Genomic DNA, 47,551 nt, shown 5'->3' with positions numbered 1-47,551 from the left:
CCCGCCGCGGGCCCGGGAAGGGGGGCGGCGGGGGAGCCCCGGCACCGGGGTGGCGGCGCCCCGCCGCGCGCCCGCCCGCCTACCATCGAGCCCGCAGCGACCGCCCGCCGCGCCGCGCGGCGGGCACCGGAAGGAGACCACCACCATGCCCGCAGGCCAGGGCCGTGAGCATCACCGCGGAGGACGCGCCGAATACCGGGGGCGCGGCGGCGGCCGTCCCGACCGCGGCGCGCCCCCCGAGATCCGGGGGGTCCGCGACCTCGACCGGCTCGCCGACGAGCTGCGGCGCATGGACGGCGCCCCCTACGGCCGCTACCGGGCGCTCACCGGCGACTGGGACCTCGGCGCCGCCACCCTCACCGTGCAGCGGGTCCAGGCCGACCCGTTCGCCCCGCCCTCGCGCATCGCGGTGGCCATTCCGGCCGCCGTCGCCGGCCTGCCCGACCACGCCGTGCGGTCCCCGGACCGCCGCCGCGCCACCGCCGACCACATCCTGCGCCGCGCCCGCCACCGCCTGGCCGGGTCGCGGCTGCGCGTCGACGCCGGCGGCCAGGAGGTGCTCGACCGCTCCGCCGGCCGGGTCGGCGAGGACGGCTCCGTCCGGATCGCCCTGGGCATCGACCTGCCGGGACACGGCCGCCGCATCGACGCCCGCACCGCCGAACGCGAGTTCTGCGAGCGCCTGCCCGACCTGGTCGACGCCCTGCGCTGGCCCGCCCTCGACCCCGACGCCGCCACCGCCCTCGCCGACACCGTCGAGGACAGCGTCGCGCTGCGCGCCGCCCTGCCCGGCCTGGGCCTGGTGGCGTTCGTGGCCGACGGCGCCGTGCTGCCGCGCCGCAGCGGCGTGAGCGACCTGCCGATGGAGGGCGACCCCGTCCCGTTCCGCTCGCCCGACAGCCTGCGGGTGGCGGTCGACCTGCCGCACGCCGGCACCGTCACCGGCATGGGCGTCCCCGAGGGCGTGACCCTCATCGTCGGCGGCGGCTTCCACGGCAAGTCCACGCTGCTGCACGCGCTGGAGCGCGGCGTCTACGACCACGTCCCCGGCGACGGCCGCGAACGCGTCGCCACCCGCGCCGACGCCGTCAAGATCCGCGCCGAGGAGGGCCGCCGGGTCGAGCGCACCGACGTCAGCGCGTTCGTCCGCAACCTGCCCACCGGCGCCGACACCGCCGACTTCCGCACCGACAACGCCTCCGGCTCCACCTCCCAGGCCGCCAACACCGCCGAGGCCCTGGAGGCCGGCGCGCGCACCCTGCTCATCGACGAGGACACCACCGCCACCAACCTGATGATCCGCGACGAGCGGATGCAGGCCCTGGTGCACGGCGACCGCGAACCCCTCACCCCGTTCGTGGACCTCGTCCGGCCGCTGTACCGGGAGCACGGCGTGTCGACCGTCCTCGTCATGGGCGGCAGCGGCGACTACTTCGACGTCGCCGACCGGGTGGTCATGCTCGACGGCTACCGCCCGTCCGACGTCACCGACCGCGCCCGCGCCCTGGCCGCCGACCGCGCCGACGCCCCGTTCGCCATGCCCGCCGCCCGCGAGGCCGACCCCGCCTCGGTCGACGCCGGCTCGCGCGGCCGCCCCCGCCTCAAGCGCCGCGACATGGACGTCCTCACCTTCGGCGAGACCGACATCGACGTCCGCGGCCTCACCCAGCTCGTCGACCCAGGCCAGGTCATCGGCGTGGGGCTGGCGCTGCGGCTGCTCGCCGAGGACGGCCTGCTGGCCGGCCGCACCATCGCCGCCGCCCTCGACGCGCTCGACCGCCGCGTCGCCGACGGCGGCGCGGCCGCCCTGGCCCGCGGGTACACCGGCGACTTCGCCGTGCCGCGCCGGTACGAGGTGGCCGCCGCGCTCAACCGGCTGCGCACCCTCCGGGTCCGGCGAACGGGGTGAGCGGGGAGGCGCCGGTCACAACGGTCCAGGTCGGTATCCTGGACGACGAATCAGGCAGCGCGCGGGGCACGCCCCACCGGCCCCGCGCGGCCCGCGCCGATCCACCGTGTGCGAATGGAGACCCTTCCCCGTGCGGAACCCCGCAGACCTCTACGAGCTCGCCCCGGGCGTCGACGTCGCCGGGTCGGTGATGCTGGTCGTCCTCGACGGGTTCGTGGACGCCGGTTCGGTCGGCCGCCAGACCGCCGAAGCGCTCCTCGCGGCCTCCTCCGCCGAGGAGGTCGCCGCCTTCGACGTCGACCGGCTGCTCGACTACCGCTCCCGCCGCCCGGTCATGACGTTCGTCGAGAACGCCTACACCGACTACGAGGCGCCCAAACTCACCCTGTCCCAGGCGCACGACGCCGAGGGCACCCCGTTCCTGCTGCTCAACGGCCTCGAACCCGACCTCGAATGGGAGGGCTTCGCCGCCGCGGTCCGCGGGCTGGTCGAGCGCTTCTCGGTCACCCTCACCGTGGGCGTGCACGGCATCCCCATGGCCGTCCCGCACACGCGCCCGGTCACCGTCACCGCGCACGGCAGCCGCCCCGAACTGGTCACCGGCCACTCGCCGTGGATCGGCAAGGTCAGCGTGCCCGGCAGCGCGGCCGCGCTGCTGGAGTACCGGCTGGGCCAGGCCGGGCACGACGTCCTCGGCTACGCCGTCCACGTGCCCAGCTACCTGGCCCAGTCGGAGTACCCGCGCGCCGCCATCGCCGCCGTCGAGCACGTGGCCGGCGCCACGGGCCTGGCGCTCACGGCGGAGTCCCTGCGGACCACCGCCGAGGAGACCGACGCCGAGATCGCGCAGCAGGTCGCGGCCTCCGAGGAGGTGCAGCGCGTGGTCGCCAACCTGGAGCGCCAGTACGACGACTTCATGTCCGCCCGCGAGGACGCCGACGGCGCCGACGCCCTCTTCACCGGCGACGAGTCCGCGCTGCCCACGGCCGACGAACTGGGCGCCGAACTCGAACGCTACCTCGCCGACCGCGAACGCGGCGACGGCTGAACAGGAACCCCGTTGCTCTACCAGATGCTCTTCCACGCCGTCCTGCGGCACACCGACGCCGAGACCGCGCACCGGCTCAGCTTCGCCGCCCTGCGCGGCCTGGCCGCCGCGCCCGGCGCCGCGGCGGCCATGTCCCGGGTGCTCGGCCCGCGCGAACCCGAACTGGAGGTCACCGCGTTCGGCCGGACGTTCCCCGGGCCGCTCGGCCTGGCCGCCGGGTTCGACAAGAACGCCGAGGGCCCCGACGCGCTGGCCGCGCTGGGGTTCGGGTTCGTCGAGATCGGCACCGTCACCGGGCACCCGCAGCCGGGCAACCCCCGGCCGCGGCTCTTCCGGCTGCCCGCCGACCGCGCGATCGTCAACCGCATGGGCTTCAACAACCAGGGCTCGGTGGTGGTCGCCGACCGGCTGCGCGAGCGGCGCGACCGGCGGCGCGGCCGCGGCCCCGCCGTCCCGGTCGGGGTCAACATCGGCCGGACCAAGGCCGTGCCCGACTCCGCCGCGGTGGCCGACTACACCACCTCGGCGCGCCGGCTCGCCCCCTACGCCGACTACCTGGTGGTCAACGTCAGCTCCCCCAACACGCCGGGGCTGCGCGACCTCCAGGCCGTCGAGCGGCTCCGGCCGCTGCTCGCCGAGGTCCGGGCGGCCCTCGACACCGCCGGGCACGCCGACCTGCCGCTGCTGGTGAAGATCGCCCCCGACCTCGCCGACGAGGACGTCGACGCCGTCGCCGACCTCGCGCTCGACCTGGGCCTGGACGGCGTCATCGCCACCAACACCACGACCGCCCGCACCGGGCTGGCCACCGCCCCCGACGAGGTCGCGGCGGCGGGCGCGGGCGGGCTGTCGGGCGCGCCGCTGCGCGCACGCTCGCTGGAGGTCCTGCGGCGGCTGCGCGCCCGCGCGGGCGACCGCCTCGTCCTCGTGGCGGCCGGCGGCGTCAGCACCCCCGAGGACGCCTGGGAGCGCATCCGGGCCGGGGCCACCCTGGTGCAGGGCTACACCGGGCTGATCTACGGCGGGCCGCTGTGGCCGCGCCGCGTCCACCGCGGCCTGGCCCGGCTGGTGCGCGCAGCCGGCTACGCGTCGGTGGGCGACGCCGTCGGCGCCGACGTGCCCGCCGCGGCCGCCGGCCCCGCCGCCGGCTGAGCCCCGCGACGACGAACGGCGCCCGCGCCCCCGACCGGGGGGCGCGGGCGCCGTCGTCCGTCGCGGTACCGCGGGTGTCAGAGGCGCGAGGGCGCCGCCAGGCGCAGCGGGGCGTCGAGCTCGGCGCCCAGCAGCGGCCCGTTCAGGTGCGCGGGGCGGATGCGCACGCCGGTGACCCGTTCGGCCAGGGCGAGCGCCGCCGCGCCGGGGTCGAGCTCCGGGGCGTCGTCGGTCAGCCCGACCGCGCGCATCCGGTCGTCCAGGGCGCCGGGGCGGGTGCCGCGCCGCACCCCGGGCGTGCGCGCGTCGAAGAACGTCTGGAGGACGCCGTCGATCACCCAGCGGAACTCGTAGCGGGAGTCCATGAGCACCCGGACCGAGACCAGTTCGGTCTCGGCCGACAGCGCCCGGTAGCACTCGGGGCGGGTGACCCGGCAGCCCGTGGGCTCCACGATCACGGCCCAGCCGTTGACGGACAGCGCGTGCACGGTCATGGGCGGCCGCCCCTCGCAGCAGAGCCCCGCCTCGACCGCCTCGGCGATCGGCAGGCACCGCAGCCGCCGCTCATCGACGCCGAGGCGGCCCAGCGCCTCGGCCTTGCTCAGACCCCTGACGTAGGACAGGCAGTACGCTTCGGCGAGATCCGGCTGGGTCTCCCGCAGCCACGCGTAATCCCGCGCGGACGCAACGGCCATCGGGCCTTCCCCTTCGACTTCCTGGGTGGTGCTGTGACGGGTACCGACTCCCCTGGGAACGATCCCCTCCACCCGCGGCGTTCCCCCGAGGCGGCCCGGTAAGCGGCCGCTTGAGGACACCGCCGGGTGGTTGGGCGGCACGGGAGCGGGTACTCGGGCGCCGCTCGGGACCGCGGTCCCGGGCGGCCGCGCCCGCCGCGCGCGGTGGCGCGGCCCGGGTCGGCCAGGCGGGTCGTCGTACCCACGGCGACCCACCCTACGCGCGCGACCGGGGTGGACGGCACCGGGGACACCCCCTAGGGGGGTCGTCTGCGCCACACGCCCGCCGGCGCCGCGCGGCGGCTAGTCGCCCTGGTCACCGCCGCCGTCCTCGGCGTCCTCCGGCCGCTCCGGGGGCGCGTCGTAGTAGGCGCGGCCGGGCTCGGTGTCGCCGAGGAGCTGCGAGACCGTGACCATCGTGTAGCCCTTCTCGTCCAGCTTCTCCAGCATGCGCGGCACCGCGTCGACGGTGCTGCCGTGGATGTCGTGCATCAGGATGATCGCGCCGGGCTCGGCGCCGTCGACCACCCGGTCGACCACCACGCCGGCCTTGCGGTCCTTCCAGTCGTTGGTGTCGACGCTCCAGATGATCTGGGCGTGCCCCAGGTCGGCCGCGACCTCCTCGACCTGGTCGTCGGTCGACCCGTACGGCGGGCGCATGAGGCTCATGTCGGCGCCGGTCTCGCGGCGCACCAGGTCGTCCACGGTGTCCAGCTCCTCGCGGATGGCGCCCTTGCCCAGCCGGGCGAGGTCGGGGTGCTCCACGGTGTGGTTGCCCAGCTCGTGGCCCTCCGCGTAGGTGCGGCGCACGGTCTCGGGGTGCTCGCGCACCGGGCCGCCGGTGACGAAGAACGTCGCCTTTGCGTCGTGCTCGGCAAGCGCGTCCAGCAGCTCGGGGGTGCGTTCGCCCGGACCGTCGTCGAAGGTCAGCGCCAGGCACTTGGAGTCGGGGGCGGTGCAGTCGAGGTCGGGGTCGCGCTCGGGCAGCAGGCCCGGGACGCCCTCGGCCGGACCGTCCTTGGGGGCGGCCGCCGCCGGGGAGGCGACGGCGAAGCCGCGCTCCACCACGGTCGCCGCGTCGCGGGCGCGCACGCCGAACTCCGACAGCAGCGGCTCGGCGTCGGCGCGGGGCACCACCGCGCTCACCCGCCCCTCCTTCACCGGGGCCACCTGGCCCGCGTCGAACTCCACGACGAGGTCGCCGTCGGGGTTGAACCCCATCGAGTCGTAGACGCGCAGCACCGGCTGCAGGGCGTCGGGGTCGACGCCCTCGGTGTCGGCCAGCCGCTCGCGCACCAGGCCGTTGAGGTCGGCCAGCCCGGCCTGGTCGGCGATCAGCTCGGTGGCGTAGGCGGTGTGCCCGCTCCCGGTGTCGTACCAGTAGGTGGCGTAGCCGGTGCGCTCGCCCTCGGAGTCCTCCTCCCGCTGGACGAGCCGGACCGCGACCACGTCCTCGGCGGCGGCGCTCAGCCCCCAGTCGACGGAGATGCGCTTCGCGCCGGGGTTGGCGCCGGTGAAGTCGGACACCTCGGCGGCGGTGATCTCGCCCAGGCGCTCGGTGAGCGGGTCGGCGCCGGGTACGGCCGGGTAGGCGACGTCGACCGCGACGTCGCCGTCGTCCTCGCCGTCGGTGCGCTCCTCGACGCCGGGCACCTCGGCGGGGTCGACGGCCGTCAGCTCGTCGGCGGGACCGGTGGGCCGCTCGGGGCCGTCCTCGTTGTCGGGGCCGGGGCCGCCGCCGGAGGAGCAGGCGCTCACCGCCAGCACGACCGCGGCGACCGCGGCGAGCAGGCGCGGCGGGGCGGTCGCGCCGGGCGGAGAGGCGCGGCGGACGGCGGGCACAGCGGAGCCGGTGGACTCGTTCGTCAAGGGAGAAGCGTCTTTCACGTCTGTGGAGTGTGCGGTCTCGCGGAGTTCGGCGAGCGCGGGGCGCCGCCGGTTCGGCGCTCCCGGTATCGATCGCGCATCGGTCCGGGAACGAGCCTACGGCCGCGATGACCACGTCGAGGACGGGCGGGCGTCATGGGACGGGAAACCCGGTGCGGGCGTGCCCCGCGCCGCGCGGCACGGGCCGACCGGGGGCACGGGCGGACCACCTCCCTATACTGGCACCGCGGTCGGTACCGCGCGGCCTTTCGCCGCGCGTGTCGCAAGAGGGAACCCGGTGCGAATCCGGGACTGCCCCGCAGCGGTGAGCGGGAACGACAGCCGTCAACAGCACTGGGCGTCCGCCTGGGAAGCGACGGCCACTAGGAGGGCGCGGCTCGGCCGCGCCCGTGCCCGCGAGTCCGAATACCTGCCGACCGCCCGTGGACGCCCACGCGTCCGCGGTGGTCCGCGCGCCCCGAGGGAGGGCCCGGGGCTCGCCGCGGCGTGCCCTCACCCGCGCTCCCTCCGGTCGCCGGACGACCAGGCCGATCGACGAGGGAGAGACGACGCCATGCGAGCACGCACGACCACCGGCGGTGGGGCCCGATGACCACCACCGTCCACGGATACCCGCGCATCGGACCCGCCCGCGAACTGAAGCGGGCCGCCGAGGCGTACTGGGCGGGGGACATCCCCGCCGCCGAACTCGACGCGGTGGGCGCCCGGCTGCGCCGCGGCGTCTGGACGGAGCTGCGCGACGCCGGGATCGAGGAGATCCCGTCCAACACGTTCTCCTACTACGACCACGTCCTCGACACCGCCGTGCTGTTCGGCGCGGTGCCCGAGCGGTTCCGCGCGGCGGCCGACGGCGCCGAGGGGCGCGAGGCGGAGCTGCGGACCTACTTCGCCATGGCGCGGGGCACCGAGGGCGTCCCGCCGCTGGAGATGACCAAGTGGTTCGACACCAACTACCACTACCTGGTGCCGGAGCTGGGCCCGGACACCCGGCCGCACCTGGCGGGCGGCAAGCCGCTGTCGGAGTACGTGCAGGCCCGCGGGCTCGGCGTCGAGACCCGGCCCGTGCTCGTCGGCCCGCTCACCTTCCTGCTGCTGGCCAAGGCCGCGCCCGGCGCCCCCGAGGGCTGGCGCCCGCTCGACCTGCTGGACGACCTGCTGCCGGCCTACGCCGAGCTGCTGGCCCGGCTGAAGGCCGCCGGGGCGGGCGTGGTGCAGTTGGACGAGCCGGTCCTGGCCACCGACGAGGGCGGCGCCGAGACCGCCGCCCTGCGCCGCGCCTACGACGTGCTGGGCGGCGCCGCCGACCGGCCGGAGCTGCTGGTGTCGACCTACTTCGGCGCGATCGGCCCCGACGCGCTGGAGGTGCTCAAGGCGTCGCCGGTCGAGCGGATCGGCCTGGACCTGGTGGCCGGGCCGGAGTCGGTGGACGACCTCGTCCGCGTCTCCGGGCTGGGCGCCAAGACCCTGGTGGCGGGCGTGGTGGACGGCCGCAACGTGTGGCGCACCGACATCCCCGCGGTGCTGGCCCGGCTCACCCCGCTGCTGGGCCTGGCCGGGCGGGTGGTCGTCGGCGGCTCCTGCTCGCTGCTGCACGTGCCGCTCGACCTCGGCGCCGAGACCGGCCTGGACCCCCTGCTGCGGGAGCGGCTGGCGTTCGCCCGGCAGAAGCTGGACGAGATCGTGCTGATCGGCCGGGCCCTCACCGAGGGGGCCCTGCCCGAGGGCGCCGGGCACGCCCCGGGCCCGGTCCCCGCCGCGTTCCTCGACCAGCGGGTGCGCGCCCGGCTGGACGCGCTGGGGGAGGGGCGCCCGCGCGCCGGGTTCGAGGAGCGGGTGGCCGCCGCCGGCGGCGGGCGGCCGCTGCCCACCACGACCATCGGCTCCTTCCCGCAGACCGCGGACGTGCGCCGGGCCCGCGCCGACCACCGGGCGGGCCGCATCGGCACCGAGGAGTACGAGCGGCGGATGCGCGCCGAGATCGACCGGGTCATCGCCCTCCAGGAGGACATCGGCCTGGACGTCCTCGTGCACGGCGAGCCCGAGCGCAACGACATGGTGCAGTACTTCGCCGAGCGGCTGGCCGGGTTCACCACCACCGAGCACGGGTGGGTGCAGTCCTACGGGACGCGCTGCGTGCGCCCGCCCATCCTCTACGGCGACGTCGCCCGCCCGGAGCCGATCACGGTCGGCTGGACCACCTACGCCCAGTCGCGCACCGACCGGCCGGTGAAGGGCATGCTCACCGGACCGGTGACCATGCTCGCGTGGTCCTTCGTCCGCACCGACCAGCCGCTCGGCGCCACCGCGCGCCAGGTGGCCCTGGCCCTGCGCGACGAGATCGCCGACCTGGAGCGCGCGGGCATCCGGCACGTGCAGGTGGACGAGGCGGCGCTGCGCGAGCTGCTGCCGCTGCGCCGCGACCGGCACGCCGCCTACCTGGAGTGGGCGATCGGGTCGTTCCGGCTGGCGACCTCGGGCACCGCGGCGGGCACGACCGTGCACACCCACATGTGCTACTCCGAGTTCGGCCGCATCGTCGGCGCGATCGAGGCGCTGGACGCCGACGTCACCAGCGTCGAGGCCGCCCGCTCGCACATGGAGCTGGTGGACGACCTCGCCGAGGCCGGGTACCGGCGCGGCATCGGCCCGGGGGTGTACGACATCCACTCCCCGCGCGTGCCCTCGGTGGAGGAGATCGAGGCGGCGCTGCGCGGCGCGCTGCGGGCCGTCGACCCGGCGCGGCTGTGGGTCAACCCCGACTGCGGGCTGAAGACCCGCGACTACGCGCAGGTCGAGCCGGCGCTGCGGAACATGGTCGAGGCGGCCCGCCGGGTGCGCGCCGACCTGGCCGGCTGACCCGGGGGCGGCGCGGCCCGGCCGCGCCGCCCCGCCGCACGCGGAAGGGGGCGGGCCCGCGGGCCCGCCCCCTTCTCGTGTCACGCCGTCGGCCGTCCGGGGCGCCGCCCCGGCGGCGTCAGCCGCCCAGGACGTTCAGCGACTGCTGGCCGAGGTCGTTCATCATGCCCTCGACGTCGGAGAACTCCAGCGGGGCCGGGTCCTCCTCGGTGGCGCCCAGGCCGGGCGACATCGAGTACCGCAGCTCGATGTTGATGTTCTCCTTGCGGATCAGCATCGTGGCGACGGAGTCGTTGGTGCCGATGAGGTTCTCGGTGGCGAAGACCAGCTTGGCCTCGTCGCCGAGGTTGACGTCCTCGTTCTCGTGCACGGTGCGCTCGGTGAAGTCGCCGCTCTCGTCGGTGCTGTAGTCGACGTTGGACTGGAAGTCCTCCGTCGCCCCTTCGACCGAGTCCGACCCGGAGTACGGGGTGGAGTAGGCCAGGGACATCGACCCGTAGGTGTCGCCCTCGCCCTCCAGGTACCAGCTGCAGCTCGACGAGGAGTCGGTGAGGCTCTTGCTGCCGTCCTCCAGGCCGTACTCCTCGAGCTTGGACTCGGGGAAGGTGGCGCAGGGGTCCTCGGGCAGGGTGTAGGGCGGGCCCTGCTGGGCGCCCTCGACCGGAGCCTCGGTCTCCCCCTCCTCGGCCGGCGGGGCCGACGCCTCGGGCGAGGTGCCCGCGGTCGGCGGCGCCTCCTCACCGCCGGAGCGGAACAGCACCACGACCACCGCGACGGCGAGGACGCCGATGACGGCCAGGCCCGCGATCACGACGAGGAGGGTGGCGTTGCTCTTCTTGGGGGCCGGGGCGGGGAAGCCCGCCGGGCCGCCCGGGCCGGGGCCGTAGGGGGGCTGGCCGCCGGAGAACATCTGCTGCTCCTGCGGCTGCTGGAACTGCGGCCCGCCGGGGCCGGGCTGGCCGGGGCCGTACCCCGGGCCGTAGCCCGGCTGGCCCCCGGTGCCGGGGTCGCCCCCGTAGGGCGCCTGGTACGGGCCGCTCCCGTACTGGGGGGCCCCACCCTGATCGGGTCCTGGCTGGCCGTAGCCCCCGCCGTAGGGCGGCTGCCCACCCGAGTCGCCCCCGCCGTCCTGCGGGAACTGCGGTGGCTGTGTGTAGGGTCCGTTGTCGCTCATGGCTCCCCTCGCGCCGGCTGCGTACCTGGTGATCGCGGTACCTGTGATCGTGAGACGCGCGTCGGCGCGTATCCGGTTCCGACCGAATGGCACTCCCGCGGATCGGTCCGCGCGGCCACGCGCATCGCACCCGGTCGATGTCGACGCCGGAGCGACCGCGGGGCCACCGCGGGCGGACGATCTCGGAAGAGCCGCTGCGCCCCCCGCGCCCGGGGCGCGGAACCGTTGGGGGGTCGCCGCGTCCCGTCACCGGGGGTCGGGAAATGAAATCCTAACTTCCGAGTGTGTCCCCTGAGCGCCTTCTTCGGAGTGGAACGTCATGGATCGTCACCATTTCGTGGTGTGAATGTTCCGTCGCGGCCATCCGGCGGGCCGGGAGGGGCGCGCGGCGGCCCTGCTCACCCGGGTGCGCGGCGGGCCGGCCCGGGTGATCGTTGCCGGATCGCAATGCGCGCCGGCGACCGGAAGCGGTCGCCGGCGCGCAGCATGGAGGGGGGCCGGGCCGCCGCGGCCCCCGGCGGCCGTGCGGCGGCGAGGAGGGCCGCGCCGTGCCGATCCCCCACCGCCGCCGGGGCGGAGACCGCTCCGGCCCGCTCGCGTGGACCGTCTTCGTCCTGGCCGTGGCCGCCGTGCTGGCCCTCGTGGCCGGGTGCGCCGCCCTCGTGTACGGGCCGGTGCTCACCGGCGGCTGATCCGGGGCGGCCGCGCCGCCCCCGGCGGTCAGAGCATCGAGATGTGCACGTGGTCGAAGTGGTTCTCGGTGATGCTGCCGCGGTCGTTCATCTGCCGCCACTGCTGGTTGTCGACGTACCAGATGCGCTGGCGCCAGATGATGTACCAGATGCCGAGCCGCTCGGCGTTGTCCATCGCCCACTGGGCGATGGCGTCGCCGCGCTCGCCCTGCTCCTCGGTGGGCATCTGCCCGTCGGGGTTCACCATGAAGTCGCAGGCGCGGCCCTTGGGGTGCTCGCCGACCACCCAGCCGCCATCGGGCCGGTAGCAGCCCACACCGCCGTTCTCGGGGCTCTCGCCGAACTCCTCGATGACCAGTTCGCGCATCTGCTCGGTGCGCGGGGTGATGTTGTACCGCCCGCCCATCTCCTGCTCGGGGAAGTCGGCGATGAGCCCCTGGACGTCCTCGCGCTCCGCCTCCAGCTCGTCCAGGTCGGCGCGGACGACGTCGACCTTCTCGTCGGCGTTCTCCTGCGCCTTCTCGTCGCGCTCGATCGCCTCCTCCAACTGCTCGACCTTGTCGCGGTTGGCGTTGGACAGGTGCTCCACGAGCTGCGCCTGGTCGATGACGTCCTGCGGGTCCTCCTCGACGAAGAGGGTCAGGGAGGGGTCGATGCCGCCGCTGGTGTAGCTGGCAACGGCGAGCCGGCGGACCTGCTCCTGGGCGTCGTCCACGTCGGCGCGGGTGGCGTCGGCGCGCTCGGCGGCGTTCTCGGCGTCCTCGATCACCGCCTCCATGTCGAGCAGGTCGCGGTGGTACTCGTCGCTCAGGCCCTCGGAGCGCTCCAGCAGCTCGTCCAGGCTCTCCCGCGGCTCCATGGGGACGGGGGCGGCCGCCGCGGGGGCGGGCACCAGGGTCGTCGCGGCCGCGACGGCGGCGGCCAGCGCGGCGGCGCCGCCGCGCAGGCGGGACACGGGGCCGAACACCGGCCGGGGCTCCCGGCACGGGGGGTCGGGGGCCCAGAAGTCGGCGAAGTCGGACTTCCCGGTCATGCGTTCGGGATCCACCTGCTGTCGCTCCTCTGGCGCGAGGCGGGCCGGAGGGGGCGCCGGCCTCGCGGCACGTAGTTCGGTCGTCCGGCCGCGGAGGGGGAGCGGGGCCGGGCCCGGCGGGCGCCGTGCGTCGGGTCGCCTGAGGCAGGCTAGGGGAGGCGGCGCCCCCTTTGCCACTCCGCGCCGGCGTGCGGCCGGTGCCGAGTCTAGGGCCGCGGCCCCGTCCCCCGGGGGCGCGGGGCCGCCGGAGCCGCCCGCCGGGCGGTCCGGTCGGCGGTCCGCCGGGCCCCGTCCGCCGCCGATGTGGCGAACATTACTCGTGATTTTCGCAGTTCACGGCTTAATCCACTGAATCGGTATGATTAGGTGCCTTCGTGGACTCTGTACATCGCGGTGACGTACCCGCCTCCCCCGCGTCGATGCGCGGCGGACGCCGGTGCCGCCCCTCGGGGCGCGGCCCGGCCGGCGGCCGCTGTCCCCTGTGCCGCTGATCACGTCCGCCCTCAGCGCGGCCGCGCCGCCGCCCCGCCGCCTGGCGCGTCGCCCCCCTTCCCCCGGCCGACCGGTCCGTACGCTCTGACGTGGGCCTGCGCCGGGCCGCCGCCCCCGCGCACCGTGCCGCGCGGACCGCACCGAGCATTGAGGATTCCCGTGATAGACGCTGTGGGCCTGCGCAAGGTCTACCGGTTGAAGAAGCGCGAGGTCGTCGCCCTCGACGGGGTCGACCTGCACGTCCGCCAGGGCGAGGTCTTCGGCGTGGTGGGCCAGAGCGGAGCCGGAAAGAGTACCCTTCTGCGCTGCGTCAACCTGCTGGAGCGCCCCACCGCGGGCACCGTCCGGGTGGACGGCGACGAGGTGACCGCGCTCCGCGGCCGCCGGCTGCGCGAGGCGCGCCGCGGCATCGGCATGGTGCACCAGCACTTCGCCCTGCTCTCCTCGCGGACGGTCGCCGGCAACGTCGCCTTCCCGCTGGAGATCGCCGGCGTCGGCGCGGCCGAGCGCCGCCGCCGGGTCGCCGAACTCCTCGACCTGGTCGGCCTCTCCGACAAGGCCCGCGCCTACCCCGCGCAGCTGTCCGGCGGGCAGAAGCAGCGCGTCGGCATCGCCCGCGCCCTGGCGCCGCGCCCCAAGGTGCTGCTCAGCGACGAGGCGACGTCGGCCCTGGACCCGGCCACCACCACCTCCATCCTGGAGCTGCTGCGCGAGCTGAACCGGGAGCTGGGCCTGACCATCCTGCTGATCACCCACGAGATGGACGTGATCAAGCGGATCTGCGACTCCGCGGCGATCATGGAGTCCGGGCACTTCACCGAGTCCGGCCGGGTGCTCGACCTCCTCGCCACCCCGGGCTCGCGGCTGGCGCGCTCGCTGTTCCCGCTGCCCGCCACCGAGGCGCCCGACACCGTCGCCCTCACCTACACCCACGCCTCCGACGAGCCGCTGATGTCGGAGCTGACGCGCCGGTTCGACGTCGACGTCAACGTGCTGGGCGGCGCCGTCGAGGACGTCGCGGGCCGGTCGGTGGGCCGGCTGAACGTGCAGGTGCGCGGCGCCAACCGGGCGGCCGCGCTCGACTACCTCAGCGGCAAGGGCCTGCTGGTCGAGGAGGTGACCGCGCGATGAGCTGGACCGCGGAACTGGCCGAGCGCTGGCCCGAGATGTGGCCGGAGCTGTGGCTGGGCACCCTCGACACCCTGTACATGGTCCTGTGGGCGACCGTGGTCACCCTCCTGGCGGGGCTGCCGCTGGGCGTGCTGCTGGTGACCACCGACCGGGGCGGGCTGACCCCCGCGCCCGCGGTGCGCGCGGTGCTCGGCGCGATCGTCAACGTCGGCCGGTCGCTGCCCTTCATCGTCCTGATGGTGGCGGTGCTGTCGCTGACCCGGCTGCTCACCGGCACCACCCTCGGCCCCACGGCCGCCATCGTCCCGCTGAGCATCGGCGCGATCCCGTTCTTCGCCCGGCTGGTCGAGACCTCCCTGCGCGAGGTGGACCGCGGCGTCATCGAGGCCGCGCACGCCATGGGCGCCCGCAAGATCACCATCGTGGGCCGGGTGCTGCTGCCCGAGGCGCTGCCCGGCCTCATCGCCGGGCTGGTGATGACCGTCGTCGCGCTGATCTCCTACTCCGCCATGGCCGGGGCGATCGGCGGCGGCGGACTGGGCGACATCGCCATCCGCCAGGGCTACCAGCGCTTCGACGAGTACTACCTCTGGGCGACCGTGATCCTGCTCGTCCTCATCGTGCAGGCCGCGCAGAGCCTGGGCGACCTGCTGATCCGCCGCCTGTCCCGCCGCTGACGCGGCCCCGCGACCCGACCGACCACACGAGTACGACAACGAAGGAGCACGGACGTGCGCAAGACATGGGGGATTCTCGGAGCGACGGTGCTGACCGCGGCGCTGGCCGCCTGCGGCAGCCCCAGCGAGCAGGCGGCGGAGGAGGAGAACCCCGGCGGCGGTGAGCTGACCACCCTGCGCGTCGGGGCGACCCCCGTTCCGCACGCCGAGGTGCTGCGGTTCGTGCAGGACGAGCTGGCCGCCGACGCCGGCCTCGACGTCCAGGTGGTCGAGTTCACCGACTACAACCAGCCGAACGCGGCGCTCGCCGAGGGCGAGATCGACGCCAACTACTTCCAGACCGTGCCGTTCCTGGAGGAGTACGAGGCCGGCAACCCCGACGCCGACCTGGAGTGGATCGGCAACGTCCACCTGGAGGCGTTCGGCCTGTACTCGGAGTCGCTGACCGACCTGGCCGACCTGGAGGACGGCGCGCAGGTGGGCGTGCCCAACGACGCCTCCAACATGGGCCGCGCGCTGAAGCTGCTGGAGTCCAACGACCTCATCACCCTGGCCGAGGGCGCCGGCGACTCGGCCTCGGAGCAGGACATCGAGGACAACCCGCGCGACCTGGAGATCGTCCCGGTCGAGGCGGCGCAGCTGCCCCGTTCGCTGGCCGACGTCGACGCGGCGGTGGTGAACGGCAACTACGCGCTGGAGGCCGGGCTGGCGGAGTCCGCCAACGCCCTCGCCTGGGAGGAGACCGAGGACAACCCCTACGGCAACGGCCTGGTGGTGGCCGCCGACGACGCCGACAACGAGGCGATCGCCACGCTGAACGAGCTGCTGCACAGCGAGGAGGTGCGCTCCTTCATGGAGGAGCAGTGGGACGGCGTCGTGATCCCGCTGGAGGACTGACCGGCCGCCGCGACCCGCCCGGCCGTCCCCGACGGCCCGCGCCCGCACCTCGGCGGGGCGCCCGCACGCGGTGCGGGCGCCCCGCCGCCGTGTGTCCGGGGGCCGTGACACTGCGTATCACGGCGGCTCCCGGTAACGGTTGAATCTCGGCCCGGTGTCCGGGGATTGACTCGCGCTTGGTGAGCCAGTTCACTCGTGGGAGCGCTCCCACACAGGGGTACCGGGACGCGATCGGATGGACTTCTCCAGGATGTTAAGGGGTCGCATGATGACTAAGCGTGTGCGCGGTGCCCGAGCGGTCGCCGCGATCGTGGGCGGAGGCGCGGTCCTCCTCGCCACCGCCTGCGGCGGAGGCGGAGGTGAGGACGGCGGCGAGGTCACCCTGGTGCTCGACACCTTCGGGGTGATGGGCTTCGAGGACCGCATCGCCGCCTTCGAGGAGGAGAACCCGGGGATCACGGTCGAGGAACGCAACATCGTCGACACGGCCGACTACACCCCGCAGCTCCAGCAGAACATCGCCTCGGGCAGCGGCGCCGGCGACGTGGTCGCGATCGAAGAGGCCAACATCGCCCAGTTCATCGCCCAGGACGACCGGTTCGTCGACCTGAACGACCACGGCGGCGCCGAGCTGGAGGAGAACTTCCTCGCCTGGAAGTGGGAGCAGGGGCACACCCCCGACGGCAAGCTCGTCGGCCTCGGCACCGACATCGGCAGCATGGGCGTCTGCTACAACGTGCAGCTCTTCGAGGACGCGGGCCTGCCCACCGACCGCGAGGAGGTGGGCGAGCTCTGGCCGACGTGGGAGGAGTTCATCTCCACCGGTGAGGAGTTCATGGAGGCCGACACCGGCGCCTCCTTCGTCTCCACCATCCAGCCCTACTTCCGCGCCGTCTCCGCGCAGGCCGGCGGCGCCGTCTACCAGGACGAGCAGGGCGAGCTGGTGCTGGAGAGCAACGACACCACCCGCGCCGCCTTCGACACCGTCACCGCCATGTCGGAGGCCGGCCTCTCCGCCAGCCTGCCGATCTGGTCCGACGAGTGGAACGCCGGCATCCAGAACAACACCTTCGCCACCCTGCCCTGCCCCGCGTGGATGCTCGGCCACATCGAGAGCACCGCGGGCGACGCCGGCGAGGGCCGCTGGGACGTCGCGGCGGTGCCCGGCGGCAGCGGCAACTGGGGCGGCTCGTTCCTGGCCGTCCCGGAGCAGAGCGAGCACCCCGAGGAGGCGGCCGCCCTGGCGGAGTTCCTGACCGCCCCCGAGGGCCAGCTCTCGACCTGGAACGCGGTCAACACCCTGCCCTCCTCGCCCGAGGCGCTGGAGAGCGAAGAGGTCCAGTCCTTCACCCGCCCGTACTTCAACGACGCCCCCGTCGGTGAGATCTACGTCCCCTCCGCCATGGAGCTGGAGCCGGTCTACTACGGCCCCGACACCCAGGCCATCGACGACGCCTTCCGCGCCGCGCTGGAGTCGGTGGAGCAGGGCCAGGCGTCGCCGGACGAGGCCTGGGACACGGCCGTCGGCGAGGCCGAGCGGGCCACGGGCGAGGGCTGACCGCGGAGAGACCCGGCGGCCCGGCCACTCCCACCGGCGGGGGACCCCTCCTCCCATCCCGCCGGAGCCGGGCCGCCTTCTCCACGCCCCCCAACCGAAAGGATCGCGACGTGACCTCCACCGAGCACGGCGCCCCACCGTCCGCCCGCAGCGCGGACCCCCGGCCGGCCGCCACCGCCACCGGGCGCCGGCCGGGCCGGAACCGCGGGACCCTGATGTCACGGCTCGACGTGAAGGGCTCGCCCTATCTGTTCATCGCCCCGTTCTTCGTCCTGTTCGGGGTCTTCGGCCTGTTCCCGCTCCTCTACACCGTCTGGGTGTCGCTCCACGAGTGGAGCCTCATCGGCGGCAACGAGGGCTTCATCGGACTCGACAACTACGTGCGGCTCGCCACCGACGCCAAGTTCTGGCTGGCGCTGTACAACACCCTCGGCATCTTCCTCATCGCGGTGGTCCCGCAGCTGCTGCTGGCGCTCACCCTCGCCGACGTGCTCAACCGGCGCATCCGCGGCCAGTCCGCGTTCCGGATGACGCTGATCCTGCCCTACATCACCTCCATCGCCGCGCTGGCCATCGTGTTCAGCCAGCTCTTCGGCTCGGAGTTCGGGCTCATCAACCAGGCGCTCGGCTACCTCGGGTTCGACCCGATCAACTGGCGCGGCGACAAGTACTTCTCCTGGGTCGCCATCGCCGTGATGATCGACTGGCGCTGGACCGGCTACAACGCGCTGATCTACCTCGCCGCCATGCAGGCCGTGCCCAAGGACGTCTACGAGGCCGCCTCGCTCGACGGCGCCTCGCGCCTGCGCCAGTTCTTCCAGATCACCATCCCGATGCTGCGGCCGACGATCATCTTCACCGTCATCATCTCCACCATCGGGCAGATGCAGCTCTTCACCGAGCCGGCCATCTTCGACACCGGCGGCAACATGGCGGGCGGCACGCAGGGCCAGTTCCAGACGGTGATGATGCTCGTCTTCCAGGAGGCGTTCCGCTACGGCAACTACGGCTACGGGTCGGCGATCGCCTGGGTGCTGTTCGTCCTGGTCGTGGTGCTCGGCCTGGTCAACACGCTGATCTCCAGCCGGATCAAGGGGGCCTGATGACCGCGACCACGATCGCACCCGCTCCGGCGCCGGCGCCCGGGGGCGGCCGCGCGCCGCGCCGCCGCGGCCGGCTCCGCGAGATGCGCGAGGCCACGCCGCTGACCTACCTCGCGCTCATCCTCACGGTGATCACGTCCATCTTCCCGATGTGGTGGATGTTCGTCATCGCCACCCGCGACAGCGCCGCGGCCTCGCAGTGGCCCCCGGCCGTGCTGCCCGGCGGCGACCTGCTCGGCAACATGGAGCGGCTGTTCGCGAACTCGACGGCGAACTTCACCACGGGCCTGCTGAACTCGCTGATCGCCTCCACCGTGGTGTCGGTGTCGGTGGTGTTCTTCTGCTCGCTCGCCGGGTTCGCCCTGGGCAAGCTCAAGTTCGCCGGCCGGACCTTCTTCACGGTCGCGGTGGTCGTGACCATGGCCGTCCCGGTGCAGGTGGGCATCATCCCGCTGCTGATCATGATGGACTGGTTCGGCTGGCGCGGCGAACTGCAGTCGGTCATCGTCCCGTTCATGGTCAGCGGGTTCGGCGTGTTCATGATGCGCCAGTACGTCCTGCAGACCGTGCCCGACGAACTGATCGAGGCCGCGCGCATCGACGGCTGCTCCACCTTCCGCGTCTACTGGAGCGTCGTGCTGCCCGCGCTGCGCCCGGCCATGGTGGTCCTGGGCCTGCTCACCTTCATGCAGACGTGGAACGAGTTCATCTGGGCGCTGGCCGTGCTCACCCCGGACAACCCGACGGTGCAGTTCTCGATCAACCAGCTCAACGAATCGGCCTACTCCCGCGACTTCGCGCTGATGTTCACCGGCGCGACCTTCGCCACCCTGCCCCTGCTGATCATTTTCATCGTGCTCGGCCGCCAGCTCGTCGGCCGGATCATGGAAGGTGCGATCAAAGCGTGACTCAGACACCCACGTCCGCCGTCGCCGAACAGGCCGCGGCCGACCCCGAAGCCGTGCGCTTCCCCCCGGGGTTCCTCTGGGGGGCCTCCACCTCGGCCTTCCAGATCGAAGGCCACACCACGGCCGACGGCCGCGGCCCCAGCATCTGGGACACCTTCTCCGCCACCCCCGGCAGCGTGCTCAACGGCGACACCGGCGAGCCGGGCGCCGACCACTACACGCGCTACCCCGAGGACGTCGCCCTCATGGGCGAACTGGGGATCGGCGCCTACCGGTTCTCCATCGCCTGGCCGCGGATCATGCCCGACGGGCGCGGACCGGTCAACCGGGCCGGGATCGACTTCTACGACCGCCTGGTCGACGCCGTGCTGGAGGCGGGCATCGACCCCTGGGCGACGCTCTACCACTGGGACCTGCCGCAGGCGCTGGAGGACGCCGGCGGCTGGCCCGAGCGCGACACCGCCTACCGGTTCGCCGAGTACGCGGCGGTCATGCGCGACGCCCTGGGCGACCGCGTCTCCTGCTGGACCACCCTCAACGAGCCGTGGTGCGCGGCGTTCCTCGGCTACGCCGGGGGCATCCACGCGCCCGGGCGCCGCGAACCCGCCGCCTCGCTCGCCGCCTGCCACCACCTGCTGCTCGGCCACGGCCTGGCGACGGCGGTGCTGCGCGAGGGGCAGGGCGCGGGCACGGCCCGCCGCGTCGGCCTGGTGCTCAACCCGACCACGCTGCGGCCCAACTCGCCCACCCCCGCCGACCTCGCCGCCACCCGGCGCGCCGACGGGGTGCGCAACCGCGTCATCGACGACCCGCTGTTCCGCGGCACCTACCCCGAGGACGTGCGCGAGGACCTGCGGGAGATCACCGACTTCGCGTTCCTGCGCGACGGCGACCTCGCCGTCACCTCCGCGCCGGTCGACCTGGTCGGCGTGAACTTCTACACCCCGCACTGGATCGCCGCCTCCGACGCCGGCCTGGACCCGGCGACGGTCACCGGCGGCGGCGACAGCACCTCCTACGTCGGCTGCGACGACGTGCGGTTCGTGCTGCGCGGCCTGCCGCGGACCGGCATCGGCTGGGAGGTCGACCCCACGGGCCTGTACGACGTCCTGACCCGGCTGTCCGACACCGCCCGGGTGCCGCTGTACGTCATCGAGAACGGGGCCGCCTACCCCGACGAGGTCGCCGAGGACGGCGCCGTCCACGACCCGGAGCGGATCGCCTACTTCGACTCCCACCTGCGCGCCGTGCGGGAGGCGATGAAGGCCGGGGTGCCCATGGCCGGGTACTTCGCGTGGTCGCTGCTCGACAACTTCGAGTGGGCCTTCGGCTACTCCCAGCGGTTCGGGCTGGTGCACGTCGACTACGAGACCCAGACCCGCCGGATCAAGGACAGCGGGCACTGGTACGCCAGGGTCGCGCGGACCGGGGAGCTGCCGCGCTAGCGGTGTAATGGTGGGGAAGGGCGCGCGGCGGGGCGCGCGCGGTACGGGGAAGAACGGGGAAGGTGCAGGATGAACGGTGACCGACGGCCGACGCTGGAGATGGTGGCGGCGCGGGCGGGGGTCGGGCGGGGCACGGTGTCGCGCGTCATCAACGGGTCGGAGCAGGTGAGCCCGGCCACGCGCGAGGCCGTGCGCACCGCGATCGCCGAGTTGGGCTACGTGCCCAACCACGCGGCCCGCACCCTGGTCACCCGGCGCACCGACACCATCGCCCTCGTCGTCTCCGAGCCCGACGACCGGCTGTTCGCGCAGCCCTTCTTCGCCCATGTCGTCCGGGGGGTCAGCGCGGTGCTCAACGAGCGCGAGCTCCAGCTCATGCTCACCACCGCGCGCTCCACGGACGAGCACGACCGGCTCGGCGACTACCTGACCGGCCACCACGTCGACGGGGTGCTGCTGGTGTCGCTGCACCGCGACGACCCGCTGCCCGACCGGCTCGCCGACGCGGGCGTGCCGTGCGTCATCGGCGGCCGCCCGCAGTGGCAGACCCGCAACCCGGTGCACTACGTCGACATCGACAACGTCGGCGGTGCCTGCACCGCCACCCGCCGGCTCATCGAGACCGGGCGGACGCGCATCGCCACGGTCGCCGGCCCGCACGACATGGGGGCCGGCGAGGACCGGCTGGAGGGCTACCGCAAGGCGCTGCGCGACGCCGGCCGGCCGCTGCGGGACGACCTGGTCGCCTTCGGCGACTTCAGCTTCGAGAGCGGCGAGGCCGCCATGCGGCGCCTGCTGGACGCGGTCCCCGACCTCGACGGGGTGTTCGTCGCCTCCGACCCGATGGCGCTGGCCGCCATGCGGGTGCTGCGCGCGGCCGGGCGGCGCATCCCCGAGGACGTGGCGGTCATCGGCTACGACGACTCCAGCTTCGCGTCCCACAGCGACCCGCCGCTGACCACCGTGCACCAGCCCACCGAGCGCATGGGCGGGGAGATGGCGCGCGTGCTCACCGACACCGTCATCCCGGGGGCCGCGGCCTCCACCCGGCTCATCCTCGACCCCCACCTGGTGATCCGGCAGTCCGGCTGACCGGGCGGCGGCCGCCCGGACGGCCCGGCGGCGCGCGGCCGGGCCGCTGGACGGCCGTCACCCGCTGTGCCACCCTGGGCACGTCCGCGCAGGGGCGCGGCGGCCCGGGGCGGCCGCCGGGAGGGAGCGGGAACACATGGACACCGGGACGCGCGCGTGCTGCGCCCTGCCCGACTGCCCGTGGTGCGGGCGCGACGACCTCGCCTGCCACTACTGCGGCGGGTCGGGGTGGTGGCGGCCCGAGATGCCGGTGCAGGACGGCGACGGCATGATCACCTGGCGGCGGGTCGGCGAGGAGTGCCGCATGTGCGCCGGGACCGGCAAGGAGCACCTGCACGTGGCGGTCGGCTGACCCGCCCCGTCGGGGCCGGTCGGCGGGGTGCGGGCCGGGTCCGGCCGGGTCCGCGGCACCGATACCGTGGAGCCGGTCGGCGGCGGCCGGAGGGGCCGCCACCGGGGAGGGGAGGCGCCATGCGCTGGGTCACCTATCTGTCGCCCAGTGGGGGCGGTGAGCGGCCGGGCGTGATCGACGACGGCTGCGTGTTCGGCTACCCGGGCGGCGAGACCGTCCCCGGGCTCCTCGCGGCCGGCCCCGCCGCGCTCGCCGACGCCCGCCAGCGGGCGCTGGCCTCCCCGGTCGAGATCATCGTGGAGTTCGAGACCCGGCTGTGCGCCCCGCTGCGCCCGTCGGGCCCCGTGCCCGCCCTCGTGGACGGCGCCTGGACCGCGCTCGACCCCGCGCTGGTGCGCGGCACCGACGACGGCACCGCGCTTCCGGCCGGGACCACCGCCGCGACGGCCACCGTCGGCGTGGTCGCGGTCTTCGGCGCCGGCCGGCACGCCGGCTACGCGCCGGCCTGCCTGTGGCGGACCCCCGAGCGCGCCCCGGTGGCCCTCACCGTGGGCCCCGCCATCGTCACCCCCGAGGAGTTCGGCGGGGAGCGGCTGACCGTCACCGCCTCCGTCGACGACGCCCCGCTGGCCACCGCCGAGATCGGCGGCGGCGCCGACTGGGCGCCCGAGCCGCACGGCGACGCCGCCGCGCTGCTGCCCGCCGAGACCCGGCTGCTGGAGCCCGGCGAGGAGCTGCACATCGACGCCGGCGGCCTCGGCGAGTTCGAGCTGCGGGTGGGCTCCGGGGCCTGACCCGGGGGCCGTGCCCCGCGCCGGCGGCCCGGCCCGGGCGGCGCGCCGCCCGGGAGCCGGGCGGTCAGCCGGAGAACTCCCAGTGCCAGGGCTCGAACCCGCCGCGCGCCCAGGGCGGGTTGTGCCAGCCGTGCGCCGGGGCGTTGGCCATCATCCAGGTGTACTCGGCCGACCCGTGCACGTTGACCCCTCCGCACAGGTCCACGGCCAGGCCCCACCCGTGCGTGCTGGTGCCCGGCGCGGCGGCCATGCCCGCCCGCATCTCGTGGAACAGCCGCACCTGCTCGTGCAGCGGCCGGTAGGAGTCGGCCACGCACATCGGGCGGCCGAACCGCTCGCGGAACGCCCCGTCCAGCTCGATGAAGGCGGCGGCCGCGTCGGCGCGCAGCCGCTCGCCGCTCTGCGGCAGCGGGCACAGGACCTCGTCGGGGAGCCGGCCGTTGGCGTAGCCGCCGGTCCCCGACGACGTGCAGCCGGGGGCGGCCGCCGGGGCGGCGTCGCCCGCGTCCTCCGCCGCCTCCGCGGTGCCGCCGCCGGCCTCCTGCGCGGTGCCGCCGGCGGCGGCGCTGGCGCGGTCCAGCGCGGCCTCGCGCCGCCGCTCCAGCTCCTCGGTGTCGTCGCGGGCCTCGGCCAGCCGCAGCTCCAGCTCGGACTGCTCGGCGAGGATGTCGGCCAGCGCGTCCTGCTGCTCGGCGACCGCGCCGAGCGCCTCGTCCTTGGCGTCGGCGGCCTCGTCGGCGGCGCGCCGCTGCTCGGCGGCGGCGTCGGCGGCGCGGTCGTCCAGGGTGTCGGCGGCGACGCTGGAGGCGTCGGCGCGGTTCAGCACGTCGTCCTGGCGGCCGCTGAGCAGGTCCAGGTAGGACGTGCGGTCGACCACCTCCTGCGGGCCGCGCGCGGCCGTCCACGCGACGGCGGGGCCGATGCCGCCGCCCTTGTAGGCGGCGACCGCGTACTGGGCGGCGTCGCCGCGGGCGGCCTCGCGGTGCTCGGCGGCGCGGTCGGCGGCGCGCTCCGCCGACCGGTGCGCGCGCTCGGCCTCGCCGAGCCGGTCGGCGGCGTCGCCGTAGGCCAGGATCGCCTCGTCGGCGCTCGCCTGGAGCCCGTCGAGCTCCGCCCGGACCTCGGCGAGCCGGGTGGTCAGTTCGCCGATCGACGCCGCGTAGGCGTCCTCCTGGCGCCGGCTCTGCTCGACGGCGTCCGGCTCGGCGCGGGCGGTGCCCGCTCCGGCGGCGCCCAGCGCCAGGGCGAGCGCCGCCGCCGCGGCGCCCGGAACGGCGCGGCCCCGGCGACGGGACGGTTGCGCGCGGTGACGCATGTGACGGCTGTGAACCACGATGATCCCCCCGAAACCCGTGTTCACCAGCGATCGTTACACAGGGAGGTGGATCACTCACGTATCGCCATCGGAGTGTTTGAAAAGTTATAAATGTGATGAGGGGGGTTCCGAATCGGGTATCCGCCCTGCCAAGATCAGACCGAGATCGCGTGAAACGCGTGGTGAACCGGTATTCGGTTGAAATGATCTTGCCGAATGCCGTCTCCCGCCGGAGCCGACCTCACCGTGTGAATTGGTACGCTATCCACCTCACGTGCACCATTCACGGTTTATGGTGCTCGACGCCTCTCCCACCCCCTTCGAGGCGGTTCCCCGGCGCGGAGATTCCCCACGTTTCCTCCGCTGCCGCTCGCCGTGGTACGGCAGGCCGGTCGAACGGCCACCCCCCGGTACACCCGGCCCGCACGCCGGGCCGACCGGGCGGGGTCACTCTTGGGGGGTCAACGTCCATCACCTGAGGCGGTGACACGAAAGGTTGCGAGGGTCCGTGTCGACACGAGCGACAGAAGACGGTGCCGACGCCCGCTACGCGGAGCCGCCGGCCGACACTGCCGGAACCCCCAAGCGCACCCAGCGCTGGTGGGCGCCGCGCGACTGGCGCGTGCGCTCCCGGCTCGTCGCTCTGATCGTCATCCCCACCGCGGTCGCCCTCCTCCTGGCGGGTCTGCGGGTGTACGAGAACATCGTCAACACGGTGACGCACGAGCGGATCGAGACCACGGCGGCCGTCGGCCAGGCCGTGGTGGAGCTGGCCAACCAGCTCGGCCGTGAGCGGCTCTACAGCGCCGCCTACATCGCCGACGACCCGAACTACGAGCGGCGCTCGCCCGACCTGCTCCGCTCCCTCCAGGACCAGATCCAGGAGACCAAGCAGTCACAGCAGGCCCTGGACAACGCCGTCGCCGAACTGGGCGACCCCGGCAGCTCCCTGGCCGCCGACCGGCTGCAGACGATGCTCAACAGCCTCGACGGCCTCGACACCGTGCGCGAGGAGGTGCAGGGCACCCGGGTCACCGTGCTGCCGACCGTCACCAAGTACCGGCAGGTCATCAACGCGCTCACCGACTTCAACCAGACCATCGCCGAGAACACCGACGACACCCCGCTGCGCGAGAGCGTCCGCGCCCTCACCGCGCTGAGCAAGGCGCGCGAGCAGCTGTCCTACGAATCCGCGCTGATGCTGCACTCGCTCATGCGCGGCTCGATGTCGGGCGGTGTGCAGGAGGCGATCGACAGCAGCCGGGCGCGCTACGACAACGAGATCCAGAACTTCAACGGCAGCGCGACCGCCGAGCAGCGGCAGACCTTCGACAGCACCTTCAGCGGCGTCGAGGTCAGCCAGATGGCCACCACCCGGCTGCGCGTGATGATGCGCGCCCGCACCGACCAGCCGCTCACCGGCGTCACCGAGAACGACAACGCCGCCACCTACCAGGACGTCGCCGTCACCGCCCTGGAGCGCATGGAGGACGTCGAGCGCTCGATGGCCGGCGCCGTCGAGGGGCAGGCCGCCGACCTGCGCTCCGGGGCGCTCACCCGCGCCATCATGGACTCCCTGCTGGTGCTCGCCGTCGTCATCGCCGTCTTCATCATCACCTCGCTGGTGGTGCGGTCGCTGGTGCGGCCGCTGCGCTCGCTGCGCGAAGGCGCCATGCGCATCGCCGAGGAGGACCTGCCCGGCTCCATCCGCCGGATGCAGGAGACCAGCTCGGCGCCCGAGGACGTCGACGTCGTCCCCATCCCCGTCACCTCCCGCGACGAGATCGGCGAGGTCGCCCGGTCCTTCGACGAGGTCCACCGGGTGGCCCTGCGCCTGGCCTCCGACGAGGCCGCCCTGCGCAGCAACGTCAACGCGATGTTCGTCAACCTCTCCCGCCGCAGCCAGACCCTGGTCGAGCGGCAGCTCCGCCTCATCGACGGCCTGGAGCAGAGCGAGCAGGACTCCGACCGGCTGTCGGACCTGTTCCAGCTCGACCACCTCGCCACCCGCATGCGGCGCAACAACGAGAACCTCCTGGTCCTCTCCGGGCAGGACAACACCCGCAAGTGGGCGCAGCCGGTCCCGCTGGTCGACGTGCTGCGCGGCGCCATCTCCGAGGTCGAGCAGTACGACCGGGTCAACGTCCGCGCCCCCTCGCACATCTCCGTCCTCGGCCGCCCGGTGAACGACGTCATCCACCTCGTCGCCGAGCTGGTCGAGAACGCCACCTCGTTCTCCTCCCACGACACCCAGGTCTCGGTCACCGCGCAGGTGCTCGACGGCGGCGGGGTGCGGGTCGAGGTCACCGACAGCGGCATCGGCATGGCGCCGGAGGAGATCGCGGCCACCAACGAGCGGCTCGCCGAGCCGCCCGTGATCGACGTCGGCGTGTCCCGCCGCATGGGCCTGTTCGTGGTCAGCCGCCTGGCCGCCCGGCACGGCATCCAGGTGCGGCTGGCCGAGGCGCACAACGGCGGCATCGTCGCCTCCGCGGTGTTCCCGCCGGACCTGCTGATCACCCCGGTCGACCCCGCGGGTCCGCCCGCCCTGGGCGCGGCCCCCGCCACCCCCGACACCTTCGCCGAGGCCACGGCCGCGTGGGCCGCCAACCCGGCGCCGCCGGAGCCCGGCGACGTCTGGGCCTCCGGGCGGCGCGGCGACGGCGACCTGCCCAAGCGCAACCCGGGCATCTCGCGCCCCGAGACCGAGGTCCCCGGCCGGCGCGCCGACGAGCACCCGCCCAGCGGTGAGGACCTGTGGTCCACCGGGTGGAACTCCCGCCCGGCGCCCGCCGAACCGCCCGCCCCGCCCGCTCCGCCGGCGCGGCGCGCGCCCGAGCCCCCCGCGGCGCCCGAGCCGCCCCGTGCCGAGCCCCCGGCCGCCTCGCCCTACACCACCGCCGGCCACGGCGACCCGAGGACCGGAGAGGACCGTGCGGCCCCCGGCGGGCGTACCGCCGAGCCGCGCCCGGTCGAGGAGACCCGGTCCTGGCACGCGCCGCCCGAGCGGCCGTCCACCGACGTGTGGGGCGCCGCCCGGCCGTCGGCCGACGACGGCCGGCAGCGGCCCGCCGACCCCGACCCGCGCGAGGGCTACGGCTCGACCGCCTACCTGTCCCGCCGCTACGGCGGCGGCGCCGGGCAGAACACGGTCGTCCCGCCGTCCCCGGAGGACTCCTCCGAGGCGCTGCCGATCTTCGACGCGATCGAGTCCAACTGGTTCCGCCGGCGCACCGGCGGCCCGGTGTCCGAGCCCGAGAGCGGCCCGATCCCGCGCGTCAACGGCAACGGCGCCGCCGCGCCGCGCGCGGCCCGGCCGGCCCCCGGCACGCACGCCCGCGCCGAGGACGCCCGCCCGGCGGCCCCGGGGGGCGTGGACCGCGGCGCCGAGCGCGGGACGGCGCCCGCCGCCCCCGCCCGCCCGGCCCGCACCGAGGACGAGTGGCGCTCCGACGCCGACCGCGGCTGGAAGGCGGCGCGCAGCGCCGCCGAGCCGATCGCGGGCGGCCTCACGAGCTCGGGCTTGCCAAAACGCGTTCCTAAGGCAAACCTGGTGCCGGGTACGGCTCCCCAGCCGGAGAACGTGCGGCAGATCCCGACGCGCTCCGCGGACCGCGTGCGGAACCGCTTCGCGGGCCTGCAGAAGGGGATCCGTGAAGGGCGCAACCGCGCCGGCGACCAGCCGTCCGAGGAGAACTAGTGCTCAGCGTGTGTGCGGCCGACCGCGGCACCCGCCGCGGCCGGGCCCGGGAGCCCTGCGGGCAGGGCGGCCGTAGATCACGGATGAGCCATCAATTAGCATCATCCGCACTTCTCGCGACATTCAACCCCATAAGGTCACTATGAACACTCGGCCGACGGCCGCCCCCCACGCGGAAGGCCGACGTTCAGGCTGGGACGGACTGGAGAGCAGATGAATCAACCGGTGAACGAGCTCAACTGGCTGATCACTGACTTCGCGAACCGCGTACCGGATGTCGCGCACGCGATCGTCGTGTCATCGGACGGGCTGCCCCTGGCCGCCTCGGCCGGGTTCCCGGCGGACCGGGCCGACCAGCTGGCGGCCATCGCCTCCGGACTGTCCAGCCTGACCCAGGGCGCCGCCCGCGTCTTCGAGGGCGGCGCCGTCGCGCAGACCGTCGTCGAGATGGAGCGCGGCCTGCTGCTCATCATGTCCATCAGCGACGGCTCGTGCCTCGCGGTGCTCGCCGCCGCGGAGTGCGACCTGGGCCTGGTCGCCTATGAGATGACCCTGCTCGTCGAGCGGGCGGGGCGGGCGCTGACTCCGGCGGCGCGCACCTCGGGTATCCACTGATCCCCACCCCACAGGAGGAAGTGGTGGCACCTCACAGCAGAGATGCCGGGAGCGCCTCGTGGTTCGGACAGCAGCACCCCGGGGGCGCCCCGAGGGCGCTCGCGGACGGTCCGGGCGGCGGGGACGCTCCACGTCCCCCCCAGCAACCAGTCGACCCACCATCCCGGCCGGCGGCGGCCAACAACGCCCCCAGCTCGCTGGTCCGGCCGTACGCTGTCACACGGGGCCGCACGAAGCCGAAGTCGCAGTTGCCGCTGGAGGCGCTGATCTCCTCGACGACGACGGCCCACAGCGAGACGGGGTCGCTGACCCCCGAGTGCCAGGCCATCAGCGACCTGTGCCGCGAATGGCGCTCGGTCGCCGAGGTCTCCGCGCTGCTGCGGATCCCGCTCGGCGTGGCACGCGTGCTCGTGGCGGACATGTCAGAGCAGGGCCTGGTGCAGATCAGGTCCTCGCTCAATGTCGACAGCCGGCCCAATGCCAACCTTCTTGAAAGGGTGCTCAGTGGACTTCGCAAGCTCTAGCGCGGCCGACGAGGGCGGTGCTGTGGCGAGTGCGATGACGTCGGTCAAGATCGTCGTCGCCGGAGGCTTCGGGGTCGGTAAGACGACCTTCGTGGGCTCCGTGTCCGAGATCGTGCCGCTGACCACCGAGGCGGTCATGACCAGCGCGAGCGTCGGGGTCGACGACCTCGCCAAGACGCCGGACAAGCAGACCACCACCGTCGCCATGGACTTCGGGCGGGTCTCCCTCGACTCCGACCTGATCCTCTACCTCTTCGGTACGCCCGGCCAGCACCGGTTCTGGTTCATGTGGGACGACCTGGTCAAGGGCGCCATCGGCGCCGTGGTCCTGGTCGACACCCGCCGCCTCGCCGACTGCTTCCCGGCGATCGACTACTTCGAGGAGGCGCGGCTGCCGTTCGTCGTCGCCATCAACGGCTTCGACGGGTACTACCCGCACGCCGCCGCCGAGGTGCGCGACGCGCTCACCCTCAGCCCGGAGATCCCGATCGTGCAGGTCGACGCCCGCGACCGGACCTCCACCAAGGCCACCCTCATCACCCTGGTCGAGCACGCCATCACGGTGGGCGACCCCGGCGGCGGCGCCGGCCAGCCGACCTCCACCGGAGGCCAGAGCTCCTGGCGCTAGGCCGTGCTCCCGGCGCCCGCAGCCCGGGAGCACGGTCCGGCCCGCCCCCGAGGGGGCCGCGCGTCAGTCCGCCGCCCAGTGCAGCGCGACGGCGCGCACCGGCGCACCGTCGCCGCTGTCCAGCCGCAGCGGGAACGCGCTGAACCACGGGTCGGGGAAGTCCAGCAGCTCCAGCCGGCACAGGTTCTCGATGATCGTGCCGCCGGCCCCCAGCACCGTCGTGTGCGCGGCCCAGTCGCCCGCCGGGTGCCCCCCGTGCGGGGTGGGGTCGGGGCTGAGGGTGTCGACCCCCACGGTGCGCACGCCGCTGTCGACCAGCAGCCGCGCGGCGTCGCCGGCCAGGTAGGGGTGGTCGAAGTACCGCCCGGTGCCGTAGTACGCCGCCCACCCGGTGCGCACCAGCACCACCGCCCCCGGGCGGAACCGGTCGCGCCACGGCGCGAGGTCGGCGGCGGTCACGGGGGAGCGGTCGGGGCGCCCGGTGGCGTCGACCACCACGGCCGGACCCGTGAACAGCTCCAGCGGCAGCTCGTCCAGCCGGGCGCCGTCGGGCAGGAAGTGGTACGGGGCGTCCGCGTGCGTCCCGCTGTGCGAGCCCATGCGCACCTCGGTCGAGCGGTACCCGTCGCCGTCCAGCGTCGACGACGGGGCCAGGGCCGGGGCCGGATCCCCCGGATAGGGCTGCGTGGCCGGGCCCACCGGCCGGCTCAGATCGACGACGCGGTGCACGCGCACGGGGTCCTCCCGGGGTCTCGGCGGCTGTCACCGCCTGCATACCACGCGCCGCCCGGACCGGCCGGCTCGCCGTCCGGGAGTGCGGCGCACGCGCCCGGCAGGGCAAGATGGGTGGGGATGAGTGCCACACCCGATCCCGACAGCGGCGGCCGCGGACCCGACCCGGGCGCCAACGCCATGACCGACCGGTTCCACGACGCGGGCGAACGCATCCTCGACGCGCTGCTGGAGGACGCGCCCGAGTGGGCCGGCGGCCTCGGCGACCACCGGTTCGCCGACCGCCTGGCCGACCGCTCGGCCGGGGCCGACGCCCGCCGCGCCGCCCTGCTCACCGACGCGCTCGGCGCCCTGGACGAGATCGACGACCTGCTGCTGCCGACCGCCGACCGGGTCGACCTGGAGCTGCTGCGCAACCGCGTCTCGGCCGACCTGTGGCGGCTCACCGAACTGCGCCCGCACACCTGGGACCCGCTCGACCAGCTGCCCTCCGCCGCCTTCGACGCACTCGTCTCCCGCGCCGCCCTGCCCCTGGAGGAGCGCCTGCGCGCCCTCGCCGCGCGCTGCGCCGCCCTGCCCGACCACCTCGCCACCGCGCGCGCCCGCCTCGAGGAAGGGCCCGGCATGCCGCGGGTCCACGTCGAGACCGCCGTCGACCGGGCGCACGGCCTGGCCGCGCTGCTCGGCGCCGACGTCGACGCGCTGCTGGAGCGCGCCCCCGGCCTGCGCGCCGAGGTCGCCCCGGCCCGCGCCGCCGCGGTCGCCGCCGTCGAGGAGCACGCCGCCTGGCTGGCGGCCCGCCGCGACCGCGCAACGGGCGACCCCCGCCTCGGCGCCCGCGCCTACGCCGCCCAGCTCTGGTACACCCTCGACTCCGAGTTGTCCGAGGACGTCCTGCTGACCCGCGCCGAGAGCGACCTCCTCGCCACCGAGGAGGAGATCGCCGAGGCCGCGGCCGCCTACGAGGGCCGGCCCCGCCGCCCCGGGCAGGTGCGCGAGGTGCTCGACCGCGTCGCCGCCGAGCACGCCACCACGGCCGCCACCCTCCGGCCCGCCTGCGAGGCCGCACTGGAGCACCTCCACGCGCGCGTGCGCGAGGTCGACTTCGCCACCCCGCCGGACCGGCCCGTGCGCATCATCGAGATGCCGGCCTCGCGCCGCGGCCTGGCGGTCGCCTACTGCGATCCGCCCGGCCCGCTCGCCCCGCCCGGGGACGAGCCCACGCTGGTCGCCGTCGCGCCGCCCCCCGACTCCTGGCCCGCCGCCCGCCGCGCCTCGTTCTACCGCGAGTACAACGCCGCCATGCTGCGCAACCTCATGGTCCACGAGGCGCTGCCCGGCCACGCCCTGCAGTCCGCGCACGCCGCCGGCCACACCGGCCCCACCCGCATCCGCCGCGCCCTGGGCAGCGGCACCTTCGTGGAGGGCTGGGCGGTCTACGCCGAGGACGCCATGGCCGGCCTCGGGTGGGCCGACGGCGCCGACCGCGACGACCGGCTGCTGCGCCTGGTCCGGCTCAAGTCCCGGCTGCGCGTCGTCATCAACGCCGTCCTGGACGTGCGCGTGCACGCCCACGGCATGACCGAGGCCGAGGCCATGGCGCTGCTCGTGGAGCGCGGCCACCAGGAGGAGGGCGAGGCCGTGGGCAAGTGGCGCCGCGCCCGGCTCACCAGCGCGCAGCTGTCCACCTACTACGTCGGCTACCGCGAGATGAGCGACCTCGCCCGCGACCTCGCGGCGGCCCGGCCCGGTGCCCGCCGCCGCGACCTGCACGACGCCCTGCTCGCCCACGGCGCGCCGCCACCGCGCCACCTGCGCACCCTCCTCGGCCTCGGCCGCGCGTGACGCGCCGGCCGGCCGCGGCGCCGGGAACCCCGGCGGCCCGCGAAACGTCGTACCCCGCGACCGGGCGGACGCCCCGGTCGCGGGCCCGGGCCCGCGCGCCGACCCGGCGCACCCCCGGCACGACCCGACCCTCTCGACCCCGGGGCGCCCCCGCCCCGCTTCCACCCCGGAGCTGACCCACCCCCATGGCCACGGACCTCATCGTCGGATTCCTGACGCTCACAGCGCTGGAGATCGTCCTCGGGATCGACAACCTCGTCTTCATCTCGATCCTGGCGAGCAAGCTGCCCGAGCACCAGCGCGACCGCGCCCGCAAGCTCGGCATCGCCCTCGCGCTGATCACCCGCCTGCTGCTGCTGGCGTCCATCACCTGGATCATGCGGCTCACCGCGCCGCTGTTCACCCTGTTCGGCCACGACTTCAGCGGCCAGTCGCTGATCCTGCTCATCGGCGGCCTCTTCCTCATCGCCAAGGCCACCTACGAGATCCACGAGAGCCTGGAGGGCGAGGAGGACCACGCCGGCTCCAAGGTGCGCGCCGCCTTCGGCGCCGTGGTCGTGCAGATCGTCGCCCTCGACATCGTGTTCTCGCTCGACTCGGTCATCACCGCCGTCGGCATGATCGGCGACCAGCCCAACGGCATCTGGGCGATGGTCGCGGCCGTCGTCATCGCGGTCATCGTCATGCTCGTGTCGGCCGGACCGCTGAGCCGCTTCGTGAACAACCACCCGACCGTCAAGATGCTCGCCCTCGCGTTCCTGCTGCTCATCGGCATGACGCTGGTGGCCGACGGCCTCGGGTTCCACGTGCCGAAGGGCTACATCTACACCGCCATGGGCTTCTCGCTGTTCGTCGAGATCCTCAACCTGCTCGTCCGCCGCAGGCGGAAGGCGCAGCCGGTCAAGCTGAACAGCCGCTACGCCGAGTCCGGCGCGGAGTCCACCGACGCCGCCTGACCCCGACGCGCCGCACCGTCCGCGCCGTCCCGTGTCACCCGGGGCGGCGCGGACTCCTATGCTGGGAGGTGCGAGCGGAAGGGGCGGCATGACCGAGCAGGACGACGTGGCCGGCGCCGAACGGGGGGCACCCGGGGCACCCGGCGACCCCGACGGGTTCGACCGGCTGTGGACTCCGCACCGCATGGCCTACATCAAGGGCGAGGACCGGCCCGCCGGGCCCGCGGCCGACGACGGCTGCCCGTTCTGCCGCGCCCCCGGCCTGGCCGACGACGACGGCCTGGTGGTGGCGCGCGGCCGCACCGCCTACGCGGTCCTCAACCGCTACCCCTACAACAGCGGCCACCTGCTCGTCTGCCCCTACCGGCACGTCGCCGACTACACCGCGCTCGACCCCGCCGAGACCGCCGAGGTCGCCGCCCTCACCCAGGCCGGCATCGCGGCGCTGGGCGCCGCCTCGGCACCGCAGGGGTTCAACGTCGGCATGAACCTCGGCGCCCCCGCGGGCGCCGGCATCGCCGCCCACCTGCACCAGCACATCGTCCCCCGCTGGGGCGGCGACACCAACTTCATGCCCGTCATCGGGCGCACCAAGGTCCTGCCGGAACTGCTGCGCCGGACGCGCGAGGCGCTGGCCGCGGCCTGGCCCGAGCCCTGAGCCGACCCGGAGGCGAGCATGCCCAGCACCGACCCCCGCGGACCCGTCCTCGTGTTCGACGGCGACTGCGCCTTCTGCAGCTCCAGCGTCGCGTTCGCCCGGCGCCGCATCGCGCCCGACGTCACCGCGGTGCCCTGGCAGTTCACCGACCTCTCCCCGGCCGCGCGCGCCCGCGCCCAGACCGAGGTGCTGCTGCTCCACCCCGACGGCCGCCGCGTCTGGGGCGGGATCGACGCGGTCGCCGTCCTGCTGCTCGCCCACCCGCTGTGGGCGCCCCTGGGGTCGCTGCTCCGCCGCAACCCCGGCCGCGCCGCCGGCGCCGCCGCCTACCGCTGGGTGGCCCGGCACCGGCACCGCATGCCGGGCGGCACCCCCGCCTGCCGCCTCGGCCCGCCCATGTGACACCCGCCGCGCCCCGCCGCCCGGCGGAGCGCCGCACCCCCGCCGCGGACCGCCCGTCCTACGATGTCGAAGGATCATGCTGAGATACCTGCGTCCCTGGCTCGCCCGGCTCATGCTGCCCGTGGGGCGGCTGCTGTCCCGGCTCGGCATCACGCCGAGCATGGTCACCCTCGCCGGCGCCGCCGGGGTGGTCGCCAGCGCGCTGTACTTCTACCCGCGCGGGGAGCTGTACGGCGGCTCGGTGGCCGTCACCGTCTTCGTCCTGTTCGACATGCTCGACGGCGCGGTCGCCCGCGCCTCGGGCACCGCCACCCGCTGGGGGGCCTTCCTCGACTCCACGCTCGACCGGCTCTCCGACGCCGCCGTCTTCAGCGGGCTGCTGCTGTGGTTCATGAACGGGGGCCACGACCCCGTCCTCGCCGGGGTCACCCTGTTCTGCCTGGTGGGCGGGTTCGGGGTGTCCTACATCAAGGCGCGCGCCGAGGGGCTGGGCGCCAACTGCGACGTCGGCATCGCCGAGCGGTCCGAGCGCACGATCATCGTCCTGGTGGCCGTGGGCCTGGGCGGCCTGGGCGTGCCCTACGTGCTGGAGGCCGGCCTGTGGATCCTCGCCCTGCTGTGCGCCGTGACCATCGTGCAGCGGCTGGTCGAGACCCGCGCCCGGCTCACCGAGCCGCGCCCCGTCGGCGACACCGGGGCGGCGTGACCGTGGGCGGCGGTGCGGGGGAGCGGGTCGCGGCGGCGGCGTACGCCCTGGGCTGGACGGTGCTGGGCGCCGTCCCCGAGCGCGCCGGGCGGCGGGTGTTCGACCGCATCGCCGACCGCGCGTGGCGCCGCCGCACCGCCGGGGTGCGCCGGCTGGAGGCCAACCTGCGCCGGGTCGCCGGCCCGGACGCCACCCCCGCGCAGATCCGTGCGTTGTCGCGCGCGGGCATGCGCTCCTACCTGCGGTACTTCTACGAGATGTTCCGGTTGTCGAGCACCCCGGCCGCCGTGCTCACCGCTCGCACCGAGTGCGCCGGCATCGAGGTCATCGAGGCGCACCTGGCGGCGGGGCGCGGCGTGGTCGCCGCGCTGCCGCACATGGGCAACTGGGACCAGGCGGGCGCCTGGGCGGCGCTGCGCGGGCTGGCGCCGACCACGGTCGCCGAACGGCTCCGGCCCGCGAGCGTGTTCGACCGGTTCGTGGCGTTCCGCGAGGGGCTGGGTATGGAGGTGCTGCCGCTCACCGGCAACGGGGGCGGCACGGTCGGCCGCCTCGCCCGGCGGCTGCGCGAGGGCGGCCTGGTGTGCCTGCTCGCCGACCGCGACCTCACCGGCTCCGGGGTCGAGGTCGACCTCTTCGGCGAGCCCGCCCGGCTGCCGGCCGGCCCGGCCGCCCTGGCGCTGCGCACCGGCGCCGCGCTGCTGCCGGTGTCGCTGTGGTTCGAGGGCGAGCGGCTGCGCATGCGCGTGCACGACGAGATCCCGCCGCCGCCCGGCGGCGACCAGGCGGCCCGGGTGCTCGCCATGACCCGCCGGCTCGCCGAGGTCTTCGAGGACGCCATCGCCGCCCACCCCGAGGACTGGCACATGCTCCAGCGGGTCTTCACCGCCGACCTCGGCGGTCCCGGTGCGCCGCCCGCGCGCGCGGAGGGCTGAGGCGATGCGCGTCGGCCTGGTCTGCCCCTACACCTGGGACGTCCCCGGCGGGGTCCAGCAGCACATCGGCGACCTCGCCGAGGCGCTGATCGCCCTCGGCCACGAGGTGTCCGTGCTCGCCCCGTGCGAGGACGCCGCGGCGGCGCCGCCCTACCTGGTCTCCGCCGGGCGGGCGCTGCCCGTCCCCTACAACGGGTCGGTGGCGCGGCTGACGTTCGGCTTCCGCGCGGCCGCCCGGGTGCGCGCCTGGATCCGCGACGGCCGGTTCGACCTGCTGCACGTCCACGAACCCGCCGCGCCCAGCCTGTCGCTGCTCGCCTGCTGGGTGGCCGAGGGGCCCATCGTCGCGACCTTCCACACCGCCAACCCCCGCTCGCGCGCCATGGCCGTCTCCGCGGCCGCGCTGCGCACCGCGCTGGAGAAGATCATCGCCCGCATCGCGGTCTCCGAGGCCGCCCGCACCACCCTGGTCGAGCACCTCGGCGGCGACGCCGTGCTCATCCCCAACGGGGTGGCCGTGCACCGCTACGCCGAGGCCGAACCGCTGCCCGGCTGGCCCGGCGACGGCGGCGCCATCGGCTTCCTCGGCCGGCTGGACGAGCCGCGCAAGGGGCTGCCCGTGCTCTTGGACGCGTTCGCCCGGCTGGCCCCGGAGCGCCCGGGGCTGCGGCTGCTCGTGGCCGGCCCCGGCGACGCCGACGAGGCCCGCGGCCGCGTCCCCGCCGACCTGCGCGACCGGGTGGTCGCCCTCGGCCGGGTCGACGAGGCCGACAAGGTCCGCGCCTACCACTCGGTGGACGTGTTCTGCGCGCCCAACACCGGCGGCGAGAGCTTCGGCATCGTCCTGACCGAGGCGATGTCGGCCGGGGCCGCGATCCTGGCCAGCGACATCCCCGCCTTCCGCCGCGTCCTGGCCGACGGGGCGGCCGGCGAGCTGTTCGCGGTCGGCGACCCCGGCGACCTCGCCCGCGCCGCCGCCCGGCTGCTGGACGACCCCGCCCGGCGGGCGGACCTGTCGGCGGCGGCCCGCGCGGCCGTGCGGGCCTACGACTGGCGGACCGTGGCCACCGAGGTGGTCCGCGTCTACGAGACCGTGCTGCCCGCGGGCGCGGCCACCGGGCCGGTCACGGCCGGCCGCCGCGAAGGGGTCTGAGCCGCCGTGGCCGACCTGATCGCCGTGCTCACCGCCGTCCTGGCGCTGCTCCTGCTGCTGTCGGGCTACGCGTCCTGGCGCGCCTCGCGGCTGGACCGGCTGCACCTGCGGGTGGAGGGGGCGGCGGCGGCGCTCGACGCCGCCCTGGCCCGCCGCGCCGCGGCGGCGCTGGAACTGGCCGCGGCCCCCGGTCTCGACCCCGAGGCGGCGGCCCGCCTGGGCGACGCGGCGGCGGCCCCGCTGCGCATCACCGACCGCCGCGAACGGGAGCTGGCCGAGAGCGCCCTGTCGCGCGTGCTGCGCGCGACCGCGGCCGCCCCCGGGGCGCCGGCCGGCCCGCGCGCCGAGGCCGAGGCCGCCGCCACGCGCGTGTACCTGGCCCGGCGCTTCTACAACGACGCCGTCGCCACCACCCGCGAGGCCCGCGCCGGCCGCCTGGTGCGGGCGCTGCGCCTGGCCGGCCGGGCGCCGCTGCCGGACTTCTTCGAGATGGACGACCGGCCTCCGGAGTCCGCCGGTCCGGCCCGCTGAGCCCGCCCGCCGGAAGAATCCGCCGCCCGGAGGCGTTGTCCCGGGGGAGAGCCCCGTGCCGCGCCGGTGCGACGGAGTGCACCGAAGCCGCGGCCCCTGACGCCGAAATGTCCCGAAAAGGGCGCGTGGGGGTGATCTACCATGGTGCCGGGGGCGTCCGGCCGCACCCGGCCGCACCCCGAACATCCCGTCCCCCGCGCAACGAGGCCCGCCTCGCATCCGAAGACTTGGAGTCCGCCACCGTGACCAACACCGCTGAGAACTCGACCGCGAGCACGGTCGGCACCACCCGCGTCAAGCGCGGCATGGCCGAGCAGCTCAAGAACGGCGTGATCATGGACGTGGTCACCCCCGAGCAGGCCAAGATCGCCGAGGACGCCGGAGCCGTCGCGGTCATGGCGCTGGAGCGGGTGCCCGCCGACATCCGCAAGGACGGCGGCGTGGCGCGCATGTCCGACCCCGACATGATCGACGGCATCGTCGAGGCCGTCTCCATCCCCGTCATGGCCAAGGTCCGCATCGGCCACTTCGTCGAGGCCCAGGTGCTGGAGTCCCTCGGCGTCGACTTCATCGACGAGTCCGAGGTCCTCACCCCCGCCGACGAGGCCTACCACATCGACAAGTGGGCGTTCACCGTCCCCTTCGTCTGCGGCGCCACCAACATCGGCGAGGCCCTGCGCCGCATCGCCGAGGGCGCGGCCATGATCCGCTCCAAGGGCGAGGCCGGCACCGGCAACGTGGTCGAGGCCACCCGGCACATGCGCTCCATCCGCTCCGAGATCAAGCGCCTGGGCACCCTGGACGAGCCCGAGCTGTACGGCGCCGCCAAGGAGATGCGCGCCCCCTTCGACGTCGTCAAGGAGGTCGCCCGCCTCGGCAAGCTGCCCGTCCCGCTGTTCTCCGCGGGCGGCGTGGCCACCCCGGCCGACGCCGCGCTCATGCGCCAGCTCGGCGCCGAGAGCGTGTTCGTGGGCTCCGGCATCTTCAAGTCCGGCGACCCCGCCAAGCGCGCCGACGCCATCGTCCAGGCCACCCTGCACTACAACGACCCCGAGGTCATCGCCAAGGTCTCCCGCGGCCTCGGCGAGGCCATGGTCGGGATCAACCTCGACGAGCTGCCGGACGGCCAGCGCTACGCCGGCCGCGGCTGGTAGCCGGCCGGGCGCGGGGCGGCCCGCCCGCCCCGCGCCCCCGCGGGCCGCTCCGCACCCTCCCGCACGCCCCACGAAGCGAGGTCCCCCGTTGTCCGCCACACCCACCATCGGCGTGCTCGCCCTCCAGGGCGACACCGAAGAGCACCTCGCCGTCCTGCGCGGCCTCGGGGTCGACGCCGTGCCGGTGCTGCGGCCCGGCGACCTGGACGACGTGCACGGCATCGTCCTGCCGGGCGGCGAGTCCACCACCATGTCCAAGCTCGCCGTGCGCTACGAGCTGATGGAGCCGCTGCGCAAGCACGTCCGCGAAGGGATGCCCGCCTACGGCACCTGCGCCGGCATGATCCTGCTCGCCGACCGCATCGTGGACGGCGCCGCCGGCCAGGAGACCGTCGGCGGCATCGACATGACCGTGCGGCGCAACGCCTTCGGCCGCCAGACCGAGTCCTTCGAGGGCCCCGTCGCCGTCGACGGCGTCGACGGCCCGCCGTTCGACGCCGTGTTCATCCGCGCCCCCTGGGTCGAGGAGACCGGCCCCGACGTGCGCGTGCTCGGACAGGTCGCCCACGGGGACCGGGCCGGTAGGATCGTCGCGGTACGACAGGGGGGGCTGCTGGCCACCTCATTCCATCCCGAACTCACCGGGGACCCGCGTATCCACCGACTCTTCGTCGACATGGTGAAAGGACAGGCATGAGCGGCCACTCCAAGTGGGCCACCACCAAGCACAAGAAAGCCGTCATCGACGCCAAGCGCGGCAAGCTGTTCGCCAAGCTGATCAAGAACGTCGAGGTGGCCGCGCGCACCGGCGGTGGGGACCCCGACGGCAACCCGACCCTCTTCGACGCCATCCAGAAGGCGCGCAAGAACTCCGTCCCGCTCGACAACATCGAGCGCGCCCGCAAGCGCGGGTCCGGCGAGGAGGCCGGCGGCGCCGAGTGGCAGACCATCATGTACGAGGGCTACGCCCCCGGCGGCGTCGCGCTCCTGGTCGAGTGCCTCACCGACAACCGCAACCGCGCGGCCTCCGAGGTCCGCGTGGCGGTCACCCGCAACGGCGGCTCCATGGCCGACGCCGGATCGGTGTCCTACCTCTTCAACCGCAAGGGCGTGGTGATCGTCCCCAAGGAGGGCACCACCGAGGACGACGTCACCCTCGCGGTCCTGGAGGCCGGCGCCGAGGACGTCAACGACCTCGGCGAGGCGTTCGAGGTCGTCTGCGAGTCCACCGACCTCGTCCAGGTGCGCACCGCCCTGCAGGAGGCCGGCATCGACTACGAGTCCGCCGAGAGCAGCTTCCTGCCCAGCATGGAGGTCCCGCTGGGCGAGGACGACGCCAAGAAGGTCCTCCGCGTGGTCGACGCCCTGGAGGACTCCGACGACGTGCAGAACGTCTTCACCAACGCCGACATCCCCGACGACATCATGGAGAAGATCGGCTGACCGGCCCCGCCGCGTCCTTTCGCCTCGGGCCCCGCTGCGCGCAGCGGGGCCCGAGGCGTGCCCGGCCCCGTCCACCGCCGGTCGATAGGGTGGGCGCGGCCGCGCCGCGGCGGCCGACCGATCCCCCGACCCCAGGGAAGGCCGACATGACCACCCCCGGCGACAACCCCTACGACTCGCGCCCCGACCCGGGCGGCTGGACCCCGCCCCCGCAGCAGCACCCGGGCGGCCACCCGTCCGGCGGCGGGTACCCGGGCGCCCCCCACCCCGACGCCGCCCACGCGGCCCACGGCGGCTCCGCGCCCCCGCCGCCCGGCGCCGGCCACGCCGCCCCCTCGGGCGGCACCGCGCCCCGCCCCGGCGGCGACTCCCTCGCCGGCGCCGTCTTCGACCTCAACTTCCGCCGGCTCGCCACCCCGCGCCTGCTCACCGCGCTCTACGTGCTCTTCCTCGTCCTCATCGGCGTGATGGCCCTCAGCGGCGTCGTCAGTGCCTTCGGCATGATGGCCGTCAGCCCGATCGCCGGACTCCTCGCCCTGATCGGCTCCCTGGTCGGCGGCGCCGTGTCCGTGCTGGTCGTGCGGGTCGCCCTGGAGGCGCTCATCGTGCTGTTCCGCCTCGGCGACGACATCGGCGCCATGCGCCGCCGCAGCGGCGCCTGACCCCCGCCCCGTGCCGGGCCGCATGTCGGTCGGCGCACCGTCCCCGCACACCGGTAGGCTCGGGGACTGCGAACGGGCGTTCGAGGCCCGGCGCGGACCGGGGCGAGGGAGAGGAACGGCGTGCGAGTTCTGGGCATCGACCCCGGGCTGACCCGCTGCGGGGTCGGCGTGGTCGACGGCGCCGTCGGGCGGCCCCTGACCCTGGTGGCCGCGGGCGTGGTGCGCACCCCCGCCGGCGACGACCTCGCCCGGCGCCTCCTTGAGGTCGAACGCGGCGTCGAGGAGTGGCTCGACACCCACCGGCCCGACGCCGTCGCCGTCGAGCGCGTCTTCGCCCAGCACAACGTCAGCACCGTCATCGGCACCGCCCAGGCCAGCGCCGTCGCGCTCACCTGCGCCGCCCGCCGGGGCCTGCCCACCGCCCTGCACACCCCCAGCGAGGTCAAGGCCGCCGTCACCGGCAGCGGCCGTGCCGAGAAACCGCAGGTGCAGGCCATGGTCGCCCGGCTGCTGCGGCTGGCCGCCGCGCCCCGCCCCGCCGACGCGGCCGACGCCGTCGCCCTCGCCATCTGCCACATCTGGCGCGGCGGCGCCCAGGACCGGGTCGCCCGCGCCAAGCAGGAGTTCGCCCGCAAGGTCGAACTCGCCCGCCGCGACCGGCCGGCGGCCCCCCGCCGGCCCCAGCAGGAAGAGGTGACCGAGGCGTGATCGCGTTCCTCACCGGGCGGGTGGCCGCCCGCGGCACCGGCACCGCCGTGCTCGACGTCGGCGGCGTCGGCATGACCGTGCAGTGCACCCCCGCCACCCTGGCGCGGCTGCGCGTCGGCGACACCGCCACCGTCCCCACCTCCCTGGTGGTCCGCGAGGACGCGCTCACCCTGTTCGGCTTCGCCGACGACGACGAGCGCGACGTCTTCGAGCGGCTGCAGACCGCCAGCGGGGTCGGCCCCCGCCTCGCCCTGGCCATGCTCGCCGTGCACAGCCCCGACACCCTGCGGTCCGCCGTCGCCGCCGAGGACACCGCCGCCCTCACCCGCGTGCCCGGCATCGGCCGCAAGGGCGCCCAGCGCATCGTGCTGGAACTGCGCGACAAGCTCGGCGCCCCCCTCGGCACCGACCCCGGCGTCACCGACACCGCCCCCGCCGCGGCCGCCGCCGACTGGCGCGCCCAGGTGGTGTCCGGCCTGGTCAACCTCGGCTGGTCGGCGCGCGACGCCGAGTCCGCCGCCGACGCCGTCGCCCCCGAGGCCGGCGACGGCCCCGACGTCGCCACCCTGCTCCGCAGCGCCCTGCGCAAGCTGAGCCGCGCCTGAGAGGAGCCGCACCCCCGCCATGACGACCCCCGAACACGACCGCGACCTGGTGTCGGCCGACGCCGACGCCGACGAACGCGCCGTCGAGGGCGCGCTGCGCCCGCGGCGGCTGGAGGACTTCGTCGGCCAGGAGCGCGTCCGCGAGCAGCTCCAACTGGTGCTGCGCGGCGCCCAGCGGCGCGGCCGCGCCCCCGACCACATCCTCATGTCCGGCGGCCCCGGCCTGGGCAAGACCACGCTCGCCATGATCATCGCCGCCGAGCTGGGCGCCCCGCTGCGCATCACCTCCGGGCCCGCCATCGAGCGCTCCGGCGACCTCGCCGCCGTGCTGTCCACGCTCCAGGAGGGCGAGGTCCTCTTCCTGGACGAGATCCACCGCATGGCGCGGCCCGCCGAGGAGATGCTCTACGTCGCCATGGAGGACTTCCGGGTCGACGTCGTCGTGGGCAAGGGCCCCGGGGCCACCGCCATCCCGCTCGACGTCGCCCCGTTCACCCTGGTCGGCGCCACCACCCGGGCCGGCCTGCTCCCCGCGCCGCTGCGCGACCGGTTCGGGTTCACCGCGCACATGGACTTCTACCGGGCCGACGAGCTGGAGCTGATCCTGCGCCGGTCCGCCGGTCTGCTCGGCGCCGACCTCGACGACGCCGCCGCCGCCGAGATCGCCGGCCGCTCCCGGGGCACCCCCCGCATCGCCAACCGGCTGCTGCGCCGCGTCCGCGACTACGCCGAGGTCCGCTCCGACGGCCGGCTCACCCTGGCCGCCGCCCGCGCCGCCCTGGAGCTGTACGAGGTCGACGGCCAGGGCCTGGACCGGCTCGACCGGGCCGTCCTCGGCGCCCTGCTGCGGCGCTTCCGCGGCGGGCCCGTCGGGCTGTCCACGCTCGCGGTGTCGGTGGGGGAGGAGCCCGAGACCGTCGAGGTCGTCGCCGAGCCGTTCCTGGTCCGCGCCGGGTTCATCGCCCGCACCCCGCGCGGCCGGGTGGCCACCCCCGAGGCGTGGGAGCACCTGGGCCTCACTCCGCCGCCCGACGCCGCGTTCGGCGCCGGCGCCACCGCCGCGGCGACCGCGTCCGCGCCCGCCGCCCCCGCCGATCCGGGGCCCGCCTAGCACCCGCGTAAGCTGGGTGGTGCGGTTCACCCCGCCCCGGTCACCGGCCCGGGGAACACACGGCCGGGCCCGCTCGTTGGACCGGGACGTGCCGGCGCCACAGCCGCGCGGACGTGGCACCGGCCACGAGACACCCGTCAGGAAGGAACAGCCCAGTGCAGGGCACTTACACACTCGCGGACGCCGCGGCGCAGTCGGGCGGAGCCTCGCTCCTCCAGCCGATCATGATGATCCTGCTGATCGGCGTCGTCTTCTGGCTGCTGTTCCTCCGTCCGCAGAAGAAGATGCGCGAGCGCGAGTCGCAGATGCAGTCGCGCCTGCAGCCCGGCGTCGAGGTGCTGACCAAGGCCGGCTTCTACGCCACCGTCGTGGACGTGCGCGAGAACGAGGTCGAGCTGGAGATCTCCCCGGGTTCGCGCATCCGCATGCTCAAGGCCGGCGTCGGCGACGTCGTCACGCCGCAGGAGCCCGCCGCCGACGACACCCCGGTCGAGGACCGCCCCGACTTCGGGCGCGACGACAACAAGGACGACGGCCCCAAGTAGGCCCGCCGCAGCACCCGTACCGGTCCCGCCGCGCGGGGCCGGTACCGCCGTGCCCGCCCCCCGCCCCCGACCCCGTCCCACCCCGCCGAAACGAGCCGCCCCCGTGTCCCACGACCTCCCCGACCTGATCGCCAAGGGCATCCGCGACATCCCGGACTTCCCGCGGCCCGGCGTGATGTTCAAGGACATCACCCCGCTGCTGGCCGACCCCGAGGGGTTCGCGGCCGTCGTGGCGGCCATCGCCGAGCGCCACGCCGGCGACCGCGTCGACGCCGTCGCCGGCCTGGAGGCGCGCGGGTTCATCCTCGCCGCGCCGGTCGCCCTCGCCCTGGGCGCCGCCTTCGTGCCCGTGCGCAAAGCCGGGAAACTGCCCGCGCGGACCCTGAGCGCGTCCTATGATCTGGAGTACGGCACCGCGACGGTCGAGATGCACGCCGACGCGCTCCCCGCGGGCGGCCGCGTCCTCGTCGTCGACGACGTCCTCGCCACCGGGGGCACCGCACGGGCCGCGGTGGACCTGGTGCGCAGGGCGGGTGGTAACGTCGTGGGATTCTCGGTCCTGCTGGAACTCGGCTTCCTCAAGGGCCGCGAGAAGCTGACCGATGTCGAGCTGCACGCGCTCAGCGTGGTCTGACGTGCGGGCACGGCCCCCGGGGCCGGCCATCCCTCCGCTCTGACGTGCGGCGATGCCCACGGACGTTACACTTGCGGGCATACCGGACTGCAGCGCCGCGTTGGTACAGGTGAGCCGAACGTTCACGACGCAGGCGTGACCGTGCGGGCCGCGGGTGGAACCCCCTCCGGCGCGACGGACGCGTCAACCGCGGGAGGGATGTCCATGCCAGGCGATGCGGTCTCCACCGAGGCGGTCTCCGCCCTGCCGGACGCCCAGGCCGCGGGGGGCACGGCCGGCTGTCGCGAGGGCGCCGCCGCGTCCGCGGCGCCCGCCCCGCCCCCGGCCCCCGGCCCGCCGGCGGTCCCGGACCCACCGGCCGCCGCCCCCGCCGCCCCCTCAGGTGAGGATGCTCATGAACGGCCCGCCTCCGCCGACCGGCCCGCCCCGTCCTCTACGGTGCGAGTACGCCGTCGGCTCGCCCGCCTCGGCGCCCAGCGGGGGGTGACCATGAACCCGGTGCTCGAACCACTCGTCAAGACCGTGCGCGCGACGCACCCCAAGGTCGACGTCCGGCTCCTCGAACGCGCCTACGACGTCGCCGCGCACCACCACCGGCACCAGAAGCGCAAGAGCGGCGACCCCTACATCACCCACCCCCTGGCGGTCGCCACCATCCTCGCCGAACTCGGTATGCAGGAGCCCACACTCGCCGCGGCCCTGCTGCACGACACCGTCGAGGACACCTCCTACACGCTGGACCAGCTGCGCGCCGACTTCGGCGACGAGATCGCCGAGCTGGTCGACGGCGTCACCAAGCTCGACAAGGTCAAGTACGGCGAGGCCACCCAGGCCGAGACCGTCCGCAAGATGGTCGTCGCGATGTCCCGCGACATCAAGGTCCTCGTCATCAAGCTCTGCGACCGGCTGCACAACATGCGCACCCTGCGCTACCTGCCGCAGGCCAAACGCGAGAAGAAGGCCCGCGAGACCCTGGAGATCTTCGCCCCGCTGGCGCACCGGCTGGGCATGAACACCATCAAGTGGGAGCTGGAGGACCTCGCGTTCGCCACGCTCTACCCCAAGCGGTTCGACGAGATCGCCCGGCTGGTCTCCGAGCGCGCCCCCCGCCGCGACGTCTACCTGCAGGACGTGATCGAGGCGGTCTCGGCCGACCTGCGCGAGGCCCGGATCAAGGCCACCGTCCGGGGCCGGCCCAAGCACTACTACTCGATCTACCAGAAGATGATCGCCCGCAACTGCGGCTTCGACGAGATCTACGACCTCGTCGCGGTGCGGGTCCTCGTCGACAGCGTCCGCGACTGCTACGCGGCGCTGGGCACCATCCACGCGCGGTGGAACCCGGTACCGGGGCGGTTCAAGGACTACATCGCGATGCCCAAGTTCAACATGTACCAGTCGCTGCACACCACCGTCATCGGCCCGTCGGGCAACCCGGTGGAGCTGCAGATCCGCACCCGGGCCATGCACCGCCGGGCCGAGTACGGCATCGCCGCGCACTGGAAGTACAAGGAGGACCGCGGCAGCGGCAAGGAGGGGCGCGCCGAGGGCCGCTCCAAGGGCGCCGGCGACATGGCGTGGCTGCGCCAGCTCATCGACTGGCAGCAGGAGACCAAGGACCCCGGCGAGTTCCTGGAGTCCCTGCGGTTCGACCTGTCCGTGCAGGAGGTCTTCGTCTTCACCCCGCAGGGCGACGTCATCTCCCTGCCGCAGGGCGCCACCGCCGTCGACTTCGCCTACGCCGTGCACACCGAGGTCGGGCACCGCACCGTCGGCGCCCGCGTCAACGGCCGGCTGGTCGCCCTCGAGAGCGAGCTGCACAACGGCGAGACCGTCGAGATCCTCACCTCCAAGGCGCTCGACGCCGGGCCCAGCCGCGACTGGCTCAACTTCGTCAAGAGCGCGCGGGCCCGCAACAAGATCCGGCAGTGGTTCACCAAGGAGCGCCGCGACGCCGCCATTGAGCAGGGCAAGGACGCCATCGCCCGCGTGATGCGCAAGCAGGAGCTGCCCATCAAGCGGCTGTTCAGCGGCGAGGCGCTCATCGCGCTCGCCCGCGACCTGCGCTACGGCGACGTCGACTCCCTCTACGCCGCCGTCGGCGAGGGCCACATCGGCCCGCAGAACATCGTGCAGAAGCTCGTCGACTCCCTCGGCGGCATCGAGAGCGCCGAGGAGGACATCGCCGAGTCCTCCCTGCCGTCGCCGTCGCGGCCCCGCCCGGCCGGCAACCCCGGCGTGGTGGTCGAAGGCGACCCCGACGTGTGGGTGCGGCTGTCCAAGTGCTGCACCCCCGTCCCCGGCGACCCCATCGTCGGGTTCGTCACCCGCGGCAACGGGGTGTCGGTGCACCGCGCCGACTGCGTCAACACCCGCGCGCTCGACCCCGAGCGCATGGTCGACGTCGAGTGGCAGCCCACCGAGGACTCCATGTTCCTGGTGGCCCTCCAGGTCGAGGCGCTCGACCGCGCCCGGCTGCTGTCCGACATCACCCGGGTGCTGTCCGACCAGCACGTCAACATCCTGTCCGCCACCGTGCAGACCAGCCGGGACCGGGTGGCCACCAGCCGGTTCACCTTCGAGATGGCCGACCCCACCCACCTCGGGCACGTCCTCAAGGCGGTGCGCGGGGTCGACGGCGTCTACGACGTCTACCGGATGCGCAGCTGACCCCGGCGGGTTGCCCCGCGCCGCCGCGGGTAGTGCCCGCCACCATGAAGAAGTTCTCGCTCGACACGCTCGTCCGCAAACACCAGGAGGCGGCCGCCGCCGCGCCCGCCGGGCGCAGCGCCGAGACGTTCTACGGCGGCCACGAACGCACCCTGCGCCAGACCCTCATCGCGCTCACCGAGGGCAGCGCCCTGTCCGAGCACCCCAACCCGGGCGAGGCGACGGTCCTGGTGCTGCGCGGCCGGGTCCGGCTGGCCGCCGGCGACGACCACTGGGACGGCCGCGCCCACGACCTGCTCGTGGTCCCCGAGGCGCCGCACTCCCTCACCGCGCTGGAGGACGCCGTGGTCGTCCTCACCGTCGCCAAGCACTAGGTCGTGTTTGT

General features: G+C 74.8%; 44 protein-coding genes and 1 riboswitch. Of the genes, 38 read left to right on the top strand and 6 right to left on the bottom strand.

The annotated features are described in order from the left end of the window. The first annotated feature begins 145 nt into the window (after positions 1–145). The 3 genes from NT8_RS07305 (at position 146) to NT8_RS07295 (ending at position 4,109) form a co-directional block, all read left to right on the top strand. Positions 146–1,909, top strand: a complete 1,764-nt coding sequence (locus NT8_RS07305; RefSeq protein WP_067965593.1) for an ABC-ATPase domain-containing protein — start codon at positions 146–148, stop codon at positions 1,907–1,909. Between the two features lie 130 nt (positions 1,910–2,039). After that, positions 2,040–2,957, top strand: a complete 918-nt coding sequence (locus NT8_RS07300) for a proteasome assembly chaperone family protein (protein WP_067965591.1) — start codon at positions 2,040–2,042, stop codon at positions 2,955–2,957. A 12-nt stretch (positions 2,958–2,969) separates the two neighbouring features. Continuing rightward, positions 2,970–4,109, top strand: coding sequence for a quinone-dependent dihydroorotate dehydrogenase (locus tag NT8_RS07295; RefSeq protein WP_067965589.1), 1,140 nt, complete (start codon positions 2,970–2,972; stop codon positions 4,107–4,109). A 77-nt stretch (positions 4,110–4,186) separates the two neighbouring features. On the opposite strand, the gene NT8_RS07290 is transcribed toward NT8_RS07295, so the two are convergent. Beyond that, the gene (locus NT8_RS07290) at positions 4,187–4,804 is read right to left on the bottom strand and encodes a DUF6461 domain-containing protein (protein WP_067965587.1); all 618 of its coding nucleotides are present in this window, start codon (positions 4,802–4,804) and stop codon (positions 4,187–4,189) included. Between the two features lie 342 nt (positions 4,805–5,146). Beyond that, entirely contained in the window at positions 5,147–6,712 is a 1,566-nt protein-coding gene (locus tag NT8_RS07285; protein ID WP_245646072.1) for a polysaccharide deacetylase family protein, read from the bottom strand. Positions 6,713–6,944: 232 nt separating this feature from the next. After that, positions 6,945–7,162, top strand: a riboswitch (cobalamin riboswitch). Between the two features lie 156 nt (positions 7,163–7,318). Between NT8_RS07285 and metE the strand changes: the two genes are divergently transcribed. Beyond that, positions 7,319–9,586, top strand: coding sequence for a 5-methyltetrahydropteroyltriglutamate--homocysteine S-methyltransferase (gene metE, locus NT8_RS07280; protein WP_067965585.1), 2,268 nt, complete (start codon positions 7,319–7,321; stop codon positions 9,584–9,586). Between the two features lie 118 nt (positions 9,587–9,704). Here the strand turns inward: metE and NT8_RS07275 are convergent, their stop codons facing one another. After that, entirely contained in the window at positions 9,705–10,760 is a 1,056-nt protein-coding gene (locus NT8_RS07275) for a hypothetical protein (RefSeq protein ID WP_245646071.1), read from the bottom strand. A 548-nt stretch (positions 10,761–11,308) separates the two neighbouring features. Here NT8_RS07275 and NT8_RS29790 point away from each other — a divergent pair. Continuing rightward, positions 11,309–11,452, top strand: coding sequence for a hypothetical protein (locus NT8_RS29790; RefSeq protein ID WP_169805193.1), 144 nt, complete (start codon positions 11,309–11,311; stop codon positions 11,450–11,452). Between the two features lie 28 nt (positions 11,453–11,480). Here the strand turns inward: NT8_RS29790 and NT8_RS07270 are convergent, their stop codons facing one another. Beyond that, positions 11,481–12,485, bottom strand: a complete 1,005-nt coding sequence (locus NT8_RS07270; protein ID WP_067965581.1) for a coiled-coil domain-containing protein — start codon at positions 12,483–12,485, stop codon at positions 11,481–11,483. A gap of 663 nt (positions 12,486–13,148) precedes the next feature. Here NT8_RS07270 and NT8_RS07265 point away from each other — a divergent pair. The 10 genes from NT8_RS07265 to NT8_RS07220 all read left to right on the top strand — a co-directional run bounded on the left by NT8_RS07265 (position 13,149) and on the right by NT8_RS07220 (position 22,934). Continuing rightward, positions 13,149–14,108, top strand: coding sequence for a methionine ABC transporter ATP-binding protein (locus NT8_RS07265; protein ID WP_067965578.1), 960 nt, complete (start codon positions 13,149–13,151; stop codon positions 14,106–14,108). After that, positions 14,105–14,785, top strand: coding sequence for a methionine ABC transporter permease (locus NT8_RS07260; protein ID WP_067965576.1), 681 nt, complete (start codon positions 14,105–14,107; stop codon positions 14,783–14,785). The genes NT8_RS07265 and NT8_RS07260 overlap by 4 nt, the downstream gene beginning before the upstream one ends. A 54-nt stretch (positions 14,786–14,839) precedes the next feature. Further along, on the top strand, positions 14,840–15,682 hold the full coding sequence (locus NT8_RS07255) for a MetQ/NlpA family ABC transporter substrate-binding protein (protein ID WP_067965575.1): 843 nt from the start codon (positions 14,840–14,842) through the stop codon (positions 15,680–15,682). A gap of 265 nt (positions 15,683–15,947) precedes the next feature. Beyond that, positions 15,948–17,240 carry an extracellular solute-binding protein gene (locus NT8_RS07250; RefSeq protein ID WP_067965572.1) on the top strand — a complete coding sequence of 431 codons (1,293 nt, stop codon included), beginning with the start codon at positions 15,948–15,950 and terminating at the stop codon, positions 17,238–17,240. Between the two features lie 215 nt (positions 17,241–17,455). After that, positions 17,456–18,343, top strand: a complete 888-nt coding sequence (locus NT8_RS07245) for a carbohydrate ABC transporter permease (RefSeq protein WP_067965611.1) — start codon at positions 17,456–17,458, stop codon at positions 18,341–18,343. Next, on the top strand, positions 18,343–19,251 hold the full coding sequence (locus tag NT8_RS07240) for a carbohydrate ABC transporter permease (RefSeq protein ID WP_067965570.1): 909 nt from the start codon (positions 18,343–18,345) through the stop codon (positions 19,249–19,251). Before NT8_RS07245 ends, NT8_RS07240 begins: the two co-directional genes overlap by 1 nt. Positions 19,252–19,304: 53 nt before the next feature. Then, positions 19,305–20,696: a GH1 family beta-glucosidase gene (locus NT8_RS07235; protein ID WP_067965609.1), complete on the top strand. Its 1,392-nt coding sequence runs from the start codon at positions 19,305–19,307 to the stop codon at positions 20,694–20,696. A gap of 69 nt (positions 20,697–20,765) precedes the next feature. Beyond that, positions 20,766–21,788, top strand: a complete 1,023-nt coding sequence (locus NT8_RS07230; protein WP_067965567.1) for a LacI family DNA-binding transcriptional regulator — start codon at positions 20,766–20,768, stop codon at positions 21,786–21,788. 136 nt (positions 21,789–21,924) lie between these two features. Beyond that, positions 21,925–22,140, top strand: coding sequence for a hypothetical protein (locus tag NT8_RS07225; protein ID WP_067965565.1), 216 nt, complete (start codon positions 21,925–21,927; stop codon positions 22,138–22,140). A gap of 119 nt (positions 22,141–22,259) precedes the next feature. After that, positions 22,260–22,934 (top strand): hypothetical protein, encoded by a 675-nt coding sequence (locus NT8_RS07220; protein ID WP_067965563.1) that lies wholly within the window; start codon positions 22,260–22,262, stop codon positions 22,932–22,934. A gap of 64 nt (positions 22,935–22,998) precedes the next feature. On the opposite strand, the gene NT8_RS07215 is transcribed toward NT8_RS07220, so the two are convergent. Continuing rightward, positions 22,999–24,249: a M15 family metallopeptidase gene (locus NT8_RS07215; RefSeq protein ID WP_084468715.1), complete on the bottom strand. Its 1,251-nt coding sequence runs from the start codon at positions 24,247–24,249 to the stop codon at positions 22,999–23,001. Between the two features lie 508 nt (positions 24,250–24,757). Here NT8_RS07215 and NT8_RS07210 point away from each other — a divergent pair. From NT8_RS07210 to NT8_RS07195, 4 genes are all read left to right on the top strand, one after another. Further along, a complete protein-coding gene (locus tag NT8_RS07210) occupies positions 24,758–27,949 on the top strand; it encodes a sensor histidine kinase (protein ID WP_067965561.1) in 3,192 nt (1,063 codons plus the stop codon). 213 nt (positions 27,950–28,162) lie between these two features. Then, complete coding sequence (locus NT8_RS07205) at positions 28,163–28,564, top strand: roadblock/LC7 domain-containing protein (RefSeq protein ID WP_067965558.1); 402 nt, start codon at positions 28,163–28,165, stop codon at positions 28,562–28,564. A 20-nt stretch (positions 28,565–28,584) separates the two neighbouring features. Further along, on the top strand, positions 28,585–29,088 hold the full coding sequence (locus NT8_RS30705; RefSeq protein ID WP_245646069.1) for a DUF742 domain-containing protein: 504 nt from the start codon (positions 28,585–28,587) through the stop codon (positions 29,086–29,088). A 34-nt stretch (positions 29,089–29,122) separates the two neighbouring features. Beyond that, positions 29,123–29,716 (top strand): GTP-binding protein, encoded by a 594-nt coding sequence (locus NT8_RS07195; protein WP_067965556.1) that lies wholly within the window; start codon positions 29,123–29,125, stop codon positions 29,714–29,716. 63 nt (positions 29,717–29,779) lie between these two features. Here the strand turns inward: NT8_RS07195 and NT8_RS07190 are convergent, their stop codons facing one another. Then, positions 29,780–30,451, bottom strand: a complete 672-nt coding sequence (locus tag NT8_RS07190) for a cyclase family protein (RefSeq protein ID WP_067965555.1) — start codon at positions 30,449–30,451, stop codon at positions 29,780–29,782. Between the two features lie 177 nt (positions 30,452–30,628). Here NT8_RS07190 and NT8_RS07185 point away from each other — a divergent pair, with 177 nt between their 5' ends. The 19 genes from NT8_RS07185 (at position 30,629) to NT8_RS07095 (ending at position 47,540) form a co-directional block, all read left to right on the top strand. Next, a complete protein-coding gene (locus NT8_RS07185) occupies positions 30,629–32,293 on the top strand; it encodes a DUF885 domain-containing protein (RefSeq protein WP_157515591.1) in 1,665 nt (554 codons plus the stop codon). Between the two features lie 185 nt (positions 32,294–32,478). Continuing rightward, a complete protein-coding gene (locus NT8_RS07180; RefSeq protein ID WP_067965551.1) occupies positions 32,479–33,249 on the top strand; it encodes a TerC family protein in 771 nt (256 codons plus the stop codon). Between the two features lie 88 nt (positions 33,250–33,337). Beyond that, a complete protein-coding gene (locus NT8_RS07175; RefSeq protein WP_157515588.1) occupies positions 33,338–33,907 on the top strand; it encodes an HIT family protein in 570 nt (189 codons plus the stop codon). Between the two features lie 18 nt (positions 33,908–33,925). Beyond that, positions 33,926–34,309, top strand: a complete 384-nt coding sequence (locus NT8_RS07170) for a thiol-disulfide oxidoreductase DCC family protein (RefSeq protein ID WP_067965549.1) — start codon at positions 33,926–33,928, stop codon at positions 34,307–34,309. Between the two features lie 76 nt (positions 34,310–34,385). Then, positions 34,386–35,015, top strand: coding sequence for a phosphatidylinositol phosphate synthase (gene pgsA / locus NT8_RS30375; RefSeq protein WP_067965547.1), 630 nt, complete (start codon positions 34,386–34,388; stop codon positions 35,013–35,015). Beyond that, complete coding sequence (locus NT8_RS30370) at positions 35,012–35,950, top strand: phosphatidylinositol mannoside acyltransferase (protein WP_245646068.1); 939 nt, start codon at positions 35,012–35,014, stop codon at positions 35,948–35,950. The genes pgsA and NT8_RS30370 overlap by 4 nt, the downstream gene beginning before the upstream one ends. 4 nt (positions 35,951–35,954) lie before the next feature. Beyond that, the gene (locus NT8_RS07155; protein WP_067965545.1) at positions 35,955–37,103 is read left to right on the top strand and encodes a glycosyltransferase family 4 protein; all 1,149 of its coding nucleotides are present in this window, start codon (positions 35,955–35,957) and stop codon (positions 37,101–37,103) included. A 15-nt stretch (positions 37,104–37,118) separates the two neighbouring features. Continuing rightward, entirely contained in the window at positions 37,119–37,634 is a 516-nt protein-coding gene (locus tag NT8_RS07150) for a hypothetical protein (RefSeq protein ID WP_157515590.1), read from the top strand. Positions 37,635–37,876: 242 nt separating this feature from the next. Further along, positions 37,877–38,788, top strand: a complete 912-nt coding sequence (gene pdxS / locus NT8_RS07145) for a pyridoxal 5'-phosphate synthase lyase subunit PdxS (protein ID WP_067965597.1) — start codon at positions 37,877–37,879, stop codon at positions 38,786–38,788. Between the two features lie 88 nt (positions 38,789–38,876). Next, a complete protein-coding gene (pdxT, locus tag NT8_RS07140) occupies positions 38,877–39,485 on the top strand; it encodes a pyridoxal 5'-phosphate synthase glutaminase subunit PdxT (RefSeq protein ID WP_067965543.1) in 609 nt (202 codons plus the stop codon). Then, a complete protein-coding gene (locus NT8_RS07135; protein ID WP_067965542.1) occupies positions 39,482–40,231 on the top strand; it encodes a YebC/PmpR family DNA-binding transcriptional regulator in 750 nt (249 codons plus the stop codon). Before pdxT ends, NT8_RS07135 begins: the two co-directional genes overlap by 4 nt. A 146-nt stretch (positions 40,232–40,377) precedes the next feature. After that, positions 40,378–40,893, top strand: a complete 516-nt coding sequence (locus tag NT8_RS07130) for a DUF4282 domain-containing protein (RefSeq protein ID WP_067965540.1) — start codon at positions 40,378–40,380, stop codon at positions 40,891–40,893. Between the two features lie 120 nt (positions 40,894–41,013). Beyond that, positions 41,014–41,601 (top strand): crossover junction endodeoxyribonuclease RuvC, encoded by a 588-nt coding sequence (gene ruvC / locus NT8_RS07125; RefSeq protein ID WP_067965539.1) that lies wholly within the window; start codon positions 41,014–41,016, stop codon positions 41,599–41,601. Next, complete coding sequence (ruvA, locus tag NT8_RS07120; RefSeq protein ID WP_067965536.1) at positions 41,598–42,206, top strand: Holliday junction branch migration protein RuvA; 609 nt, start codon at positions 41,598–41,600, stop codon at positions 42,204–42,206. Before ruvC ends, ruvA begins: the two co-directional genes overlap by 4 nt. Before the next feature lie 19 nt (positions 42,207–42,225). Continuing rightward, positions 42,226–43,317, top strand: a complete 1,092-nt coding sequence (gene ruvB / locus NT8_RS07115; RefSeq protein ID WP_067965534.1) for a Holliday junction branch migration DNA helicase RuvB — start codon at positions 42,226–42,228, stop codon at positions 43,315–43,317. A gap of 155 nt (positions 43,318–43,472) precedes the next feature. Continuing rightward, complete coding sequence (yajC, locus tag NT8_RS07110; RefSeq protein WP_067965533.1) at positions 43,473–43,862, top strand: preprotein translocase subunit YajC; 390 nt, start codon at positions 43,473–43,475, stop codon at positions 43,860–43,862. Positions 43,863–43,965: 103 nt separating this feature from the next. Continuing rightward, a complete protein-coding gene (locus NT8_RS07105; RefSeq protein WP_067965531.1) occupies positions 43,966–44,496 on the top strand; it encodes an adenine phosphoribosyltransferase in 531 nt (176 codons plus the stop codon). 489 nt (positions 44,497–44,985) lie between these two features. Further along, positions 44,986–47,166: a RelA/SpoT family protein gene (locus NT8_RS07100; RefSeq protein ID WP_067965529.1), complete on the top strand. Its 2,181-nt coding sequence runs from the start codon at positions 44,986–44,988 to the stop codon at positions 47,164–47,166. Positions 47,167–47,210: 44 nt separating this feature from the next. Next, entirely contained in the window at positions 47,211–47,540 is a 330-nt protein-coding gene (locus tag NT8_RS07095; protein ID WP_067965595.1) for a cupin domain-containing protein, read from the top strand. Positions 47,541–47,551 lie beyond the last annotated feature (11 nt).

Source organism: Nocardiopsis trehalosi NBRC 14201 (assembly GCF_001552555.1).
GTDB classification, from domain to species: domain Bacteria; phylum Actinomycetota; class Actinomycetes; order Streptosporangiales; family Streptosporangiaceae; genus Nocardiopsis_B; species Nocardiopsis_B trehalosi.
The sequence above is the reverse complement of the archived record's forward strand: the minus strand, read 5'-3'. Positions and strand labels throughout refer to the sequence as shown.

What these genes read in the sequence shown, in the direction of transcription:
- NT8_RS07225 (WP_067965565.1), top strand. Translation starts at nt 21,925, where the DNA reads ATGGACACCGGGACGCGCGCGTGCTGCGCCCTGCCCGACTGCCCGTGG.
- NT8_RS07205 (WP_067965558.1), top strand. Translation starts at nt 28,163, where the DNA reads ATGAATCAACCGGTGAACGAGCTCAACTGGCTGATCACTGACTTCGCG.
- NT8_RS07245 (WP_067965611.1), top strand. Translation starts at nt 17,456, where the DNA reads ATGTCACGGCTCGACGTGAAGGGCTCGCCCTATCTGTTCATCGCCCCG.
- ruvB (WP_067965534.1), top strand. Translation starts at nt 42,226, where the DNA reads ATGACGACCCCCGAACACGACCGCGACCTGGTGTCGGCCGACGCCGAC.
- NT8_RS07100 (WP_067965529.1), top strand. Translation starts at nt 44,986, where the DNA reads ATGAACCCGGTGCTCGAACCACTCGTCAAGACCGTGCGCGCGACGCAC.
- NT8_RS07250 (WP_067965572.1), top strand. Translation starts at nt 15,948, where the DNA reads ATGATGACTAAGCGTGTGCGCGGTGCCCGAGCGGTCGCCGCGATCGTG.
- NT8_RS07230 (WP_067965567.1), top strand. Translation starts at nt 20,766, where the DNA reads ATGAACGGTGACCGACGGCCGACGCTGGAGATGGTGGCGGCGCGGGCG.
- NT8_RS07195 (WP_067965556.1), top strand. Translation starts at nt 29,123, where the DNA reads ATGACGTCGGTCAAGATCGTCGTCGCCGGAGGCTTCGGGGTCGGTAAG.
- NT8_RS07240 (WP_067965570.1), top strand. Translation starts at nt 18,343, where the DNA reads ATGACCGCGACCACGATCGCACCCGCTCCGGCGCCGGCGCCCGGGGGC.
- NT8_RS07275 (WP_245646071.1), bottom strand. Translation starts at nt 10,760, where the DNA reads ATGAGCGACAACGGACCCTACACACAGCCACCGCAGTTCCCGCAGGAC.
- NT8_RS07155 (WP_067965545.1), top strand. Translation starts at nt 35,955, where the DNA reads ATGCGCGTCGGCCTGGTCTGCCCCTACACCTGGGACGTCCCCGGCGGG.
- NT8_RS07170 (WP_067965549.1), top strand. Translation starts at nt 33,926, where the DNA reads ATGCCCAGCACCGACCCCCGCGGACCCGTCCTCGTGTTCGACGGCGAC.
- NT8_RS07220 (WP_067965563.1), top strand. Translation starts at nt 22,260, where the DNA reads ATGCGCTGGGTCACCTATCTGTCGCCCAGTGGGGGCGGTGAGCGGCCG.
- NT8_RS07290 (WP_067965587.1), bottom strand. Translation starts at nt 4,804, where the DNA reads ATGGCCGTTGCGTCCGCGCGGGATTACGCGTGGCTGCGGGAGACCCAG.
- NT8_RS07215 (WP_084468715.1), bottom strand. Translation starts at nt 24,249, where the DNA reads ATGCGTCACCGCGCGCAACCGTCCCGTCGCCGGGGCCGCGCCGTTCCG.
- NT8_RS07175 (WP_157515588.1), top strand. Translation starts at nt 33,338, where the DNA reads ATGACCGAGCAGGACGACGTGGCCGGCGCCGAACGGGGGGCACCCGGG.
- NT8_RS07270 (WP_067965581.1), bottom strand. Translation starts at nt 12,485, where the DNA reads ATGACCGGGAAGTCCGACTTCGCCGACTTCTGGGCCCCCGACCCCCCG.
- NT8_RS07185 (WP_157515591.1), top strand. Translation starts at nt 30,629, where the DNA reads ATGACCGACCGGTTCCACGACGCGGGCGAACGCATCCTCGACGCGCTG.
- metE (WP_067965585.1), top strand. Translation starts at nt 7,319, where the DNA reads ATGACCACCACCGTCCACGGATACCCGCGCATCGGACCCGCCCGCGAA.
- NT8_RS07135 (WP_067965542.1), top strand. Translation starts at nt 39,482, where the DNA reads ATGAGCGGCCACTCCAAGTGGGCCACCACCAAGCACAAGAAAGCCGTC.
- NT8_RS07130 (WP_067965540.1), top strand. Translation starts at nt 40,378, where the DNA reads ATGACCACCCCCGGCGACAACCCCTACGACTCGCGCCCCGACCCGGGC.
- NT8_RS07095 (WP_067965595.1), top strand. Translation starts at nt 47,211, where the DNA reads ATGAAGAAGTTCTCGCTCGACACGCTCGTCCGCAAACACCAGGAGGCG.
- NT8_RS07260 (WP_067965576.1), top strand. Translation starts at nt 14,105, where the DNA reads ATGAGCTGGACCGCGGAACTGGCCGAGCGCTGGCCCGAGATGTGGCCG.
- NT8_RS07180 (WP_067965551.1), top strand. Translation starts at nt 32,479, where the DNA reads ATGGCCACGGACCTCATCGTCGGATTCCTGACGCTCACAGCGCTGGAG.
- pgsA (WP_067965547.1), top strand. Translation starts at nt 34,386, where the DNA reads ATGCTGAGATACCTGCGTCCCTGGCTCGCCCGGCTCATGCTGCCCGTG.
- NT8_RS07305 (WP_067965593.1), top strand. Translation starts at nt 146, where the DNA reads ATGCCCGCAGGCCAGGGCCGTGAGCATCACCGCGGAGGACGCGCCGAA.